Source organism: Stenotrophomonas maltophilia (genome assembly GCF_004920835.1).
GTDB classification, from domain to species: Bacteria; Pseudomonadota; Gammaproteobacteria; order Xanthomonadales; family Xanthomonadaceae; genus Stenotrophomonas; species Stenotrophomonas maltophilia_AQ.
Genome location: NZ_QFHO01000030.1, coordinates 1 through 52865, shown reverse-complemented (window position 1 = coordinate 52865; position 52865 = coordinate 1). Strand labels below are relative to the sequence as shown.

42 protein-coding genes and 1 pseudogene are annotated in these 52865 nt (G+C 66.6%); 16 read left to right on the top strand and 27 right to left on the bottom strand.

The features are described from left to right. From DI041_RS17595 to dnaA, 8 genes and pseudogenes are all read right to left on the bottom strand, one after another. A pseudogene (locus DI041_RS17595) lies at positions 1–190 on the bottom strand (energy transducer TonB); the annotation flags it as partial. A gap of 143 nt (positions 191–333) precedes the next feature. Continuing rightward, a complete protein-coding gene (locus tag DI041_RS17590) occupies positions 334–1527 on the bottom strand; it encodes a tetratricopeptide repeat protein (RefSeq protein ID WP_046983847.1) in 1194 nt (397 codons plus the stop codon). A gap of 132 nt (positions 1528–1659) precedes the next feature. Further along, the gene (locus tag DI041_RS17585; protein WP_046983846.1) at positions 1660–2466 is read right to left on the bottom strand and encodes a M48 family metallopeptidase; all 807 of its coding nucleotides are present in this window, start codon (positions 2464–2466) and stop codon (positions 1660–1662) included. 71 nt (positions 2467–2537) lie between these two features. Further along, complete coding sequence (locus DI041_RS17580; protein WP_136639525.1) at positions 2538–3383, bottom strand: CPBP family intramembrane glutamic endopeptidase; 846 nt, start codon at positions 3381–3383, stop codon at positions 2538–2540. A 67-nt stretch (positions 3384–3450) separates the two neighbouring features. Beyond that, positions 3451–5910: a DNA topoisomerase (ATP-hydrolyzing) subunit B gene (gyrB, locus tag DI041_RS17575; RefSeq protein WP_046983844.1), complete on the bottom strand. Its 2460-nt coding sequence runs from the start codon at positions 5908–5910 to the stop codon at positions 3451–3453. Between the two features lie 112 nt (positions 5911–6022). After that, the gene (gene recF / locus DI041_RS17570) at positions 6023–7117 is read right to left on the bottom strand and encodes a DNA replication/repair protein RecF (protein ID WP_136639524.1); all 1095 of its coding nucleotides are present in this window, start codon (positions 7115–7117) and stop codon (positions 6023–6025) included. 998 nt (positions 7118–8115) lie between these two features. Further along, positions 8116–9216, bottom strand: coding sequence for a DNA polymerase III subunit beta (gene dnaN / locus DI041_RS17565; RefSeq protein ID WP_006404569.1), 1101 nt, complete (start codon positions 9214–9216; stop codon positions 8116–8118). A 276-nt stretch (positions 9217–9492) separates the two neighbouring features. Next, entirely contained in the window at positions 9493–10824 is a 1332-nt protein-coding gene (dnaA, locus tag DI041_RS17560) for a chromosomal replication initiator protein DnaA (protein ID WP_046983842.1), read from the bottom strand. A gap of 255 nt (positions 10825–11079) precedes the next feature. Between dnaA and rpmH the strand changes: the two genes are divergently transcribed. The 6 genes from rpmH to DI041_RS17530 all read left to right on the top strand — a co-directional run bounded on the left by rpmH (position 11080) and on the right by DI041_RS17530 (position 18988). Then, positions 11080–11220, top strand: a complete 141-nt coding sequence (gene rpmH, locus DI041_RS17555; RefSeq protein WP_006404565.1) for a 50S ribosomal protein L34 — start codon at positions 11080–11082, stop codon at positions 11218–11220. 5 nt (positions 11221–11225) lie between these two features. Next, on the top strand, positions 11226–11720 hold the full coding sequence (gene rnpA, locus DI041_RS17550; RefSeq protein ID WP_006404563.1) for a ribonuclease P protein component: 495 nt from the start codon (positions 11226–11228) through the stop codon (positions 11718–11720). After that, positions 11720–13435, top strand: coding sequence for a membrane protein insertase YidC (yidC, locus tag DI041_RS17545; RefSeq protein WP_046983841.1), 1716 nt, complete (start codon positions 11720–11722; stop codon positions 13433–13435). Before rnpA ends, yidC begins: the two co-directional genes overlap by 1 nt. Before the next feature lie 119 nt (positions 13436–13554). Then, positions 13555–16227 carry a polysaccharide deacetylase family protein gene (locus DI041_RS17540; protein WP_046983840.1) on the top strand — a complete coding sequence of 891 codons (2673 nt, stop codon included), beginning with the start codon at positions 13555–13557 and terminating at the stop codon, positions 16225–16227. A gap of 3 nt (positions 16228–16230) precedes the next feature. Then, the gene (gene mnmE, locus DI041_RS17535) at positions 16231–17580 is read left to right on the top strand and encodes a tRNA uridine-5-carboxymethylaminomethyl(34) synthesis GTPase MnmE (RefSeq protein WP_136639523.1); all 1350 of its coding nucleotides are present in this window, start codon (positions 16231–16233) and stop codon (positions 17578–17580) included. A 292-nt stretch (positions 17581–17872) separates the two neighbouring features. After that, positions 17873–18988: a glycerophosphodiester phosphodiesterase gene (locus DI041_RS17530; RefSeq protein WP_046983838.1), complete on the top strand. Its 1116-nt coding sequence runs from the start codon at positions 17873–17875 to the stop codon at positions 18986–18988. Between the two features lie 127 nt (positions 18989–19115). On the opposite strand, the gene DI041_RS17525 is transcribed toward DI041_RS17530, so the two are convergent. Then, on the bottom strand, positions 19116–19886 hold the full coding sequence (locus tag DI041_RS17525) for a rhomboid family intramembrane serine protease (protein ID WP_046983837.1): 771 nt from the start codon (positions 19884–19886) through the stop codon (positions 19116–19118). A 94-nt stretch (positions 19887–19980) separates the two neighbouring features. Then, positions 19981–20943 (bottom strand): TerC family protein, encoded by a 963-nt coding sequence (locus tag DI041_RS17520; RefSeq protein WP_012512556.1) that lies wholly within the window; start codon positions 20941–20943, stop codon positions 19981–19983. A gap of 348 nt (positions 20944–21291) precedes the next feature. Between DI041_RS17520 and DI041_RS17515 the strand changes: the two genes are divergently transcribed. Continuing rightward, on the top strand, positions 21292–22461 hold the full coding sequence (locus tag DI041_RS17515) for a class I SAM-dependent rRNA methyltransferase (RefSeq protein WP_046983836.1): 1170 nt from the start codon (positions 21292–21294) through the stop codon (positions 22459–22461). 94 nt (positions 22462–22555) lie between these two features. Next, positions 22556–23797 carry a dipeptidase gene (locus DI041_RS17510; protein WP_046983835.1) on the top strand — a complete coding sequence of 414 codons (1242 nt, stop codon included), beginning with the start codon at positions 22556–22558 and terminating at the stop codon, positions 23795–23797. Between the two features lie 58 nt (positions 23798–23855). Here the strand turns inward: DI041_RS17510 and DI041_RS17505 are convergent, their stop codons facing one another. From DI041_RS17505 to DI041_RS17495, 3 genes are all read right to left on the bottom strand, one after another. After that, the gene (locus DI041_RS17505; RefSeq protein WP_046983834.1) at positions 23856–25283 is read right to left on the bottom strand and encodes an amino acid permease; all 1428 of its coding nucleotides are present in this window, start codon (positions 25281–25283) and stop codon (positions 23856–23858) included. Between the two features lie 158 nt (positions 25284–25441). Continuing rightward, positions 25442–25861 (bottom strand): hypothetical protein, encoded by a 420-nt coding sequence (locus DI041_RS17500; protein ID WP_046983833.1) that lies wholly within the window; start codon positions 25859–25861, stop codon positions 25442–25444. 52 nt (positions 25862–25913) lie between these two features. Continuing rightward, positions 25914–26984 carry an aldo/keto reductase gene (locus DI041_RS17495; protein ID WP_136639522.1) on the bottom strand — a complete coding sequence of 357 codons (1071 nt, stop codon included), beginning with the start codon at positions 26982–26984 and terminating at the stop codon, positions 25914–25916. Positions 26985–27097: 113 nt separating this feature from the next. Here DI041_RS17495 and DI041_RS17490 point away from each other — a divergent pair, with 113 nt between their 5' ends. Next, positions 27098–28000 (top strand): LysR family transcriptional regulator, encoded by a 903-nt coding sequence (locus DI041_RS17490; RefSeq protein ID WP_136639521.1) that lies wholly within the window; start codon positions 27098–27100, stop codon positions 27998–28000. A gap of 124 nt (positions 28001–28124) precedes the next feature. On the opposite strand, the gene leuE is transcribed toward DI041_RS17490, so the two are convergent. Then, entirely contained in the window at positions 28125–28754 is a 630-nt protein-coding gene (gene leuE, locus DI041_RS17485; protein ID WP_046983831.1) for a leucine efflux protein LeuE, read from the bottom strand. 15 nt (positions 28755–28769) lie between these two features. After that, a complete protein-coding gene (locus tag DI041_RS17480; protein ID WP_046983830.1) occupies positions 28770–29741 on the bottom strand; it encodes a LysR family transcriptional regulator in 972 nt (323 codons plus the stop codon). A 91-nt stretch (positions 29742–29832) separates the two neighbouring features. Here DI041_RS17480 and DI041_RS17475 point away from each other — a divergent pair, with 91 nt between their 5' ends. Then, positions 29833–30840 (top strand): zinc-binding alcohol dehydrogenase family protein, encoded by a 1008-nt coding sequence (locus DI041_RS17475; protein WP_046983829.1) that lies wholly within the window; start codon positions 29833–29835, stop codon positions 30838–30840. Positions 30841–30961: 121 nt separating this feature from the next. On the opposite strand, the gene DI041_RS17470 is transcribed toward DI041_RS17475, so the two are convergent. Beyond that, positions 30962–31567, bottom strand: coding sequence for a glutathione S-transferase family protein (locus DI041_RS17470; RefSeq protein WP_136639520.1), 606 nt, complete (start codon positions 31565–31567; stop codon positions 30962–30964). 45 nt (positions 31568–31612) lie between these two features. Between DI041_RS17470 and rmuC the strand changes: the two genes are divergently transcribed. From rmuC to DI041_RS17455, 3 genes are all read left to right on the top strand, one after another. Next, complete coding sequence (gene rmuC, locus DI041_RS17465) at positions 31613–33169, top strand: DNA recombination protein RmuC (RefSeq protein ID WP_046983827.1); 1557 nt, start codon at positions 31613–31615, stop codon at positions 33167–33169. 71 nt (positions 33170–33240) lie between these two features. Then, complete coding sequence (locus tag DI041_RS17460; protein ID WP_046983826.1) at positions 33241–33639, top strand: hypothetical protein; 399 nt, start codon at positions 33241–33243, stop codon at positions 33637–33639. Between the two features lie 137 nt (positions 33640–33776). Next, positions 33777–34322 (top strand): glutathione peroxidase, encoded by a 546-nt coding sequence (locus DI041_RS17455; RefSeq protein WP_046983825.1) that lies wholly within the window; start codon positions 33777–33779, stop codon positions 34320–34322. 100 nt (positions 34323–34422) lie between these two features. On the opposite strand, the gene DI041_RS17450 is transcribed toward DI041_RS17455, so the two are convergent. Genes DI041_RS17450 through DI041_RS17425 form a run of 6 tightly spaced genes read right to left on the bottom strand, consistent with a single transcriptional unit; the run spans position 34423 to position 38522 of the window. Next, a complete protein-coding gene (locus DI041_RS17450) occupies positions 34423–35433 on the bottom strand; it encodes an MlaA family lipoprotein (RefSeq protein WP_046983824.1) in 1011 nt (336 codons plus the stop codon). Position 35434: 1 nt separating this feature from the next. Beyond that, positions 35435–35746, bottom strand: a complete 312-nt coding sequence (locus DI041_RS17445; protein ID WP_012512544.1) for an STAS domain-containing protein — start codon at positions 35744–35746, stop codon at positions 35435–35437. Then, a complete protein-coding gene (locus tag DI041_RS17440) occupies positions 35736–36404 on the bottom strand; it encodes an MlaC/ttg2D family ABC transporter substrate-binding protein (protein WP_136639519.1) in 669 nt (222 codons plus the stop codon). The genes DI041_RS17445 and DI041_RS17440 overlap by 11 nt, the downstream gene beginning before the upstream one ends. Continuing rightward, positions 36401–36925 carry an outer membrane lipid asymmetry maintenance protein MlaD gene (gene mlaD / locus DI041_RS17435; protein WP_010487482.1) on the bottom strand — a complete coding sequence of 175 codons (525 nt, stop codon included), beginning with the start codon at positions 36923–36925 and terminating at the stop codon, positions 36401–36403. Before mlaD ends, DI041_RS17440 begins: the two co-directional genes overlap by 4 nt. A gap of 59 nt (positions 36926–36984) precedes the next feature. Beyond that, the gene (locus tag DI041_RS17430) at positions 36985–37734 is read right to left on the bottom strand and encodes an MlaE family lipid ABC transporter permease subunit (RefSeq protein WP_046983822.1); all 750 of its coding nucleotides are present in this window, start codon (positions 37732–37734) and stop codon (positions 36985–36987) included. Further along, positions 37734–38522, bottom strand: a complete 789-nt coding sequence (locus DI041_RS17425; protein ID WP_046983848.1) for an ABC transporter ATP-binding protein — start codon at positions 38520–38522, stop codon at positions 37734–37736. The genes DI041_RS17430 and DI041_RS17425 overlap by 1 nt, the downstream gene beginning before the upstream one ends. 193 nt (positions 38523–38715) lie before the next feature. On the opposite strand from DI041_RS17425, the gene recC reads away from it, so the two are divergent. The 3 genes from recC to recD are packed head-to-tail and all read left to right on the top strand — an operon-like array spanning position 38716 to position 47614. Beyond that, positions 38716–42060 (top strand): exodeoxyribonuclease V subunit gamma, encoded by a 3345-nt coding sequence (gene recC, locus DI041_RS17420; RefSeq protein ID WP_136639526.1) that lies wholly within the window; start codon positions 38716–38718, stop codon positions 42058–42060. Continuing rightward, positions 42057–45737: an exodeoxyribonuclease V subunit beta gene (recB, locus tag DI041_RS17415; RefSeq protein WP_136639518.1), complete on the top strand. Its 3681-nt coding sequence runs from the start codon at positions 42057–42059 to the stop codon at positions 45735–45737. The genes recC and recB overlap by 4 nt, the downstream gene beginning before the upstream one ends. After that, positions 45734–47614 carry an exodeoxyribonuclease V subunit alpha gene (gene recD, locus DI041_RS17410; protein WP_136639517.1) on the top strand — a complete coding sequence of 627 codons (1881 nt, stop codon included), beginning with the start codon at positions 45734–45736 and terminating at the stop codon, positions 47612–47614. The genes recB and recD overlap by 4 nt, the downstream gene beginning before the upstream one ends. A gap of 106 nt (positions 47615–47720) precedes the next feature. Here recD and DI041_RS17405 read toward each other — a convergent pair whose 3' ends face one another. The 5 genes from DI041_RS17405 to DI041_RS17385 form a co-directional block, all read right to left on the bottom strand. Then, positions 47721–48119, bottom strand: a complete 399-nt coding sequence (locus DI041_RS17405; RefSeq protein ID WP_046988844.1) for a hypothetical protein — start codon at positions 48117–48119, stop codon at positions 47721–47723. A gap of 94 nt (positions 48120–48213) precedes the next feature. After that, positions 48214–50253 carry an FUSC family protein gene (locus tag DI041_RS17400; protein ID WP_046988843.1) on the bottom strand — a complete coding sequence of 680 codons (2040 nt, stop codon included), beginning with the start codon at positions 50251–50253 and terminating at the stop codon, positions 48214–48216. Positions 50254–50256: 3 nt separating this feature from the next. Beyond that, positions 50257–51717: an efflux transporter outer membrane subunit gene (locus DI041_RS17395; RefSeq protein ID WP_136639516.1), complete on the bottom strand. Its 1461-nt coding sequence runs from the start codon at positions 51715–51717 to the stop codon at positions 50257–50259. Beyond that, a complete protein-coding gene (locus DI041_RS17390) occupies positions 51714–52631 on the bottom strand; it encodes an efflux RND transporter periplasmic adaptor subunit (protein ID WP_169050359.1) in 918 nt (305 codons plus the stop codon). The genes DI041_RS17395 and DI041_RS17390 overlap by 4 nt, the downstream gene beginning before the upstream one ends. Beyond that, on the bottom strand, positions 52628–52837 hold the full coding sequence (locus tag DI041_RS17385; protein WP_010487502.1) for a DUF1656 domain-containing protein: 210 nt from the start codon (positions 52835–52837) through the stop codon (positions 52628–52630). The genes DI041_RS17390 and DI041_RS17385 overlap by 4 nt, the downstream gene beginning before the upstream one ends. Positions 52838–52865: the final 28 nt, after the last annotated feature.

The following is a 52865-nucleotide window of genomic DNA, read 5'->3' as shown; positions in this document are numbered from 1 at the left end:
CGTCTACGATGGTCACCATGACGTTACGCTCCTTCTCAGCCACGGCCTTGGGAGCCACGGCGGGGATGAGGAGCATCATGAAGGCGGCCAGATGCAGGGCAATTACAAACGCGATGCCGACGATGCGAGGCCAGCTCAGCCCCTTGTCATCGGGTTGTTCGTACCGGTGAACGACTAGTTGTTCCGTCATGCGCCAAGAGCTCAATAGTGGGGCCGGGATGCCGGGGGCGGAATCCCTGATCAGCGGTGCATGACACCGCAGGAACCTCCAAGCTTATACCAATCCTGAGCGCCTGCGCATCAACTGTGCAGGCATTCAGGCGTTATTCCTACTTACTTCAGGTTGATGATTTTCTTGGCATCAGCCTGGTTCTTCACGCCCTTCGCCAGCGCCTGCTGGGCGGCCTGCCTGGCCTCGGGGACGCGACCTTCGGCATGCAGGACGCGTGCCAGGTTCAGGTAGGTCTCACCGTCCTTGGAAAGCGGGGCGGCCTTCTGCCACGCATCGATCGCCTGCGGCACCTGGTCGGAGTAGTAGTAGGACTGGGCCAGCGCCAGGTAGACCTGGTAGTCCGGCTTCAGGATGCCCTTCTGCAACCCTTCGTTGATGACCGCGATGACGTCCTTTTCCTTGTGCTCGGTATTGGCATAGATCGAGTACAGCTGCTTGTACTCGCGCTCTTCGGTGAGCTGGCCGCTGCTGCGCAGCTTGTCCATCACCGTGGCAGCCTTGTCCATCTGATCGGCCTGCATGTACATGTTGGCCAGGTTCAGCTGGGCCTTCTTGTCATTCGGATTCTTGGCGGCCAGCGCCTCGGCTTCCTTGACCGCTTCACCGGACTGGCCGGCTTCGGACAGGGCCGCCATCAGCAGCTGGTTCCAGTTGTCCTTCGGCTCGGCGGAGCCGGCGATGGCCTGCTTCAGCACCGGGATCGCTTCCTGGTAGCGCTCCAGCTGGTACAGCGCCTGGCCCTTGGCAATCAGTTCTTCCGGCTTGGTGGACTTGCTCTCGGCGAAGTACTTGTCCAGGGTCGCCAGCCCTTCGGCGGTCTTGTCTTCCTGCAGCTCCAGCTGGCCGAGCATCAGCATCGACTGGAAGTGGCCGTTGTTGTCCAGGCCGTTGAACTGCAGGACCTGCTTCAGGTAGGCGACGGCAGCCGGGGTGTCGTCGGTCTGGTAGGCGGCCTGCGAGGCCAGCTGCGCGGCCAGCGACTTGTCGTACTCGTTCGCGGCGCTGTCAGCCAGGATTGCGTCGGCCTGGGTACGGGTCTCCGGGAACTTTTCCTTGTTGTAGCTGTCGATCATTTTCTGCAGCTTGCTGCCCATCTTGGCCGAGGCCTTGACCGACGGCTCCTGGCGGGTCGCGTTCGGGTACAGCGCCTCGGCCTTGGCCTGCTTGCTGCTGCCACCGCGGTTGCCGCGCTCGGAGGAACGCGAGGACTGCGCGAAGGCATCGGTGACCACGGCGCCGGTCAGGGCGGTCGCGACGAGGACGGAAAGCACTGCTTTGTGGTTACGGAAAATCATCGTTCACCTCGATCGAACCGCCGGTTAGCGGCAAAGTCGGACTGTCAGAAAAATCTGAGCCGCCAAACGTATCAGAAACAGATGGCGTGAGAAATCGTTTTATGTGCTGCAATACAGCATGAAACTGCGCACTCATCCGCACTTTGGCCGCAGCCCACCCGCCTGCGCCTGCTGATAGACCGGGGTCAGGCCCGGTGCATCGCGTCGCAGTTCCTGGATCCGGTTGGCCGGATCAGGGTGGGTGGACAGCCATTGTGGGCTACGACCGCCACTGGCGGCCATCATGTTCTGCCACAGATCGACCGCCTGCGCCGGGTTGAACCCCGCCTGCGCCATCAGCCGCTGGCCGATCACGTCGGCTTCGCTTTCCTGGGTGCGCGAACCCGGCAGCAGGAAAGCGGTCTGCGCGCCCATGCCACCGAGCTGGTTGACCGTACTGGCGGCGCCTTCCCCGTAGGCGGCACCGGCCAGCGCACCGAGCACGGCCAGGCCGGTCTGTGCGCCCATCTGGCGGGTGATGCGTTCTTCGTGATGGCGGGCGATGACGTGGCCGATTTCATGGCCGATTACGGCAGCCAACTGATCCTGGTTCTTGGCCACGGTGAAGATGCCGGTGTTCACACCAACCTTGCCACCGGGCAGGGCGAAGGCGTTGGGCTCCTTGTCGACGAACACCGCCGTCTCCCACCGTACGCCCCGGTATTGAGGCGGCAGCTGCGCGACAAGGGCGTTGACCACGCACTGCACATAGCCGTTCTGGCGGCCATCGGTGCTGATCTTTTCCTTCTGCTTGGTCTCGGCGAATGCCTGCGCACCGAGCTGGTCCAGCTGCGCCTGTGACACGCCACCGACCATCTGCCGACGGCCAGTGGGTGACGTCGTGGTCGCACAAGCACTGACCAACGTGGTGATGACAAGGGCCAGCAGCAGGTGTTTCATGGGTGCACCCCCGTGTTCATATGCGCAGTGTGTAGCGTAACGGCTTAATCTTTCGTCAAGCGGACACGGCGTTACGTTGATCCCAGGAACACCATAGCGGCAAGTGCGACAGCGTTGTTCAGTGCATGGGCTGTGATCGCCGCCCACAGCGTGCCGGTGCGCTGGTACAGCCAGCAGAACGCGGCGCCCATGCCGCCGTAGACCAGCCACAGCTGGGTCATTCCCAGCAGTGAATTCCTGCTCACCCCTGGTACTTCGTGGACCAGCGCGAAGGCCAGGCTGCTGAGGATGACACCCAGCCAGGGACGGCCAGCCTGCCACAGGCGGCCGAACAGCACGCGGCGGAACAGCAGCTCCTCGTAGGCAGGCGCCAGCACGACTGCGAACAGCACCAGGAACAGCGGGAAACGCGCGATCGCGTTCTGCATCAGTTCCACGTTGGTGGGCACCGGCGCGATGCCAAACTGTTTGGCCAGAAAGGCGATGCCGTTGCTGCCCAGCACGATCAACAGGGCCACCAGCACGGTCCAGCCCCAGGTCGAGGGCCGCCGCAGCGCCTGTCGTGAAGCCAGACGTTCGGCCGCATTGGCCGGGCGTCGCCAGAAGTACAGGAGCAGGGCGGCTCCACCGGTGGCGATCAGGGCCATCAGGATCTGCGCCAGGGCCCCGGGCTGGCCGACGGCCGCTGTTGTTTCTGCCGGCGACAGGGCGCCGCCATTTGCCTGTGCATTGGCATAACCAACCACGATGGCGCGATAGAAGCCCCAGAGCAGGCCGGTGACCATGCTCAGGCCGAACAGGGTGACCGCGGCAATGCCCAGATCGATGAAGAAGCCCGCCAACGGGGAACCCGCGCGCGGCGCGACTGAGGCCGGCGGAACCGGGGGCGGGGCGGAAACCGGGGCGGAAGCGGACATCAGGTACCTGCGTTCAAGGGTCGAAAGCCGGTGCACCTCCCCGCGCACCGGCCATGATCCGATTGTGTCAGATATCCAGGTTTGCGACCTTCAGCGCGTTGTCTTCGATGAAATCGCGACGCGGTTCGACGACATCACCCATCAGGGTGCTGAATATCTGGTCAGCTGCGACGGCATCTTCGATACGCACCTGCAGCAGTCGGCGGGTCTCCGGATTCACCGTGGTGTCCCACAACTGCTCCGGATTCATTTCACCCAGACCCTTGAATCGCTGGATCTGACGACCGCGCTTGGCCTCCTCGAGCAGCCAGTTCTGTGCCTTGGCGAACGTGTCCACTTCGATCGACTTGGCGCCACGGGAAATGATCGCGCCTTCGCGGACCAGGCCATGCAGCAGCGTCGACGCCTGGTGGATCGCACGCAGTTCACCGCTTTCGAAGGCCGACAGCGGCAGCACCTGGATGAGCTCTTCGCCCATGTGACGGCGGGTCACCAGCACGGCTGCCGGGCGCTGCTCGTTGGCTTCCTGCAGCTCCAGGGTGAAGCGCGGGCTGCCCAGGCTGCCCTGGTTGAGGCGCTTGGCCAGTGCATCCAGGCCTTCGCCTTCGCCAGCATTGCGCAGGCTGTCCATATCCATCGGCACGAAGTCGACCAGTGCTTCGAGCACGTTGCGGTCGTAGCGGTGCGCGTTGCGCTCGATCGAATCCTGCGCGGCGGCGTAGGTCAGCAGCAGCTTTTCCAGCGCCAGGCCTTCGATGCCCGGTTCACCGGCAGCCGGAACCAGCGCAGCGTTTTCCACCGCACTGCTGGCCAGGTAGCTGTCCAGCGCCGGGTCATCCTTCAGGTACAGCTCCTGCTTGCCCTGCTTGATCTTGTACAGCGGCGGCAGGCCGATGTAGACGTAACCACGCTCGATCAGCTCCGGCATCTGACGGTAGAAGAACGTAAGCAGCAGCGTGCGGATATGGGCGCCGTCAACGTCGGCGTCGGTCATGATGATGATCTTGTGGTAGCGCAGCTTGTCCGGGTTGTACTCGTCACGGCCAATGCCGGTACCCAGCGCGGTGATCAGCGTACCGACCTGGTCCGAGGCCAGCATGCGGTCGAAGCGCGCGCGTTCCACGTTGAGGATCTTGCCGCGCAACGGCAGCACCGCCTGGTTCTTGCGGTTGCGGCCCTGCTTGGCCGAGCCACCTGCCGAGTCACCCTCGACGATGAACAGTTCGGACAGTGCCGGATCCTTTTCCTGGCAGTCTGCCAGCTTGCCCGGCAGGCCGGCGATGTCCAGCGCGCCCTTGCGGCGGGTCAGGTCGCGGGCCTTGCGCGCGGCTTCACGGGCACGCGCGGCGTCGACGATCTTGCCCGCGATCGCCTTGGCTTCGTTCGGGTTTTCCTGCAGAAACTCTTCCAGCCGCGCGCCGAAGGCGTTTTCCACGGCGGGGCGCACGTCGGAGCTGACCAGCTTTTCCTTGGTCTGGCTGGAGAAACTGGGATCGGGCACCTTCACCGACAGCACCGCGATCATGCCTTCGCGCATGTCGTCGCCGGTCAGGTTGATCTTGGCCTGCTTGGCGATGCCGTTCTGCTCGATGTAGTTGTTGAGCACACGGGTCAGCGCGCCACGGAAGCCGGCCAGGTGGGTACCACCGTCCTTCTGCGGGATGTTGTTGGTGAAGCAGTACATCGTCTCCTGATAGGAGTCTGTCCACTGCAGCGCCACATCCACCACGATGTTGTTGTGCTCGCCGGTGACCGAGATGACGTTCGGGTGCAGCGGGGTCTTCAGCTGGGCCAGATGCTCGACGAAGCTGCGGATGCCGCCTTCGTAGTGGAAGTCATCGCGACGGCCATCACCACGCTCGTCGGCCAGCACGATCTTGACGCCGGAATTCAGGAACGACAGCTCACGCAGGCGACGGGCCAGGATGTCGTAGTGGTATTCCACGTTGTCGTGGAACGCCACGGTCGAGGGCCAGAAGCGCACGGTGGTACCGCGCTTGGTGGTGCTCTCCAGCTTTGCCAGCGGGGTGACCGCGGCGCCGTTGCTGAATTCCTGCTGGTAGTGGAAACCGCCCTGGAACACGTCCACCAGCAGCTTCTGCGACAGCGCGTTGACCACGCTGACGCCGACGCCATGCAGGCCGCCGGAAACCTTGTAGCTGTTGTCGTCGAACTTGCCGCCTGCGTGCAGGACGGTCATCACCACTTCGGCAGCGGACACTTCCCGGCCAAGCTTGGCGCTCATCTGCTCGTGCTTGCCCGTCGGAATGCCGCGACCGTTGTCGGACACCGAAACCGAGCCGTCGGCGTGGATCGTCACCGCCACGTGGTCGGCATGGCCGGCGAGGGCTTCGTCGATGGAGTTGTCGACCACCTCGAACACCATGTGGTGCAGGCCGGTGCCGTCATGGACGTCACCGATGTACATGCCTGGGCGCTTGCGGACAGCCTCCAGGCCTTCCAGGGCCGTAATGCTGTTGGCGTCGTAGTTGCCGTTGTTTGCCGGGGTGTTCTGTTCGTCGCTCATTGCGCTTGCCGTAGGCTCCGCAGGTCGGGCACCGCTTTGGGCGATGCTCCGAGAATGAAAGGATTCCAACCCAAATTATACCAGCCGGGGTCGAGCGGCCCTGTTGTGCCCACTATGGCACAGCCACGATCTGTGCATGTTCCACGTGGAACCGGGCGATGTGGGTCAGTTCCTGCAGCGCCACCGGGGTTTCGGTAGCGGTGACGAAAATCTGGGCCGGCCCGCCAAGCAGCCGCTCCAGTACCCGTGCCTGGTGGGTACGATCCAGCTCCGAGGCCAGATCATCCAGGGCGATGACCGGCCACTCCCCACGCTGTTCCGCATAGTCTTCGGCCTGGGCCAGCAGGCAGGCCAGGGCTGTCAGCTTGGCCTGGCCACGGGACAGCGCATCACGGCCAGGAATACTGTGGAAGTCCACGCTCCAGTCCGCCCGGTGCGGCCCGACCGAGGTATAGCCCGCTTGGCGGTCGCGTTCGCGGGCCAGCAGCAGCGCATCGGCCAACGGCAACTCGTGGCGACGCCAGCCCGGACTCAGTTCCATCGCTTGGATACCCAGCTGGGGAGCCAGTTCCGCCGCAAGTGCCACGGTTCGTTGCTGCAGCCGTTCCAGATAGTGCTGGCGGCGGCTGGTCAGCGGTTCGCCTGCCTCGGCCAGCTCGTGGTCCCAGGTATCCAGCATCCGCGAAGGCCCGCCCTGTTTGAGCAGTGCATTGCGTTGCTTGAGCGCCCGGGAGTAGCGGCGCCACAGGGATAGAAAATCCGGTTCCACGTGGAACAAGCCCCAATCGAGGAACCGGCGGCGGGGTTCGCCGCCCCCGCTGACCAGTGCGTGGCTGCCTGGTTCAAAGGTCACCACCGCCAAGGCAGCACAGAGGTTGCCGAGCTGGGCAACGTCTTCGCCATCCAATCGTCCCTTCCAGTCCTGGCCACTGTGGCGCAGACCGGCCTTTCGCCGATGAGGAGGGTGGCTGGCGCGCTGTTCATCCCATTCCACGAAGATCTCCAACGCTTCCTGCCCCTGGCGGACCAGGCCATCACGTACCCGGCCGCGGAAACTGCGCCCATAGGCCATCAGGTGCAGGGCCTCAAGAATGCTGGTCTTGCCGGCGCCATTGTCTCCGGTCAGCAGGTTCAAGCCCGGCTGCGGAGAGAGGTCCACCACATTGAAGCGACGCAGTTGGTGCAGGGCGAGGCGGCGGATCTGCATGGGGCGCGAAGGACCATCCGCACAGGGCGGTAGAGGAGCGGGGAATCCATCAGCTTACTGCATCGGTCAAGCCCAGCGGCTGCAGCTGGATGCTTGGCACACAGGACACCGTTGGCGCTGACCCAATGCTGGGTTCCACGTGGACAACGGTTGCCGTAGCGGCGGTGCCAAGGCCCGCACCCAGCGAAAAATCCTTCAAATCTGTGCGCCGTGGCAGGGGGTTGACCCGCAGATTTCAACGATTTCAGTGCCACTTACAGGATCTTCAGCAGCCGGCACCAGCCGCCACCGGATCTACACCTGCAGATTCCTTGAAATCCGGGAAGCCCTGGCCCGCGAGGTTCCACAGATTTCAAAGAAATTCGCATTGCCGTTTCACGCTATCCACAGCAGGACTGTATGACTTATACACAAGGTATGGGCAATCTGTGGATAAAAAGGCCTTCAGCGCTCAGTTCGAAACTATCCACAGGTTCCCCCCCAGCCCCAGGGCCCGCTATACAGGGGGTTTCATGCCAATAAATCTCTTTTAAATCATAAAGATAGGCTGTTTCTCCACGAAATCTGGCCCTACCATCACCACCATGCTTTAGATTTATACCCAGATTTAGAAGCTTGGCAGGGCCCGAATCCCCCGGAATCAACCCTGTGGACAGTCGCGTCAGCAGGCACTGCAGATCGATCGTTGAGCCATACCCAAATCGTCGCGACTTCCGCTTTCCTGGAAGCGCTCCCTCGATCTGCGGATTCACCCGCACAACTCGCCCTCGACATGATCGCAATTGCGTTGGAAGCAGGCCTCGAGGTGAGTGAAGCTCTTCGTCAATGCAGGCAGCACTTCACGCCACGAGTGATCGAAGAGAAGCGGAGCATCTGAAAGAACCAGCGGGCATGACTCAGCTCCGCAAAGATCCAGGTGACGATGCTCCACGTGGAACAAAAAAAACGCCCGGGAAGATCCCGGGCGTCGTTCGGTTCCACGTGAAACAGCGCTGATGTCAGAGACGCAGCGGCATCACCACGTGGCGCGACTTCTCGCTGCTGGATTCACGCACCAGCGCCGAGGAGTTGGAATCGCGCAGCTGGATGATGACTTCCTCGTCGCGCAGGGCGGACAGGGCATCCAGCAAGTAGTTCACGTTGAAGCCGATGGCCAGGTCGCTGACGGTGGTGTCCGCTTCGATCTCTTCCTGGGCCTCTTCCTGCTCCGGGTTGTGCGCGCTGATCTTGAGGTTGCCCGGCGAGACTTCCACGCGAATACCGCGGTACTTTTCGTTGGACAGGATCGCCGCACGCTGCAACGACGCACGCAGCGACTCACGGTTCACCTTGACCTCGCGATCGGCGCCGATCGGGATCACTGCTTCGTAGTCAGGGAAGCGGCCATCGATCAACTTTGAGGTAAAGGTGACATCGTCGCGCTTGACGCGCACGTGGCTGCGACCGACTTCCAGCTCGATCTCACGGTCGCCGCTTTCCAGCAGGCGTTGCAATTCGGTCACGCCCTTGCGCGGCACGATGATCTGGCGCTTGGAACCGCTGGGCTTGGCCAGATCGGTTTCGCACAGGGCCAGGCGATGACCGTCAGTGGCAACCGTACGCAGCGCATCGCCACGCAGGTCGAACAGCAGGCCATTGAGGTAGTAGCGCACGTCCTGCTGGGCCATCGCGAACGCAGTGCGTTCGATCAGCTCCTTCAGGGTCGCTTCGCCGATCGCAACGCGCTCGGTCGCTTCCACTTCATCCACCGACGGGAAGTCGTTGGAGGGCAGGGTAGCGAGCGTGAAGCGGCTGCGGCCTGCCTGCACGGTGATCTTGTCACCGGTCTGCGAGACGGTGATCCGGCTGCCATCGGGCAGGGCGCGGATGATCTCAAACAGCTTGCGGGCGGGGATCGTGGTTTCGCCGTCCTGCGCATCTTCAACCGCGATCCGCGACACCATTTCGACTTCCAGATCGGTACCGGTCAGCGACAGCTGGCCGTTCTGCACCTGGACCAGGAAATTGGCCAGAACCGGAAGGGTCTGGCGGCGTTCGACCACGTTGACGACCTGTGCCAACGGCTTGAGAAAGGCTTCGCGCTGCAGTGTGAAACGCATGTGGTTCCGTGCCCCTATGCTTTAAAAAGATGTGGAATAAATCAAAAGCTTGGTGGTGATGGTAGAGCCAGAATCGCTGGAAAACGCAGCTAAGTCTTTGTAATAAAAGAAATTTCAGGCCTCGAAACCCTCTGCACTACCAGCCCCCAAGGGGTGGGGAAAGCTGTGGATAAATTTACCGCGAAATCGAACGGCTTTTTTATCCACACCCTGTCCCGCGCTTGCTACCGGATTTTGCACCGTTTTATGCGATGACGCCTTATCGGCGGACGTGCATCATTCGCTCAGCTTCCGGATCAGCTTGTCCCAGTCCTCGCGGAGCTTGCCGTCGGCCTCCATCAGGGTGCGGATCTGCCGGCAGGCATGCAGCACCGTGGTGTGGTCGCGACCGGCGAAGGCGTCGCCGATCTCGGGCAAGCTGTGCTCGGTCAGCTCCTTGGTCAGGGCCATGGCGACCTGGCGCGGACGAGCCAGCGAACGGGTCCGGCGCTTGGACAGCAGATCCTTGATCTGCAGGCCGTAGTAGTCGGCAACCGTTTTCTGGATGTTGGGAATGCTGATCGCCTGCTGCTGGGCGCGCAGCAGATCGCGCAGGGTTTCCTGGGCGAATTCGGTGGTGATCGCACGGCCGGTGAAATTGGCACGGGCAGTCAGGGTATTCAGCGCGCCCTCGAGGTCGCGCACGTTGGAGCGCATCTTCTTGGCGATCAGGAACGCAACATCATCGGGAATCTCGGCACCGCGTTCGCGCGCCTTGGCCAGCACGATCGCGGCGCGGGTCTCGAAGTCCGGCGGTTCGATCGCGACCGACAGGCCCCAGGCAAGCCGCGACTTCAGGCGCGCTTCCAGGCCTTCGACTTCGCGCGGATAGCGGTCGCAGGTGAGGATGATCTGCTGCTTGCCATCGAACAACGCGTTGAAGGTGTGGAAGAACTCTTCCTGGGTGCGGTCCTTGCCGGCGAAGAACTGGATGTCATCGATCAGCAGCGCGTCCACCTGCTGGAACTGCCGCTTGAACTGATCCATGGTCTTTTCCTGCAGGGCCCGGATCATCGCGCTGAAGAACTGTTCCGAGCGCAGGTACAGCACCTTCGCCCCCGGGTTGGCCTGGCGCATGGCGTTGCCGGCGGCGAACATCAGGTGGGTCTTGCCCAGGCCGGTGCCTCCGTACAGCAGCAGCGGATTGTGCGCACGGTCGCCCGGCTTCTGCGCCGCCTGGAAGGCAGCGGCCAGGCCCAGCTGGTTGCTGCGGCCTTCGACGAAGTTGGCGAAGGTGTAGTGATTGTCCAGGTTGCCGGCGAACGGAACCTGCGGTTCGCTGGAAGCATGTCCCGACGGCGTGGAAACCGGCGCGTTCTGCGCCTCCACCGGCCGCGGGCGCGAGCCGATTTCAAGAAAAACGTCGCTGAAACCGGCGAAGTGGGCCAGCAGTTCGCGGATCCGGGCCAGGTACAGTTCGCGTACCTGGTCGACGATGAAGGCATTCGGTGCATACAGCACCAGGCTGTCCACGCGCAGATCGGCCTGCAGTGGCTTCAACCAGGTGTGAACGTCTTCCGGCGGGAACTCCGCTTCGAGGCGCTCGAGACTACGGGACCAGGCATCCATCAGCAATAATCGTCCGGTGGCCGGGGCATGGACGCGACAAGGCGCCCAAACACAGGCCGGAAAGGGGGGGAAATGGATGGCTCAGACTACCACCGAGCGCAGGGCTTCGGAATGCTTGTCCCCTACTTATTCACAAAAACATCCACAGCTATTGCACAGGCCGGTGAATTCGCGTAGCTCCAAGGGGTTGACGCGGGGTGGGGTACCTCTCTAAAATTTCCGGTTCTTTCCGTCCCATTCATACGAGAGGCCCACATGGCCACCAAGCGCACCTTCCAGCCCAGCAACCTCAAGCGTAAGCGCGACCACGGCTTCCGTGCCCGTATGAAGACCGCTGACGGCCGCAAGATCCTGTCGCGTCGCCGCGCCAAGGGCCGCAAAGTCCTGAGCGCCTGATTGCCATGCCGCATCCAGCGGCAGACGCAATCCATTCGACAGTGAATACTGCAGACCCGCGCAAGCGATTCCCTCGCTCTGCGCGGGTTCGCACGCGTGCCGAATATTCAACGGTCTTCAACGGCGCCCGCCGTGTGTCCGATCCGCTGATGACCCTGCACTGGCTGCCGGCTGACCGGCCGGCCAGGCTGGGTCTGGCGGTTTCCCGCAAGGTCGATCCGCACGCCGTTGGGCGTAACCGGATCAAGCGCGTCCTGCGCGACGCCTTGCGTCAGACACGAACCGATATGCAGCCAGGCGACTTCGTCGTCGTGGCTCGTAGTGCTGCGCGTAACGCCAGCAACGACGATATCCGCCAGGCCTTCCTGCGCCTGTTGCGGCGCCTGCGTGCATTGCCCACGCCGGGCGTGGACGGCACAATGCCGCCGCCTGATGGCATCGCAACTCCCTCTTTGACCGAGCCGGCACCGCGTTCCGGCACCGCTGAGCCTGCCCGCTGATGAACCAGACCCGCGTATTCCTTATTTTTGCCTGGCTGATGGTGGCCGTGCTGCTGTGGATGGAGTGGAGCCGCGAAAAGGCTGCCCCGACTCCGGCACCGGCGACCACGTCGGCTCCGGCCGCTGCACAGAATGTTCCGGGCGCGACCCCGGGTAGCATCCCCAGCGCGCAGGTTCCCGGTGCCCCGGGGCAGGCCGCAGTACAGGCCCAGGCCAGCGCCACCCCGTCCGCACAGACCGTGACCGTCACCACCGACGTGCTGCGCCTGAAGCTCGATGGCGGCCGCGTGCTCGACGCCGAACTGCTGCAGTTCCCGCAGAGCAAGGACGAAGGCAGCCCGCCGGTGCGCCTGCTGACCGAAGATCCCGCGCATCCGTACAGCGCGATCAGCGGCTGGGCCAGTGAAGACAAGAACACCCCCGTCCCCGGCGCTGACGGCTTCAAGCTGGTCGGCGACACCAAGGACTTCGTGTTGGCCAAGGGCCAGAACGAACTGCAGATCCCGTTCGTGTGGACCGCCGACAACGGCGTGACCATCAAGCGCACCCTGACCGTCTCCCGCAACGAATACGCCGTTCGCTTCAAGGACGAGGTCAGCAACACCGGCGCCGCGCCGTGGAACGGCTACGTCTACCGCACACTGGACCGCAGCCCGACCATCCTGTCGCGGAGCATGACCAACCCGGACTCCTTCAGCTTCAACGGCGCCACCTGGTACGACAACGACAAGAAGTACCAGCGTCGTGCGTTCAAGGACTACCTGGAAGACGGCACGCTGAACCAGAACATCACCGGCGGCTGGCTGGCGATGCTGCAGCACCACTTCTTCACCGCCTGGATCCCGCAGAAGGACCAGACCGCACACTACGTGCTGTCGCAGGTGGCCGGTCGTGACCTGATCGAAGCGCGTGGCCCGGCCTTCACCGTGGCCCCGGGCCAGTCCACCAGCACCGAAGCCCGCCTGTGGGTCGGCCCGAAGCTGGTCAACCTGATCGCCAAGGAAGACGTGCCGGGCCTGGACCGCGTGGTCGACTACAGCCGCTTCTCGATGATGGCGGTGATCGGCCAGGGCCTGTTCTGGGTGCTGAACCAGGTGCACAAGCTGGTTGGCAACTGGGGCTGGGCGATCGTCGGCCTGGTGGTACTGCTGAAGCTGGTGCTGTACCCGCTGTCGGCGACCCAGTACAAGAGTGGCGCCAAGATGCGTCGCTTCCAGCCGCGCATCGCGCAGCTGAAGGAACGCTATGGCGATGACCGCCAGAAGTTCCAGACCGCGATGATGGAGCTGTACAAGAAGGAAAAGATCAATCCGATGGGCGGCTGCCTGCCGATCCTCATCCAGATGCCGATCTTCTTCGCGCTGTACTGGGTGCTGGTGGAATCGGTCGAACTGCGCCAGGCACCCTGGTTCGGCTGGATCCAGGACCTGACCGCACGCGACCCGTACTTCATCCTGCCGGTGATCAACGTGGCGGTGATGTGGTTCACCCAGAAGTTGACCCCGGCACCGGGCATGGACCCGATGCAGCAGAAGATGATGCAGTTCATGCCGCTGGTGTTCGGCGTCATGATGGCCTTCATGCCGTCCGGCCTGGTCCTGTACTGGGTGGTCAACGGCGGCCTGGGCCTGCTGCAGCAGTGGTGGATGACCAAGCGCCACGGTGGCGAGCCGGTTCCGGCCACCACCGCACCGGCCCCGGTCAAAAAGAAGTAATCGGTAGAGCCGGCCGCTGGCCGGCTGACCTCAGCAAAAGCCCGCCGCAAGGCGGGCTTTTCGCATCCGGCGTTAGAATCGCCGGCACACACACCGTTCCTGCATCCATCGAGTCCGCCATGCCGCGTGCGTCGTCGTTCCGCCTGTTCCTGCCCTCGCTGTTGTTGACCCTGGTCGTTGCCGGCTGTGGCGACAAGGATGCGAAGGCGCCGGCGACCACGGTCACCCAGCCCAGCGCGCAGGCCGCGGCCGCCGCCGATCCCGCCGCTGCGCCGTTGCTGGCTGTGTTGCAGAAGCAGCTGGATGGCTACCGCCGGATCATCGTGCTGCTGGCCGACGAAGAAAGGCAGTCGGCCGCCGACCGCAGCACCTCCACCCAGATTGGCCAGCAACTGTTCCACGATGGGCTGGAGCAACGCGCGGCCATCGCCGCGCAGTTCGACAGCCTGCTGCGCGGTTCCAGCCCGCAGCGCTTCGCCACCCTCGGCACGGTGCTGGATTACATCGAATCCGCACCGGAACTGTTCGATGCCGATCGCCTGGCCTTCCGCGAAGTACTGCGTGATCTGCACGAGCGGGTCGGTACCGATTCGTCGCTGCCGGCGGTGAAGCTGCACCAGCGCATCGGCGAGGATCTGGAGGCGCTCGACGAAATCGAACGCAACTACAACCAGGAACTGACCCGCATCTTCAGCCGCTTCGAGCGCACCCGCGCCATCGAGCTGAAGCGCGAGAAGTGGGATGACTACATCGCCCACCTGCATAAGGACTACAGCCGCGAAGCGATCCTGCGCGACTACGGGGTGATCGAGCCGTACCCGATGTCAATGAAGGACAGCGACCGCGAGATCTTCGGCCGCGACCTGCCAGCCAAGACAGTGGTGCTGACCTTCGACGATGGCCCGCACAAGGCCTACACCGATGAAGTGGTGGCGATCCTGAAGCGCTACGACGTGCCGGGTGTGTTCTTCGAAGTCGGCCGCAACCTCGGCAAGGTCGAGAGTGATGGCAAAGTCAGCCTAGGGCCGATGGCGAAGATCAGCCGCAGCCTGATGGAAGATGGGTACGCCGTGGGCAACCACAGCCTGACCCACGCCCAGCTGTCGCGTACCACCGGCGACGCACTGCGCCAGCAGGTGCTCGACACCGATACGCTGCTGAAGGATGTCGACAGCAAGCGCGCACCGCTGTTCCGCTTCCCGTACGGCGCGCGCAATGCCGAAGGCCTGCAGCTGCTCAACGAGGCCGGGCTGAAGTCGATCATGTGGAACATCGACTCGATGGACTGGGCCGACCCGGTGCCGGAGTCGATCGTGCAACGCGTGCTCGACCAGGTGAACAAGGAACAGCGCGGCATCATCCTGTTCCACGACATCCACGATCGTGCGGTGAAGGCGTTGCCGCAGATTCTCGACCGGCTGATTGCCGACGGCTACCAGTTCGCCGGTTGGAATGGCCGTGAGTTCACTGTCGCCCGCGCGCGCAAGGGCGAGGCCAGTGCCGCCACCGTCACCACCGGCTACGAGAAGTCGTGGGCGATCGTGGTCGGCATCGACACCTACGCCAAGTGGCCGAAGCTGGAATACGCCAGCCATGACGCACAGGCGGTGGCCGATACCCTGACCGGGCAGTTCGGCTTCCCGTCCTCGCAGGTGATCGTGCTGAAGAACGAGCAGGCCACCCGCAACAACATCCTGGCCGCCTTCCACGACCGCCTCGCCGACGACCGCACCGGAAAGAACGACCGCGTGTTCGTGTTCTTCGCCGGCCATGGCGCTACCCGCCAGCTCGCCTCCGGGCGCGACCTCGGCTACATCATCCCGGTGGACTCGGACCCGAAGGAATTCGCCACCGACGCCATCGCGATGACCGACATCCAGAACATCGCCGAAAGCATGCAGGCCAAGCACGTGATGTTCGTGATGGATGCCTGCTACAGCGGCCTCGGCCTGACCCGCGGCGGCCCATCGTCGTCGTCGTTCCTGCGCGAGAATGCGCGTCGCAGCGCGCGGCAGATGCTGACCGCCGGTGGTGCGGACCAGCAGGTGGCCGATGCCGGCCCGAACGGCCATTCGGTGTTCACCTGGGTGCTGCTGCAGGCGCTGGCCGGCAAGGGGGACCTCAATGGCGATGGCCTGATCACCGGCACCGAACTGGCCGCCTACGTGGCGCCGGCGGTGTCCGCGGTTTCACACCAGACACCGGCCTTCGGCAGCCTGCCCGGTTCGCAGGGCGGCGAGTTCGTGTTCCAGGTGCCGGACAGCCAGGAATTCCTCAATGCCGACACGCGCCAGCTGACTGCCGATGCGATCGCGCTGAACAGCAAGGTGGATGCCGCCAGCGAAGCCAAGGGCAGCCAGGCACCGGTGACCGTGGCCGACCTGCAGGGCGGCAAGGCCAAGCTGGTGGTGCCCACTGCCGGACCTGCCTCCGACCGCCAGCGCGCGCAGCAGGCCAATGACCGTGGCCTGCAGCTGTACCGCGAGAAGCAGTACGACGAAGCAGTGGCGCAGTTCACCGAAGCGCTGAAGCTGCGCCCGGACTTCGCCCAGGCTGCCAACAACCTGGGCTTTGTCTACTACCGTCAGCAGCGCTACGCCGAAGCCGCGCGCTGGCTGGAGAACACGCTGAAGATCGACCCCTCGCGTGCGGTGGCCTATCTCAACCTGGGCGATGCCTACTTCAACGCCGGCGACAAGGCCAAGGCGAAGCAGGCTTACACCACCTACCTTGCGCTGCAGCCGCAGGGCAGCGGCGCAGCACAGGCGCGCGCGCAGCTGGAGAAACTCTGAGCCATGAACGAAGCGATCCGCACCGATACCATCGTGGCCATCGCCAGCGCACCGGGCGCTGGTGGTGTCGGCCTGCTGCGCCTGTCCGGTCCGCGCGCCGCGGCCATCGCCAACGCGCTGGGCGCGCCTGCACTGCGCCCGCGCCACGCGCATTACGCACGCCTGCGCGATGCCGACGGCGAGGTCATTGATGATGGCATCGTGCTGTGGTTCCCGGCACCGAACAGCTTCACCGGCGAAGAAGTGGTGGAACTGCAGGGCCATGGCAGCCCGGTGCTGCTGCAGCAACTGGTCGCGCGCTGCATCGCGCTCGGTGCACGCCAGGCGCGGCCGGGTGAGTTCAGCGAACGGGCGTTCCTCAACGGCAAGCTCGACCTGGCCCAGGCCGAGGCCATCGCCGACCTGATTGCCGCCGGTGACAACCGCGCCGCGCGCGCTGCACGCCGTTCGCTGGACGGCGTGTTCTCGCGCCGCATCGACGCGGTGATCGAGCAGTTGGTACTGCTGCGCATCCATGTGGAAGCAGCCATCGACTTCGCCGACGAACCACTTGATACGCTTGGTGGGGCACAGGTACGGCGTGGGCTGGAGCAGGCGCGCAGCGACCTGGCCTTGCTGCGCCGCGATGCAGAACGCGGTCGTCGCCTGCGCGATGGCCTGCACGCGGTGCTGATCGGCCCGCCGAACGCGGGCAAGAGTTCGCTGCTGAACGCCTTGGCCGGCAGCGAGCGTGCCATCGTCACCGACATCGCCGGTACCACCCGCGACACGCTGCGCGAGACCATCCGGCTGGATGGCCTGGAACTGACCCTGGTCGACACCGCCGGCCTGCGCGATGGCGGCGACGCCATCGAACGCGAAGGCATGCGCCGCGCCCACGTGGAAATCGAGCGCACCGACCTGGCGCTGATCGTGCTGGACGCGCGCGACCCCGTTGCAGGTGAAGCCGCGCTGGGCGAAGCCGTGGCCGCGGTGCCGCACAAGGTCTACATCCACAACAAGTCGGATCTCTTGGATGCGTTGCCGGCACTGGACGATCCTGATCGCGTGTTCGTCTCGGCTGCGACCGGCGCCGGGCTGGAAGACCTGCATGCGCGCCTGCGCAGCATCGCCAGTGCCGGGGCAGGGGAGCAGGTGGAGGGCGAATTCTCCGCACGCACCCGCCACGTCGATGCGATCGAGCGTGCGCAGGAACACGCGCAGCGCGCGGATGGCGAGCTGGCGCACGAGCACCTGGAGCTGGCGGCCGAGGAGCTGCGTCTGGCGCACGACGCGCTGGGCGAAATCACCGGGCAGATGAGTGCCGATGATCTGCTGGGAAGGATCTTCTCCAGCTTCTGCGTCGGCAAGTAACTGTAGAGCCTAGCCCATGCTCGGCTGGGGCAGCACCTCGGGGTCAGATCCCCGAAGGGATCTCTGACCCCGTCATCGATCAATCGCGCGGCTCACGCTCTGGTAGGTGCCAACCTTGGTTGGCACAGGCCGTCTGGGGTCGTGAACGCCCGCTGGCAGAGCGCCGACCAAGGTCGGCGACTACCGGATACATGAGGCCGGGCCCCCTTCGGGGATCCGACCCCAGCTCCCCCAACCTGTCACATTCCCGCCGCATACTGACGCCCATCACATACCGCTTGGGGAAGTCGCAGTGAAGTCGTGGGGTTGTGCATTGCTGTTGTCGCTGGCCGTGGCACCATCGGTGGCCATGAGTGCTGAATCCTCCACCCCGGCCGCGCACAAGGTGTCGGTCTATGGCCATCGCGGCGCAAGCGCGCTGCTGCCCGAGCACACCCTGGCGGCCTATGCGCAGGCCATCGCCGATGGCGCCGACTACATCGAACCGGACCTGGTGATGACCAAGGACGGGGTGATGGTGGCCCGCCACGAGAACGAGATCAGCGGCACCACCGATGTCGCCTCGCATCCCGAATTCGCCAGCCGCCGGACAAGCAAGGTCATCGACGGGCAGAAGGTCGAGGGCTGGTTCACCGAAGACTTCACCCTGGCCGAGCTGAAGACACTGTACGCGCGTGAGCGCCTGCCGGAATTGCGCAGCACCGCTTACGACGGCCAGTTCCGCATTGCCAGCCTGGACGAGATCCTGGCCTTCCTGGTGCAGCAGGCCGGTCGTGCCAACCGCGGCATCGGCCTGGTGCCGGAGATCAAGCACCCGACCTACTTCCAGTCGGTCGGCCTGCCGATGGAAGACAAGCTGCTCGCCGCGCTGCGCGGCAATGCCTATACCAACGTTGGCCCGGTCACCATCCAGTCGTTCGAGACCGCCAACCTGCGCTACCTGCGCGGCAAGATCCCGCGCGGCAGCAACATCCGCCTGCTGCAGCTGCTGTGGAAGGGAGACACCCAGCCGGCCGACATCGTCAATGCAGGCGGCAAGCTGACCTACGCGCAGATGATGACCCCGTCTGGGCTGAAGGACATCGCCGTCTACGCCGACAGCATCGGCCCGGAACTGCGCTCGATCATTCCGCTGGACGCCAAGGGCGCACTGGGGACGCCAACCACGCTGGTACAGGATGCACATGCGGTGGGCCTGATGGTGATCCCGTACACCTTCCGCCCGGAGAATCATTTCCAGGCCAGCAACCTGCGCAGGGGCGCCGACAACGCGCGCAACGCGGAAGGCTCGATCGCCGAGATGCGTGCCTATCTGGCAACCGGCATCGATGCCTTCTTCACCGACGACCCGGCATTGGGCCGGCAGGCGGTGGATGGGATGGGCGCGGCGGGGAACGCGGCGAACTGACCCGCTCTGGTAGATGCCAACCTTGGTTGGCACACGGCAGGAGTGCCGACCAAGGTCGGCCACTACCGGGTCATGAAAATGCCGGGTGGGGTCGGAGCCCCTACGGGGATCCGACCCCGTCACCGTTTCAACCGCGCGGCTCTTCCGGCCGGCGGAACGGGATCACCACGTAGTCCTGCCCCTCGCGCGGCTGCCACAGCACCGGCACGCGCTGCGGCGACGGCGGCTCGAGTTCGTCGTCGGACAACGGCTCGACCGCGTCCTCTTCGTCTTCCCAGCTGTAGCGCTGGCGTGGCGGCAGCGGATCGGCGTTGCGGAACAGCAGCGCGGCAATGATGCCGGCGAAGGCGCCGCCCATGTGCGACTGCCAGGACACGCCGTCGGCGTGCGGCAGGATGGTCATCAGCATGCCGCCGTAGAACAGCATGCCGATCAGTCCGGTGGCGATTGCTGCGCGGTCGCGGCGCAGCAGGCCGAGGCTGGCCAGCAGGAACATCAGGCCATGGGTCACGCCGCTGGCACCCAGGTGCACGCTGCCCGGATTGCCGAGCATCCACGCGCCGATCCCCGAGCCCAGCCACAACAGCGGCAGCGCGCGAAGAGTAGCCCTGGGGTAGACGCTGCCGGCCAGGGTACCGAGGATCAGGATGGCGATGCTGTTGGCGGCGATGTGCTCGACCGAGGCATGCAGCAGCGGGCCGCCGATCAGGCCAAGCAGGCCCTTCGCTTCCAGTGGCGCAACCGCCCATGGCCGCCAGTCGAACGAGCCCTGCAGTGCGAACACGGCGATCAGTACCAGCACCGCGGCCAGGCTGACGTTGAACGCCCGCAGGATACGCATGCGGTCATTGCGGGGGGCTGGCGCGTCGCCAGCGGGCAGGGGCGCGTTGCTGTTCATACCTCAGCAATGGCGGTGACTGGCGCGAAACCAAGGCCACCGCCGCGGGAGAGTGGGGTGCGGCCGGCGGGACAATCCCGCCGGCCGGCCGTGATCAGGCGTGGCCGGAGCCTTCCTTCGGCGGGTATTTCAGGCTCAGCACCACGGTCGCGGCGATGATCACCGCCACCACGCCCAGCGACACCGGGGTCGGGATCTTGAACAGGTCGATGATCATCATCTTGATGCCGATGAAGCCCAGCACCAGCGCCAGACCGTACGGCAGCAGGTGGAAGCGGTCGGCCATGCCAGCCAGCAGGAAGAACATCGCGCGCAGGCCCAGCACCGCGAACACGTTGGAGGTGAGCACGATGAACGGGTCGGTGGTGATGGCGAAGATCGCCGGGATGCTGTCCACCGCGAAGATCACGTCGGTCACCGCGATCAGGATCAGCACCGCGAACAGCGGGGTGAACCAACGCACGCCGTCGCGCTTCACGCTCATTGCGTTGCCGGCGTAATCCGGGAGCAGGCGCAGGTGCTTGCGCATCCAGCGCAGGGCGGGGTTTGCCTCCAGATCCGGCTCCTGGCCGGCGGCGAACCACATCTTCCAGCCGGTGAACAGCAGGAAGGCACCGAACACGTAGAGCAGCCAATGGAACTGGGTGATCAGCACGCTGCCGGCGAAGATCATGACCGTACGCAGCACGATCGCGCCCAGGATGCCGATGATCAGCACCTTCTGGCGCTGCTCCTCCGGCACCGCGAAGTAGCTCATGATCATCAGGAAGACGAAAATGTTGTCGACGGCCAGCGCCTTCTCGACCAGGTAGCCGGTCAGGAACTCGAGGCCGACCTTGTTGGCCACGACCTGGCCGGCGGTCTCATTGAGGTAGTACCAGAGGCCGGCGTTGAACAGCAGGGCCAGCGCGACCCAGCCAATGGACCACCACAAGGCCTCCTTGAAGGTGACCTTGTGTGGTCCACCATGGCGCATCAATACGAGGTCGACCAGCAGGGCGATGATCACCACTGCTCCGAAGCCGCCCCACAACCACACGTTACCGATCGTCTGCATTGGGAATGTCCGTTGGAAAGATGAATGCCAGGCCGGACGGCGAGGATCTGCAACGGAGGATCGGAGGGGGATCCAGGGACAGAGCTTCGCCAGTACGGCGAAGGTCTCGCTCGCAGTTCCAGTCGGCTGGAACTGCCGTTGCACCGGAGCCTGCGGGCTCGAAATGACGGCGACAACGTCTGGGAGCTACTCCCCTTCTGGCGCCGATTCTGCGGCCTGGCCGGGCCGCCGTCAAATGGCGGGTGACCGGGGTCCCCGCTCTGGTAGATGCCAACCTTGGTTGGCATACCCGCCGGGGTCAGCGCCCCTGCGGGGATCTGACCCCGGCGCCCGGTTTACAATAGGTGGATGAATACCCCCCTTCCGATTGTCCGCCTCAAGAATGCGTGGCGTTCCAGCCACCCGTGGATCTTCCAGAAACTGGTCGAGAAGCCGACCGTCCGGCCCAAGCCCGGTTCCATCGTCGACGTGGTCGGCGTGGACGGGGAGTTCATCGGCCGCGGGTTCTACAACGGGCACTCGCGCATCGCCGTGCGCATCCTCGAAACCGATCAGAACGTGCCGGTGGATGCCGGCTGGTTCTCGCGCAAGATCGCCCAGGCCGTGTCGCTGCGCCGTGAGGTGCTGAAGCTCGATGCGGTGTCCGACGCCTGGCGCGTGGTGCACAGCGAAGGCGACGGCCTGTCCGGCCTGGTGGTGGACCGTTACAACGATCTGGTGGTGGTCGAGTTCTTCGCCGCCGGCATGTTCCGCCATCGCGAATGGATCTACGAAGCGCTGCGCGAGCAGTTCCCGGGTTGCCGCTTCCACAGCTTCGCCGACGAGCACGTGCAGAAGCAGGAGAGCTTCGACTTCCACGGCAACACCACCACCGAAGCGTCGGTGATCACCGAGTACGGCATCAAGTTCCGCGCCGACCCGGCCGGTGCCCACAAGACCGGTTTCTTCGCCGACCAGCGTGAGAACCGCGAGTGGCTGAGCCAGCAGGTGGAAGGCAAGAGCGTACTGGACCTGTGCTGCAACACTGGCGGTTTCGCGGTGTATGCGGCGGCGCGTGGCGCTTCGGAAGTGGTCGGCATCGACATCGATGAAGACGTCATCCAGATCGCCAAGGGCAATTCGCGCCTGAACAACGTGCGCCCGAAGTTCGTCCAGTCCGACATCTTCCCGTGGCTGCGCGATGCTGCCAACCGCGGCGAACAGTACGACGTGGTGATCCTGGACCCGGCGAAGATGACCCGCGACCGCGACCAGGTCATCACCGCGCTGAAGAAGTACCTGGACATGAACAAGCTGGCGCTGGGCGTGGTGAAGCCCGGTGGCCTGTTCGCCACGTTCTCCTGCACCGGCCTGGTGGCCGAGGACCAGTTCCTCGACATGCTGCGTCGTGCGGCGTACTTCTCCGGCCGTACGATCCAGATCCTGAAGGTGGCCGGCGCCGGCCCGGACCATCCGTTCATGGCCCACGTCCAGGAATCGCGTTACCTGAAGGCCGTGTTCTGCCGCGTGGTCGACTGATCGCGTGATGCCGTAGCGCCGGGCGCGGCCCGGCGCTACCCAATGCGTGGCCGCAGCGCTATGGTCGGGCTCTTCCCATTCGCGGTGAGAGCCCATGCCTTCGTTGCGCCATCTGTCCGTCGTGCTTGCTCTGGCGCTGTGCGCGCCGCTGTCCGCCCACGCCATCGAGTTCAGTGCGCAGGAACTGGCCCGCGCCAAGGCCCTGCAGCAGCGCCTGGTCACTCTCGACAGCCACTTGGACACGCCGGCCAATTTCGGCCGAACCGGCTTCGACATCGAGCAGCGCCACGACCGCAACGCGCTGTCGCAGGTCGACTATCCGCGCATGGTCGAAGGTGCGCTGGACGGCGGTTTCTGGGCGATCTACACCGATCAGGGGGACCGTAGTGCCGCTGCGCACCTGGCCGAGCGCGACCACGGCCTGCAGCGGCTGCTGCAGATCCGCGAGATGCTGGCGGCCAACCCCGAGCGCTTCGCGCTGGCACTGACCGCCGATGACGCCGCGCGGATCAAGGGCGCCGGCAAGCGCGTGGTCTACATCAGCATGGAAAACGCCAGCCCGCTGGTGGCCGATCCCAGCCTGCTGTCCTTCTACCATCGCGCCGGCCTGCGCCTGCTCAGCACCGTGCACTTCGCCAACAACGAGTTCGCCGATTCGGCCACCGACCCCAAGGGCGCGGAGTGGAAGGGGCTGAGCCCGACCGGCAAGGATCTGGTGCGTCAGGCAGTAAAACTGGGCATCGTGATCGACCAGTCGCACGCCTCCGACGCCGTGTTCGATGACCTGTTGGCGATGATGCCGGTGCCGTTCGTGCTGTCGCACAGTTCGGCCAAGGCGGTCTACGACCATCCGCGCAACCTGGATGACGCGCGTCTGCGCAAGCTGGCCAAGGCAGGCGGCGTGATCCAGGTGAATGCCTATGGCGGTTACCTGATTGACACCGCGAAGACGCCGGAGCGCAAGCAGGCCGAGGAAGCGCTGAGCAAGCAGCTGGGCGGCTGGGAAGGGATGGGCATCGAGCAGGGCGTGCAGCTGCTCAAGGCCGAGCAGGCGCTGGATCACGAGCATCCTGTGCGCCACGCCAGCTTGGATGACTTCTTCGCCCACTTCGAGCACATCCTCAAGGTGGTCGGTCCCGAGCACGTGGGCATCGGCCTGGACTGGGATGGCGGCGGCGGCCTGAGCGACCTGCCCGATGTCAGCCAGCTGCCGAAGATCACCGCGTGGCTGCTGCGCAAAGGCTATACCGAGAAGCAGATTGCCGGCATCTGGGGCGGCAACCTGCTGCGGGTGATGCGTCAGGCGCAGGATTACGCGGCAAAGCAGGGCGGCTGAGCGCCCTGCGTGCATCCGGAATTCCGCCGGGCATGGCCCGGCGCTACCGGTGATCCGTTTATTTCGCGATCAACGCGTGGCGGCGGCTGTACAGGAAGTACAGCACCAGGCCGGCCACGTTCCACAGCAGGAAGTACAGCTGGGTGCGGTGCGGCAGGCTGATGAACAGGTAGATGCAGCCCAGCGCGGCCAGCGGACCGACCACGAAGGCCAACGGCGTGCGGAAGCTGCGCTCACGGTCCGGTTCGCGCAGGCGCAGCACCACCAGGCAGATACCCACCGCAGTGAACGCGGCCAGGGTACCGGCGTTGGCGAGTGCGGCGATCTCGTCCAGGCGCGCCACGCCGGCCAGCGCCGACACCACCACGGCGGTGAACAGCGTGGTTGCCACCGGCGTGCCGGTGCGTGCGTTGACCTTGGACAGGCCGCGCGGCAGCAGGCCATCGCGGCTCATCACGAAGAAGATGCGGCTCTGGCCATACAGGAAGGCCAGCAGTACGGTCGGCAGGGCGATGATCGCGATCACACCGATCACCATTGCTGCAGTCGGGTGGCCGAGCTGGCGCATGATCAGCGCCAGCGGCTCGGCGCTGTGGCCGAACACGGCGTAGCTCATCGCACCCACGGCCGCCAGCGCGACCAGCACGTAGACGATGGTGCAGCCGATCATCGATCCGATGATGCCGATCGACAGGTCGCGGCTGGGGTTCTTGGTTTCCTCGGCTGCGGTGGAGATCGCATCGAAGCCGTAGAAGGCGAAGAAGATGATCGCCGCTGCTGCCATCACACCGTGCTCGACGCCATCAGGGCCCATCGACTTGGCAAAGCCATACGGCATGAACGGCTGCAGGTTGTTGCTGTCGAAGGCGGGAAGGGCCACGGCCACGAAGATGGCCAGCGCGATCAGCTTGAACACCACCAGGATGGCGTTGAGGGTGGCGCTTTCCTTGGTGCCTGCCATCAGCATCAGTGCCACCAGCCAGGTGATGACGATCGCCGGCAGGTTGATCATGCCGCCTTCCACGTGCGGGCCGGCAGCCAGCCAGGCAGGCAGCTGCACGTTCCAGCCGAACTGGGTGTGGACCCATTCGAGGAAGCCGACGAAGTAGCCCGACCAGCCGACCGCCACCGTACTCACCACCAGCGAGTACTCCAGGATCAGGCTCCAGCCCACCACCCAGGCGAACACTTCGCCCAGCGCGCTGTAGCTGTAGGTGTAGGCGCTGCCTGCGGCCGGCATCATCGTCGACAGTTCGGCGTAGGACAGCGCCGCGCAGGCGCACACCGCACCGGCGATGGCAAAGGAGATCAGCACCGCCGGGCCGGCCAGGTTGGCGCCGACGCCGATCAGCGTGTAGATGCCGGTACCGACGATGGCGCCGATACCCAGCGCGATCAGGTGCGGCCAGCTGAGGGTCGGGACCAGGCGCCTGCCGGCTTCGTGGACGGTGACGGAATCTAGGGACTTGCGCCGGAACAGGGACATGCAGGCCTCGGAAGGGGTGACTGAGAACGACAAGTTCCCGAGTGTGACCGAACGCAGCGCAGCATTACCACTGACGGGGGTCATACCCGGCAAGACGCGCGCTGCACCGCGACCAGGCTGCCGGAATCGGCATAAAGGGAGGCCAGTCCGATCCTGGCTCAGGAGGCGCCGGGCCAGTGGCAGCCGTCTTCCTGCCAGGCCTCGATGTCATCGTGGAAGGAGGTGCGACGGCCATCGCGGGCGCGTTCGTAGCGCAGATCCAGCACCAGCGCCCCCTGCGTGCTGATCGTGTAGCGACCGTTGAGGCGGCCGTCGACGTGCTCTTCCCAGACGCTGTCGAACTGGTAGGGGCGGTCTTCGGCCAGCACCGTGGTCTCCATCGAAACCCGGCGCAGCAACAGGCGTTCACGCTGCCCGGCATAGCGAACGTCGGCCTGGCCGTCATCCAGCCAACGCCATTCCAGATGGATGCCGTCATTGCGGCCGCCGCTCAGGCAGCGATGATCCTGCGCGGTGGCCGCTGGGGCGGCACCAGCCAGCAGCAGCAACGGCAGGGTGAAGCAGGCCAGGCGGGCCATCCTCTCGCATCCTTCCAGCAGGGGCTGCCAGCATAGCGCCGCTGCCGCGACCTCAGCGCGCGCGTGGGCGCAGGCGGGTGCCCCCGCTCAGCAGCATTCGCGGCAAAGGCATCTGCAGGAAATCGTGCGGGAATGCCGGCGCGACCGCACTGATTGCATCGAGGCGGGTCAATGCCTCGGTCGGCAGCTCCAGATCCAGCGCGATCAGATTGTGCTCGAACTGTTCCAGAGTGCGGGCGCCGATGATCGGCAGCGCATCCGCACCGGGTCGTCGCAACAACCAGGCCAATGCTACCTGCGCAGGGGAATGCGAAAGATCGGCGGCGATCTTCTGAACTTCATCGGCAATCTGCAGCGAACGGGATGTCAACGCGCCATTGATCAGGGCCACGCTGCGGCGCGATCCGCCCGGCGTGGCCTGCAGCGCGTCGGCGCTGGCCAGATCGGCCGTGCTGTACTTGCCGGTCAGCACGCCGCTGCCCAGCGGCGACCACGCCACCACGCCCAATCCCAGCGCGTCGGCCATCGGCAGCAGTTCGTGTTCGACGCTGCGCTGGATCAGGCTGTACTCGATCTGCAGCGCCACCAACGGCGACCAGCCGCGCAGGTCGGCCAGGGTCTGCATGCGCGCGATCTGCCAGGCCGGCGTATCGGAGATGCCGGCGTACAGCACCTTGCCGCTGCGGACCAGGTCGTCGAAGCCATGCATCACCTCGTCCACGCCGGTGGTGTCATCCCAGGCGTGCAGGTACAGCAGATCCAGATAGTCGGTACCCAGCCGGCGCAGGCTGTCCTCCACCGAGCGCAGCATGCTCTTGCGATGGTTGCCGGCGTTGTTCGGGTCGCCGGGCACGGTGGCCAGGGTGTACTTGCTGGCGATCACCAGCCGGTCGCGCTGCCCTTGGACGAAGCGGCCGAGCAGGGTCTCGGCGCTGCCATTGGTGTAGTTGTTCGCGGTATCGACGAAGTTGCCGCCCCGATCGACGTAACTGTCGAAGATGCGGCGGGCCTCGGCTTCGTCCGCGCCCCAGCCCCAATCGGCGCCGAAGGTCATCGTACCCAGCGCCATCGGGCTGATTCGCAGGCCGGAGCGCCCGAGCAGGCGATAGTGGTCCAGCGACATGGGAGGTCTCCATTACAGGAAGGCGGGCGTGCCGCCGGGAGGCACAGCATCCGCCGCCCGATCCTGTGGATAAACTGGATGGAACCGGACTCACCATGAAGAGTGGCTTCACAATGGATCCCTCCGCCCCCTTGTCGGCAGTGGTCGCCTTCGTCCACGTTGCCGACCATGCCAGCTTTACCCGTGCCGCTGATGCGCTGGGCGTCTCCACTTCCGCGCTGTCGCAGAGCGTGCGCGCGCTGGAAGCGCGGATGGGCGTGCGCCTGCTGCAGCGGACCACCCGCCGGGTCGGCCTGACCGAGCACGGCGCGCGCTTCCTCGAGCGCGTGCGCGGCGGACTGGCACAGATCGAATCGGCGTTTGCTGATCTCGACAGCGCGCGTGCGGTGCCGGCCGGCAAGCTGCGCGTCACCCTGCCACGCATCGTTGCCGAGCGCCGGGTGCTACCGGCCCTGCCTTCGTTCCTGGCGCGCTACCCGCAGGTGGATGTGGAACTGTGCGTGGAGCCGGCGCTGACCGATCTGGTGGCCGAGGGCTTCGATGCGGGCATCCGCCTTGGCGAGTCGCTGGCACGCGGCATGATCGCGGTGCCGATCGGGCCGCCGGAACGGCAAGTGGTGGTGGCCACGCCCGACTACTTCGTGCAGCACGGCATACCCGCGAGCCCGCACGACCTGCAGGGCCATCCGTGCATCGTCCATCGCCGTGCCAATGGCCGGCTGATGCCCTGGGAGTTCAGTCGCGATGGCCACGACATGGAAGTGGAGGTTGATGGGCGGCTGGTGTTCAACGATGCCGAACTGGCTTATGCCGCAGTGCTGGCCGGGCTCGGCATGGCGCAGGGGTTCGCGTCACTGGTGGCCGATGATCTGGCGGCAGGGCGGCTGCAGGCAGTGCTGCAGGACTGGCAGCCGCTGTTCCCCGGCTTCCACCTGTACTACCCCGCCCGCGAGCACATGGCGCCAAAGCTGCGGGTGTTCATCGACCACCTGCGCGCGGAAATGCTCGGCGGGTAGAGGCCAGCCTCATGAACGCCGATGGCGCCAGCGCCGACCAAGGTCGGCGACTACCGGATCCCGCGCTCTGGTAGAGGCCAACCTTGGTTGGCAGACGTGGCGTCGAGCCTGCTCGTTTGCGGTTTCATCCGTTCAGCCCCAGCCGGATGCCGAACCCCACCAGGAACAGGCCAGCCACGCGGCGCAGCGCATCGCTGATCCGTGGGTGCTGGATCAGGCGGCGACGGGCCAGGTTGCCGACCCCGATCAACATCGAGCAGTAGGCGATGCTGACCACCAGGATGATGCCCGCCAGCGCTGCGAAGGTAGCGATGCCCTGGTGCGCCTTGGGATCGATGAACAACGGCAGGAAGGCCATGTAGAACAGGATCGCCTTCGGATTGAGCAGGCTGACCAGGATCGCCTGCTGGAAGTAGCGGCCCGGCTGCATGCGGATCGGGCCGGCGTCACCGCCGTCATGCTTGGGCGTGCGCAGCAGGCTGATGCCCACCCACACCAGGTAGGCCGCACCCAGGTACTGCACCGCGTGGAACACCAGCGGGTTGGCCTTGAGCAATGCGGCAACGCCGGCCAGCGCCAGCCACATCAGGATCTGATCGCCGACCAGCAGGCCGGCCAGCGCGGTGTAGCCGCCACGCACGCCGCCACGGCCGGTGGCGGTCAGCAGGGTGAAGGTGCCAGGGCCGGGCAGGGCGAGAAACACCAGCACAGCGACCAGAAACGTCCACAGGTCCTGGATGCCCATCCACGGCATGGCGGCGTTCTCTTGTTACGGGGGGCCGCCATTGTCGGTCAGCGCCGGGATTGGCGACAGGGGGCCGGTGGACCCACCAGGCATGCCAGACAGCAGCGGTTGCAGGTGCTGGCGCAGCTGCGCGTGCAGTTGTCGCACGGCCGGCGAGAACTGCTTGCGGTGCGGGCATACCAGCTGCAGCGGGATGCTGCTGCCAACACCGTCCAGCAGCAGCTGCAGGCGCCCGGCCAGCACGTCCTCGCGCAGGTCCAGCCAGGACTTGTAAGTGATGCCTTCGCCGGCCACCGCCCAGCGTCGCACTACATCGGCGTCGTCGCAGACCAATGGGCCGCGCACCGGCATCACCACACGGCGTCCATCCACGTCGAACGACCAGCGATCGTAGGCGCGGCCACTGAGCTGGTAGACCAGGCAATCGTGCTCACGCAGATCCTCCAGGCGGGTGGGTGTGCCACGCCGCTGCAGGTAGTCGGGCGAGGCCGCGAGTACGCGCCGATTGCCTTCCAGCAGGGGCAACGCCACGTAGCTGGCGTCGTCGAAGTGGCCGATGCGGATCGCCACGTCGACCGGGTCGCGGAACACATCGGCCACTTCGTCGGACAGGCGCAGGTGCAGGCGCAGCCGCGGGTGCGCAGCGCGGAAGGCGCTCAGCCAGGGCAGCAGCAGGTTGCGGCCGAGGTCCGAGGGAGCCGACAGCTGCAGGGTGCCGTGCAGCTCGGTGTCCTCGCCCTGCACGCGCGCCTGGCCCTCGCGCAGGGTGGCCAGCACCTCCTGCGCGTACGGCAGGTACAGCGCGCCCTCGCCGGTCAGGCGCAGGCTGCGGGTGGTGCGCACGAACAGGCGCAGGTCCAGCTCGCGTTCCAGCCGCGCCACAGCTGCAGCCACCTGGCCGGGCAGCAGGTCGGCCTCGCGCGCGGCCTGCGAGAAGCTGCCCAGCGCGGCAGTGCGGACGAACAGCTGCAGATCGTCGAAGCGGATCATCTTCATTGCCAGAGTGAAAGTGCTGACCGATTCTGCGCCTTTCTGCGGGAGCGCGCGCGGCGCAACCTGTCGCCTCCTTCCCCACTGGACCGCTGCCATGCGCGCCATTGCCTACACCCAAGCCGGCCTGCCGATCGATGATGCCCGGGCCCTGATCGACATCGAACTGGAGCTGCCGCAGCCCGGCCCGCGTGATCTGCGGGTGGCGGTGCACGCGGTGGCAGTGAACCCGGTCGACACCAAGGTCCGCCGCGGCGTGGCCACCGATGGCCCGCGCGTGCTGGGCTGGGATGCGGTCGGCATCGTCGACGCAGTGGGCAGCGAGGTCACCCTGTTCCAGCCTGGCGATGCGGTCTACTACGCCGGCGTCATCGACCGCCCGGGCAGCAATGCCGAGTACCAGCTGGTGGACGAGCGCAGCGTCGGCCGCAAGCCGGCCAGCCTCGACGATGCGGCCGCCGCCGCGTTGCCACTGACCGCAATCACCGCCTGGGAGCTGCTGTTCGACCGCCTGCGCATTCCCGAGGGCGGCGGTGAAGGCCAGACCCTGCTGGTGATCGGTGCTGCCGGTGGCGTTGGTTCGATCCTGGTGCAGCTGGCGCGCCGCCTGACCAAGCTGACCGTGATCGGCACCGCCTCGCGCCCGGATACCCAGGACTGGGTCCATGCGATGGGCGCGCATCATGTGATCGACCATAGCCTGCCGCTGGCCGAGGGCCTGGCCCGGCTCGGCATCAGTGAGGTACAGCACGTGGCCAGCCTGACCCATACCGACCAGCACTACGCGCAGATCGTGGAACTGCTGGCGCCGCAGGGCCAGCTGGGGCTGATCGATGATCCGGGCCAGGTCGACGTGATGGCGCTCAAGCGCAAGGCACTGTCCCTGCACTGGGAATCGATGTTCACCCGACCGCTGTACAAGACCGCCGACATGCAGCGCCAGCATGACCTGTTGAATCGGGTGGCCGAGCTGATCGACGGCGGTGTGCTGCAGACCACCCTGGGCGAGCACTTCGGCCGCATCGATGCCGCCAACCTGCGGCGTGCCCACGCGCTGCTGGAAAGCCATCGCGCCAAGGGCAAGATCGTGCTGGAAGGCTGGTAAGGCCCGGTTTCTCCTGTAGAGCCGAGCCTGCGCTCGGCTCTACAGCGCTTCATCCACGCACGGCGTGGATCAGCCGTGTCGACCAAGGTCGACACCTACCAACAGCTGCGGAAGCCACTGCTCAGGCCACACCGTTGTCGACGTGGGCGGCGAAACCCGGCTGCTGGCGCAGGCGTTCGAACCACGCCGCGAGGTGTGGCAGCACGGGCTTGTTGCCAGGCGTGCTGCGCCAGCGTTGGGTCGACAGCCCGAGCACGATGTCAGCGAGAGTAAAGGTGTTGCCTGCCACGTAGCCGTCGGTAGCGCCCAGCTGTGCATCAAGCACCGCCATCAGCCGGTTCCACTGCACCAGGCTGGCCTCGGCGCGGGCGTCATCCGGATAGTCCGGATGCTGGCGCACGCGCGCCATGAACACCTGTCGCCAGGCACTGTTGAGGTCGCTGGCCTGCCAGTCCATCCATTGCTCCACCCGTGCACGGGCCTGCGCCGCGGCGGGCAGCAGGTCCTCGCGTCCGCCGCGCGTGGCCAGGTAGCGGCAGATGCTGTTGGATTCCCACAGCACGAAGTCGCCATCGCGCAGCACCGGGACCTGCCGGTTCGGGTTCAGCGTGGCCAGCAGCGCCGACGATGGCGTCGGTTCGTGGTGGAGCGGGAGATCCAGCACGGCGCCCAGCCACAGTACCTTGCGGACGTTGATCGAGGTCGCCTTTCCGTACAGGGTGAGCATGGTCCTGACGCAGCAGTTGAGACTCGGCCAGCCTACACTTGCCCCATGCAAACCGAATATCTGCTTATTGGCGCCCTTCTATTGGCCGTGCTCATCCTGCAGCTGGTCGCCCTGCTGCGCCGCCCGCCGCACGATCGCCTGGAACAGGCGGTGCGTGAGGAAGCGCGCTCCGGGCGCAGTGAACTGCGTGAACAGCTCGATGGCTTCGCCCGCGCGCTGACCGATCTGTCCACCCGCACCGACCAGCGCCTGGACCTGCTGCGCGAAGCGCTGGGCGAAGACGCGCGCAAGGCGCGTGCCGAAGCGGCCGAGAGCCAACAGCGGGGCGCGGCGTTGATGGGACAGCGCCTGCAGGAACTGCGCGCGCAGCTGGAAGTGTTCGGCCAGCAGCAGGAGGCCCGCATCCATGCCTTTGGCCAGCAGCTGCAGGAACTCACCGGGCGCACCGATACCCAGCTCGGCGCGCTGCGCCAGACCCTGGTGGACGATGCGCGCAAGGGGCGCGAGGAAGGTGCGCAGTCGCAGCAGCGCCTGACTGAAAGCCTGGGCCTGCGCCTGCAGGAACTGACCCAGCGCAACGAACAGCGCATCGCCGAGATGCGTACGACCCTCGAAGAACAGCTGCGCGCGCTGCAGAACGACAATGCGCAGAAGCTGGAGCAGATGCGCCACACCGTGGATGAGAAGCTGCAGTCGACGTTGGAAACCCGCCTGGGCAATTCCTTCAAGCTGGTCTCCGAACGCCTGGAGCAGGTGCAGCGCGGCCTCGGCGAGATGCAGCAGCTGGCCACAGGCGTCGGCGACCTCAAGCGCGTGCTGACCAACGTCAAAAACCGCGGCAGCTGGGGCGAAGTGCAGTTGGAGAACATTCTCGAGCAGACGCTGACCCAGGAGCAGTACGCGCGTGCGGTGAAGGTGCGCCCGGACAGCGGCGAGATGGTTGATATTGCGGTGCGCCTGCCGGGTCGCAGCGGCGACGACACGCCGGTGTGGTTGCCGATCGACTCCAAGTTCCCGCGTGAGGACTACGAGCGGTTGCTGGACGCGCAGGAGCAGGGCGACGCCGAGGGTGTGCGCCTGCAAGGCATCCAGCTGGAGCGCGCGGTACGCGTGCAGGCGAAGTCGATCTGCGACAAATACATCGCGCCGCCGCACACCACCGACTTCGCGGTGATGTTCCTGCCCACCGAAGGCCTGTATGCCGAAGTGATCCGGCGCCCGGGCCTGGTTGATCTGCTTCAGCGCGAGCACCGCGTGGTGGTGGCCGGGCCAACCACGGTCACCGCCCTGCTCAACAGCCTGCAGATGGGCTTCCGCACGCTGGCCATCGAGCAGCGTTCCAGCGAGGTGTGGAGCCTGCTGGGCGCGGTGAAGAGCGAGTTCGGCAAGTTCGCCGGCATCCTGGAAAAGGCCGAGAAGCAGATCACCACGGTTGGTCGCAGCATCGGCGAGGCCAGCCGCAAGACGCGTACGATCGAACGGCGCCTGCGTGGCGTGGAGTCGCTGGCATCCGAACAGGCGCAGTCGCTGCTGGGCGATCTGGCCGAGAGTGATGCGGCGGGCGAGGACGAAGGCAGCGACGGCGACACCGACGAGGCCTGAGTCACGCGGATACGCCGCCTGCATCGTCGATGCGTATGCTGGCGGCCTGTCCGTCTCGATCAGGTACCGCCATGCGCCTGTGCCTCTGTACCAGCCTCGTCCTGACCGCGTTGCTTGCCGCCTGCAGCAGCGCACCACCGGCTGCCGATACGGCGGCGACACCTGCCGCAGCCACCAGCCCTGAAGCAGCCGAGGCGTACCGCGAAGCGCGTGACGTCGACTGCCAGGCAGCGGGTGGCACCCTGCAGCGGCTCGGCCGGCTGCAGCGCGAGCAATGCGTGATTCCCCATGCTGATGCCGGCAAGGCCTGCAGCCGCAAGAGCGACTGCACCGGCCAGTGCCTGGCCACGGGCGAAGTGGCCGCCGGCAGTGCCGCCACCGGTACATGCCAGCGCGATGCCAGCCAGAACTTCGGTTGCCGCCAGCGCATCGAGGATGGAAAGGCGCTGGGCACGATCTGCGTGGATTGATCGTAGCGCCGGTCGCAGGCCGGCAACCGCATGAACCCTTGCGAACGGTCGCACGATTGCCGGCCAGCGGCCGGCACTACCGGCATCGCGCGGCGCTATGCTGGTGGGCCATTCCCCGCTGTTGCCGGAGCCCCCGCGTGAGCACCCCGATCCAGGACATTTCCCTCACCACCATTGACGGCCAGCCGTCCTCGCTTGCCGACTACCAGGGCAAGGTGCTGCTGCTGGTCAACGTCGCCTCCAAGTGTGGCCTGACCCCGCAGTACGAAGGCCTGCAGGCGCTGTATGCGGAAAAGCACGCGCAGGGCCTGGAAGTGCTGGGCTTCCCCGCCAACAACTTTCTCGGCCAGGAGCCGGGCAGCGAGGCGGAAATCCAGCAGTTCTGCCAGCTCACCTACGACGTCAGCTTCCCGATGTTCTCCAAGATCAGCGTGGCCGGTGACGACACCCACCCGCTGTACCAGCAGCTGACCGCCGCACAGCCGCAGTCGATCGGCGAAGGCCCGCTGCGTGAGCGCCTGGCCAGCAAGGAGATCCCGATCCATCCGGCACCGGCGGTGCTGTGGAACTTCGAGAAGTTCCTAATCGGCCGCGACGGCAAGGTCATCGCCCGCTTTGCCCCGGACGTGGCCGCTGACGATGCGCGCGTGCGCGAGGCCATCGAGGCAGCGCTGGCCGCCTGAGGAAAGCGTGCCAACCAAGGTTGGCACCTACCGGAGAAGAATCTCGCTGGAAAAGAAAACCCCCGCCGAGGCGGGGGTTTTCATGCGTCGATGGAAGGACTCAACGAGTCCACTGCGGCATCGGCATCGCATCGACCGGGATCGGCGAATTGGCGTCGTCGTGACCACGGTCGCGCTTGCTGCGCAGATCGTTCTCGATCTGGTAGTTGCGGCGCTGCATCCACGCGTCGCGGACCAGAGAGTACTCGTCCACGGCGGTGTCGCGAAGGTCGTCGATCGCCAGCAGCTGGGCGCGGGTATCGACCAGCTGCAGGCCCTGCAGGCCGATACGCAGCTTGTCCTCTTCGATGCGGCGGATCGGCGACAGCGGAATGTCACCGGCCAGGCCGAACACATCGCGCACGGTGCGCGGGCCGAAGAACGGCAGTTCCACGTAGCGCGAACGACGCCAGCCCCAGGCACCCAGGGTCTGCCCGAAGTCTTCATTGCGACGCGGCACCATCGCCTTGCTGGCCGGATCGAACAGGCCACCGATACCCAGCGTGCTGTTCATCAGGAAGCGGCCCAGGCTGTCCCAGGCATCGCCACCGCGGCCCTGCAGCAGCTGGTTGGTGATGGTCACCGGCGCACGCAGGTTGCTGAAGAAATTGCTGACACCGGTACGCGCGAAGCGCGGCACCACGTGGGTATAGGCGGTGGCCAGCGGGCGGGCGATGCCGCGGTCAACCGCGTTGTTGAACTTGTGCACCTTGCGGTTGAACGGTTCCCACGGGTCGTAGGCCGCTGCACTGCCGGTGTTGCCGGCACCACCGTAGAGGGCATCGAAGTCGTCGTCACCGCCCGGTGCGGTGGCGGCTGCAGCCTTCGCAGCGTCGGTGTCGGCGCTGGACGCGGCCGCTGCCTGAGGCAGACTGGCCGCAGCCGGCGGGCTTGCGACGGGTGCGGCCGAGCCGGCTTCGGCCGCTGCGGTATCGACGGCAGGGGCCTCGGCGGTGGTGCTGGCCGGGACCACGGTGCTGGCCACCGGTGCATCGCTGCGCGCGGGTTTGCCGGCGCAGGCGGTGAGGGCGGTGGCCAGGACGATCAGGGGGAGAGTGCGTACGACGTTCATGTCAGCTCGCAGCAGAAGTAGCGTTGAAATCCAGGTCGGGCGACAGCCGGTAGGCCGCGCTCAATTCGTTGTAGCCGGCCGGCGCGCCGGAGATCGCCAGCGGATGGCCGCTCGTGCGTGCACGCGCGGCCAGCTCAGCCAGCAGGGCCAGGCCGGCGCTGTCCACGCGCTCGACCTCGCCCAGCTCCAGCCGTGCCAGTTTCGCCGGCAGTGCCTGAAGTTGCGGCCACAGTGCGATCACCGCGGCACGGTCGAGCACCCCGCGCAGGCGCAGGGTGTCGCCTTCCAGCAGCGCCAGCGCGTTACTTGCCATTGCCCGCGGGCCCGGCCTGCATGCTGCCGCTGTGCAGTTCGGTGGCCACCTGCTTGATGCCCTTCTGGCGCAGCGGGGTGTCAAACTGGTTGCGGAAGGTCTGCACGTAGGAGATGCCTTCGATGTTGACGTCGAAGATCTTCCACTGGCCGTTCACGTTGCGCATCCAGTACTCGACCGGGGTCGGCTCGTTGCCGGCGCGCACCAATTCGGTGCTCACGCGCACGCCACGATTGCCCGGCAGCGGGCTTTCACCCTTCAGGCGGAAGCTCGGCTTGCCCTGGATGTTCAGCAGGGTCGAACCGTAGCGCTGCATCAGGCTGTCAGCCATCGCATCGGCGAACAGCTTGATGTCAGCATCGGAAGCACCGCGGGCGTGCGGGCCCAGCACCAGGCGCGCGGCATAGTCGCGGTCGAAGGTGCGGGTCAGCTCGCTGTCGATGTAGCTGCGCAGGCTGGCCGGGTTGCTGGTGAATTCGCTCTTGCGCTGCTGCAGGGTGCTCAGGATGCGGCTGCTGGCATCGATCACCACCTTGCCCGCCTGCCCCTGCCCCTGCGCCGCGGCTGCGGCGGGAGCGGCGGCCTGCGCCTGGGCGAGGAACGGAGTGGCTGCCAGCAGCGCCGAGGCGAGCAGGGCCGGGATCAGTTTCATCTTCATGGTTGCGGTTCCGTTGCAGGCGCCTGCGCGCCATCGTTGGGCTTCTGAGCAGCGCCTCCACCGGCGCCGCCACTGAACATGTACTTGCCGACCAGCTGGATCAGGTCCACGGCGGGCTGGGTGAAGACGATCTCGTCGCCGGCCTTGAGCACGTCCGGATCACCGCCCGGCTGCAGACCGATATAGCTCTCGCCCAGCAAACCGCTGGTGAAGATGCCGGCCGAGGTGTCCGCCGGCAGGTCCTTGACCTTGCTGTCCATGCGCAGGGTCACGATCGATTCGAACTTCACCGGGTCCAGGTCGATCGAAGCGACCTGGCCGACGGTGACGCCGCCGATCTTCACCGGCGCCTGCTTGCGCAGCTGCCCAACCTGGGAGAAGCGTGCCTTCAGGTCGTAGCCTTCGCTGCCCCAGCTCCAGCGCTGGTTGGTCGAGGCCACGGCCAGCACCATCAGCGAGGCCAGGGCCAGCAGCAGGAAGGCGCCGACGGAGAATTCGAGTCTGGGACCGCGGATGGCCATGTGGATTACCTGATCGAGTCGTTGTGGCTGCGCGCCGATGCGCACCGCCGGTGGAGGGGTTAGGTGAACAACATTGCCGACAGCACGAAGTTGAACATCAGCACCAGCAGCGAGGCGTTGACCACCGCACGGGTAGTGGCGACAGAGGTGCCTTCGATGGTCGGTTCGGCATGGAAGCCGACGTAGGACGCGACCAGTGCCGCGGTGCCGCCGAAGATCGCCGACTTCAGCATCGCCACGCCGAAGTCGTCCCAGAAGTCCACGCTGTTGCGCAGCGCCGACCAGAACACGCCATTGTCCAGGCCCAGCACGTGTACTGCTTCAAAGTAGCTGGCGCTGATCGCCAGCGAACAGAACACGCCGGTCAGCAGCGGCACGGTCAGCACCGCCGCCCAGAAGCGCGGCGCCACGGCCTTGGCCACTGGATCGATGGCCATCAGCTCCAGTGCCTTGATCTGGTCGGTGGCACGCATCAGGCCCAGTTCGGCGGCGATCGAGCTGCCGGCGCGGCCGATGAACAGCAACGCGGTCAGCACCGGTGCCAGTTCGCGGTACAGCGACAGGCCGAGCAGGGTCGATAGTGCGTCGGCCGCACCGAAGGTGGTCAGCGTGCGGTAGCCCTGCAGGGTCAGCACCAGGCCGACGAAGGCACCACCGACGGCGATGATCGGCAGCGAGCGCGCACCGATCTTGTAGATCTCGCGGGTCAGCTCGCCCAGGAAATCACGGGTCGGCAGCGAACCACGCAGCACGGTCAGCGAGAACAGGCCGGCACGGCCCAGCGAGCGGGTGGCTTGGACGAACGGCATCAGGCGACCCTCGCGCGCGGCGCGGCATCGAACGGAATGGGGCCATCGGGCTGGCCATGCAGGAACTGCCGCAGCAGCGGGTCCTGGCTGGACTGCAGCGCTTCGGGAGACCCCTGGAACACGACGCCGCCATTGGCGATCGCGATCACCTGATCGCAGATGGGCAGCGTCTCGTGCACGTGGTGGCTGACGATGATGCTGGTCAGGCCCAGGCTGTGGTTGAGGCGCTGGATCAGGCTCATGATCACCCCCGAGGCGATCGGGTCCAGCCCGGTCAGCGGCTCGTCGTAGATCATCAGTGGTGGGTCCAGTGCCAGCGCGCGGGCCAGCGCTACGCGCCGGGCCATGCCGCCGGACAGCTCACGCGGCCAGGCATCGGCGGCGGCCAGCAGGCCCACCGCATGCAGCTTCATCTGCACCAGCCGGCGCAGTACCGCAGCGGGCAGGCGGGTGTGGGTGCGCAGCGGCAGCGCCACGTTCTCGGCCACGGTGAGGTCGGTCAGCAGGCCATTGCCCTGCAGCAGCACGCCCACGCTCTTGCGCATTTCCAGCAGCGCGCCGCTGTTGTGCGGAATCGGCTTGCCGAACAGGGTGACCTCGCCGGCGACCGGGCGCAGTTCGCCGGTCAGCGCCGCCAGCAGGGTCGACTTGCCACTGCCGGACGGACCGAGCACCGCAGTGATGCTGCCCTTGGGCACCTGCAGCGACACGTCGCGCAGGATCGTGCGCCCGCTCCGGTCGATGCGGACGTTGGATAACTGCACCAGACTGGAGGCGGAAGCCGACATGGGCACCATTAACGTTTTTTAGACATCGAAGGATCGGGCCCGTCTGCTGAACATAAGCAGACTGGACGGTCCAGTATTGTTGCACGGCAAGCCCTCGCGCAGGCCGGGACAATCGACAGGGGTCCCGGAACAATCCGTACCGGCGATGGCCCGGATCATTGAATACTGCGTGCCGTGCTGCACACTGTGCACGATGAGTGACCCGGGCAGCGATTTCCGCCTCTACCATTCCAACTCCCTGGACGTGCTGGCCGCGCTGCTGGCGCGCAACGTGCGTGCGCCGGTATCTGGCCAGCCGTTGCTGGCACCGGAAGTGGTGCTGATCCCGCAGGTGGCGATGCGGCGTTGGCTGCAAGCGACACTGGCGGCTGAGTTTGGCGTTGCCGCCAATCTTGAATTCCTGACCCCGGGCGAGTTCGTGGCCCGTGCGCTGAAGGCCAATGTCAGCGGCGAGCAGGACGACCTGGACGCGGCCGGCCTGCACTGGAAGCTGTACCAGGCACTGCGTGACCCGGTACTGCTGGCGCAGCCCCCGATGCGCGCGCTGCAGTCCTATCTTGCCGGTGGCGACGCGTTGAAACCGTGGGCGCTGGCCGGCGAGCTGGCCTCGGTGTTCGAGAAGTACCAGGCCTGGCGTCGTGACTGGCTGCTGCGCTGGGCCGCCGGTGCCGATCCGGCCGACCCGCAGGCGATCCTGTGGCGCACCATCACCCACGGCCACGACTATCGCGCGCGCCGCATCCAGGAATACCTGGACCGCTTCGAGGGTGCCGGTAAGCCGCTGCCGCAGGGCTTGCCGCTGCGCATGTCCGCGTTTGCGACGCTCAACATCTCGCCCGACGTGCTGCGGGTGATGGCCACCCAGGCGCGTGTCGGCGAGCTGCACTTCTATATGCCCACCCCGGTGCAGTCGTACTGGGGCGATCTGCAGACCCTGGCCGAGCGCCTGCGCAGCGGCGCGCCGGACCCGTTCGGCGAGGCCGCAGGCGAGAACCGCCTGCTGGAAGCCTGGGGTGCGGCGGGCCGCGACTTCATGGCGGTGCTGGGCAGCTACGAGGTGGTGCACCCGGCCGGCGAGATTGCGGCCTATTCCGATCCGGAGGAGGACACACGCCCGAGCCTGGACCAGGGCGGCCTGTCCGATAGCCTGCTGCATCGCCTGCAGCGCGATCTGTTCCACCGCCGCGCGCTGCCCTCGGGCGAGCTGCGCGACGGGCTGCGCAGCGACGACCCCAGCCTGCAGGTGCACGCCTGCCACACCCGCCTGCGTGAGCTGCAGGTGCTGCACGACCAGCTGCGCAGCCTGCTGCAGGACCCGCGCTTCGACCCGCCGCTGCAGGCGCGCGAGATCGCGGTGCTGGCGCCGGACATCGATCCCTACGTGCCGTACCTGGAAGCGGTGTTCGGCGGCCGTGGTGGCGAGGAGGAGCACATCCCCTATGCGCTGGCCGACAGCAGCCCGCTTGCAGGTGAACCACTTGCCGATGTGTTCGTGCACCTGCTGGGGCTGCCGGTATCGCGATTCGGGCTCAATGAAGTGCTGGACCTGCTGGCCAGTGCACCGCTGGCCGAAGCGGCTGGGCTGGAAGCGGTGGACTTCGACCGCCTGCATGGCTGGCTGCAGCAGGCCGGTGCACGCTGGGGTCTGGATGCGAAGCACCGCCACCAGCACCAGGCGCCGGCCGACGACGCCTACACCTGGCAGTTCGCGCTGGACCGCCTGGTACTCGGTCACGCCACCGGCAGCGAGACCGACCTGGCCGGCGTGGCGCCGTGGATCGAGCTGGAAGGGGGTGCGCTGGAAGCGCTGGACCGGCTGCTGCGCCTGCTGCGCGTGCTGGCGATCTACCAGCGTCGCCTCGGCGAGCTGCTGACCCCGGCGCAGTGGCGGCAGCGGCTGCTGTCGCTGCTCGATGCACTGTTGCCCACCGCGCCCAGCTCGCCCAACAGCCAGCGCGCGCTGGAGCGCCTGCGCAAGCTGCTCAACCAGTTTGCCGACGATGCCGCCAAGGCCGGTTTCGAAGACGGCGTGCCACCGGAGGTGGTGCGTTCGCACTTCGCCGGTGCGCTGGGCGAGGCCGATACGCGCGCACCGCTGCTGACCGGTGGCATCAGTTTCGGCCGCATGGTGCCGATGCGCCTGCTGCCATTCCGGGTGATCTGCGTGCTGGGCCTCAATGACGGTGATTTCCCGCGCCGTGACCCGGCTGCCGGTCTCAACCAGCTCACCGCCGAGCTGGATACGCCGCGCCGCCGTCCGGGCGACCGCTCCACGCGCGAGGACGACCGCTTCCTGTTCCTGCAGCTGTTCGCCGCCGCGCAGGAGGTGTTCTATCTCAGCTATCTCGGCGCCGATCCGCGCGATGGAAGCGTGCGCGAGCCCTCGGTGCTGGTCAGCGAACTGATCGATGCCGCCGCTGCGTATCACCTCGATCCGCCTCTGGCGGTCCGCGACTTCACCGTGCGCCACGCACTGCAGCCGTTCTCGCCAGCCGCGTTTGGTGATGGCGATCCACGCCGCTTCAGCTATCGCCGCCAGTGGCATCCGGCGGCCGGTCGCCTCACCGGCCAGCGTGGTGGACTGCAGCCGTGGTTCGATGCACCGTTGCCACCGCCGCTCGACGATGCGGTGGAAGACGAGGTCGCGCTCGATACCCTGCGCCGTTTCCTGTGCGATCCGGCCGGGCAGTTCCTGGCGCAGTCGCTGGGCCTGCGCCTGGCTGACGAGGTCGAGGAGGTCGATGACCTGGAACCGCTGGTGCTGTCTTCGCGTGGCCCGGAAAAGCGCAGTGTGCAGGCGGCGGTGGTGCGCGCTGCGCTCAGTGGCGATATCGAGCCGTTGTACCCGCGCTTGCGCGCACGCGGCCTGCTGCCCTCGGGTCCATTGGGCGAGCGCCAGTTCGAGGTGGAGCAGTTGAAGACGCGCCCGTATGCCAGTGCATTGCTGGGCTGGATGCAGGGCGAACCACTGGAAAGCCGTCGCTATGAGGTGGAGATCGATGGCGTGCGCCTGCATGGCCGCGTGGCCGATCGGCATCCCGAAGGGCTGGTACGCCTGCGCGCCGGCACGCTCAATGGCAACGCAGTGATCCGTCAGGGCCTGGACTGGCTGCTGGCCAACGCCGCCGGCGACGCATTGCCCCTCGTGCAGTTCCACGATGGCGGCGATGCCGGTCCGGGCCCGCATGTGCTGCCGGCACTGAGCGTTCCCGCTGCACGGGCGGCGCTGCGTGCACTGCTGCAGCTGCGCCAGCGTGGCCTGCGTGAACCGCTGCGCTTTGCCCCGTATACCGGCTGGGTGCTGTACAACGCGCCGGCAGAAAAACAGCGCAGCGAAGGCTGGAAGCAGTGGCACGGCAGCGACCGCAGCTGGGGTGAAGCCAGCAGCGACGCCTGGCAGCTGCTGCTGCGTGGCGCCGACCCGTTCGCCACCGATGCCAGCTATGCCGACCTGCTGCGCAACAGCCAAGTGGTCTTCAGCGCGGTGCGCGAAGGCCGCACCCTCGGCGCCGAAGCACGCCAGGAGGGCGGCGCATGAACACCGCCATCGCCGAAGACGGCATCGAATCCCTCAACCGCGATCCCTATCTGGCCCTGCCGCTGGACGGCATCCGCCTCATCGAAGCCAGCGCCGGCACCGGCAAGACCTTCACCCTGGCCACGCTGTTCACCCGGCTGGTGGTGGAGCAGGGCCTGCGTATCGGCCAGATCCTGGCAGTGACCTTCACCGATGCCGCCACCCAGGAACTGCGCAAGCGCATCCGCGAGCGCCTGGCGCTGGCCGCGCGCCTGGTCGATCTGGAAGCGGCCGAGGGTGAAGCACCGGACGTGCGATTGACCCGCGAGGTACTGCAGCGCCATCTACAGGTCGGAACCGAGAGCGCGGCCGCATTGAAGCGACGCCTGCAGGTGGCCGCCGATGAGATCGACCTGGCTTCGATCTTCACCATCCACGGCTTCTGCACCCGCGTGCTGCGTGAGCATGCGCTGGAAAGCGGCCATACCTTTGATCCGCCGGAACTGCTGGCCAGCGATCGTGAACTGCTGGAGGAGCTGGCCGCTGACCTGTGGCGCGTGCATGCCAACGACCCGGCCACGCTGGAGCCGCTGACCTGGCTGTGGTCCAACCCGGATGCGCTGGCCGCCGATCTGCGCGCGCTGCTGGCTGCGCCGCCACTGCACCCATTGCCACAGGCGGTGGCGCTGGCCGATCCACACCCGGCATTGCAGTGCGCGGCGGAAGCACTGTCGGCAAGCGTGCGCGAGCATGGCGAGCAGTTCTTCATCGACCTCTGCGATGCCGTCGACAACAAGTGGATCAACGGGGTGTCCTACAAGCTGGGCTGGCTGCACCCGCTGGGCCGGCAGCTGCTGGCCTGGGCCGAGCGTGCCGACCCGCGCGAACTTCTGGCCAGCGAACGCCTGCCAGCACTGCTGCCGGATGTACTGGCCGAAAAGACCAACAAGAAATTCCCCGATCGCACGCCGTCGTCGCCATTGCAGGCGCCGTTGGCGCGCTATGTCGCGCTGCTGGCCGAACGCGATGCCTGGTTGCGTGCCACTGCATTGAATTTCCTGCACGTGCTTCGCGCCGAAGCCACGCAGCGGCTGCAGGCGCTGAAGCGCACGCGCCGGGTGCAGACCTACGACGATCTGATCGATGGCGTGGCGGTGGCGCTGGAAGGCCCGCAACGGCTGCCACTGGTGAAACAACTGCGCGCGCAGTACCGCATCGCGCTGGTCGATGAGTTCCAGGACACCGACGACCGCCAGTGGGGCATCTTCCACACCGTGTTCGGCGATTCGCCGGAGGTACGCGAGCTCGGCCTGGCACCGGCGCTGTTCCTGATCGGCGACCCCAAGCAGGCGATCTATGGTTTCCGCGGCGGCGATATCCATACTTACCTGAAGGCCAGGCAGGTGGCGCAGCAGGCGCCTGTGCTGGACCAGAACTTCCGCTCGCGCCCGGCTGTGCTGCGTGCGCTGCAGGCGCTGTACGACAACGGTGGTGAGGACGCCTTCCTCGAAGGCGACATCCAGTTCGAGCCGGTGCGGCCCGGTGGCGTGCGTATCGATACGGACTATCTGCGCAACGGTGATGCCGCCGTGGCGCTGACCCTGCGCGTGCTGCGCAGTGGCGGTGACAAGGCAATGAGTGCCGATGCCTCGCGCGATGCGGCCACCCAGGCCTGCGTGGCCGCGATCCATCAGACCCTGGTCGCTGCGCGGGCCGGCAATGCCGTGTTGCGTGGGCGCCCGGTGCAGCCTGGTGACATCGCGGTGCTGGTGCGCTCGCATCGCGAGGCCACCCTGGTACAGCGCGCGCTGGCCGCGGTCGGCATTCCCGCGGTGGCAGCCGGCAAGCAGAGCCTGTTCGCCACCGCTGAAGCGCGCGATCTTCGTGCGCTGCTGCTGGCACTGCTGCAACCCGCCGACGAAGGCCGCCTGCGTGCGGTGCTGGCCACCGTGCTGCTTGGCCAGCGGGCAAGTGCGATCGCCGCGATGGAACGCGAGGGCGACCTGCAACGCGAGTTCCAGGCGCGGCTGCTGCATTGGCGCGAGCGCTGGCAACGCGGCGGGCCGTTCGCGGTGATTGCCGATGTCTGCGCCGCACAGGGCGAACGCCTGCTGGCGCTGATCGACGGCGAGCGCCGTCTGACCAATTACCTGCAACTGGGTGAACTGCTGCAGGAAGCCTCGGCGCAGGCGCTGGGCATGCACGGCCTGCTGGACTGGCTGCAGGGGCAGATGGCCAGCGCCGACCAGGATGACGAGCAACAGCTGCTGCGCTTGGAATCGGACGCGCGCCGCGTGCAGATCATAACCCTGCACAAGAGCAAGGGCTTGGAGTATCCGCTGGTGTTCCTGCCGTTTGTCGGCATCGACGGTGGCGCACCGAACACTGCCTCGCACTGCACGGTGCATGTGGGCGGCCAGCGCCAGCTGCACTGGAAGCTGGACAGGGACGAGGCCTGGGAAGCGGCGAGTGCCCAGCGCGAGCGTGAGCAGCGTGCCGAGGATGCGCGCCTGCTGTATGTGGGACTGACCCGTGCCGAGCATGCGCTGTGGATCGCAGTGGGCGATCTGGCGGGGCTCGGCAAGACGCGTCTGGCGCCGCTGCTGGGTGACCTGCAGGCGCTGCGCTCGCACGCCGATGTGTACATCGATGACAGTGAGGCACCGTCCTCGCTGCCACCGCTGGCGGCCGAAGTGGAAGGTGACCTTCCGGCGGTGCGTGCCCTGACCCGGCGCGTACCGCACGATTGGTGGGTGTACAGCTTCACCCAGCTCGCCCATGCCGATGCCGGCGCGGGCAGTGATATCGAAGCCGCCGCGACCGAGCTGCCGGCGCCCGCTGCTGACGAACCCGCTGGCCCGGAACTGCCACTGGAACCGGCGTTGCCGGAAGCCGCGGCGGCGGCCGAGGACAGCACACCGATCGACCCGCGCTTCATGGGCAGTCGTTTCGGCAACGTGCTGCACGAAGCCATGGAGAACGTCGATTTCGCTGCCTGGGGTGATTGGCAGCCCGGCCAACAAGCGCCAGAAGGCCAGGCCGAGGTGCTGCGCAAGGCGCTGCACGATGAGGGCTATGCCGATGCCGATCTGGACGATGGCGTGGCGGTGCTGGTGCCGCTGGTCGGCCACACGCTGACCGTACCGCTGCCCGAAGGCAGCGCGCTGCACAGTCTGGGCGAAGGCGAGCGCCGCGCGGAAATCGACTTCCATTTCGCCATCGAACCGACGACGGTGCCGGCGCTGCTGCAGGTGCTGCATGCGCACGGTGTTTCCAGCACGCGACGCGGCTTCGGCCAGCGCCGCCGGTTGGAAGGGCTGATGACCGGCATGATCGACCTGACCTATGTGCGCGACGGGCGCTGGTACGTGCTCGACTACAAGTCCAACCGCCTGCCTGGTTACAGCCCGGACCTGCTGGCCATTGCCATGCGCCACAGCGAGTACGACCTGCAGGCGCTGATCTACACCGTGGCCCTGCATCGCTGGCTGCGTTTCCGCCTGGGTGCGGCCTACGACTACGAGCGCGACATGGGCGGCATCCGCTATCTGTTCTGCCGCGGCCTGGATGCCGCCGGCAACGGTGTGCATGTGGACCGCTTCCCGTTGGCGCTGGTGGATGCCCTGGATGCGTTGTTCGCCGGTGGCGAACAGGCCCAGGCCGAACTGGCCGCGCGTGCCCGTGGAGCCGGCGCATGAGCCTGTTGAAGGAGCTGCACAAGAAAGGCTTGCTACGCACCCTCGACCATGCATTGGCGACCAGCCTGCAGCGGCTGCGCGACGACACGCCCGAGAGTGTGGCACTGGCGGCCGCCCTGGCTTCTTTGGCGGTATCGCAGGGACACGCAGCGTTCGATCCGGCACATCCGCAGCGGTTGCTGGAAGGCGTTCCCGAGTGGCCTGCCGCGCAGGACTGGCTGGCACAGTTGCGCGCATCGCCCTGGATCGCGACGCCGGAGCAGGCCGACGCCATCGCCGAGGATGCACCGCTGGTGCTGGAAAACGGGTTGCTCTACCTGCGCCGCTACCGTGAGTACGAGCGTCAGCTGGCGGCTGGGCTGCAGCGCATCGGCCGACATCCGCTGCCGGCGCCGGACATGGCAGCGTTGGCGCCGTTGTTCGCGCAGCTGTTCCCACAGGCACTGGGCGGCGAGGATCACCAGGCACGCGCCGCCGGCGTGACCCTGCGCCATCCGCTGGCGCTGGTCACCGGCGGCCCCGGCACCGGCAAAACCACCACCATCGCGCGCCTGTTGCTGCTGCTGGCCGCGCAGGCCCGGCAGGCCGGCCAGCCGCTTCCCGAGGTGGCGCTGGCTGCGCCTACCGGGCGCGCCGCCGAGCGCATGGCCGAGAGCCTGCGCGTGGCCGTGCAAAGGCTGCAGGAACAAGGACTGGACCCGGCGTTGTGCACGGCGCTGCCCAGTACCGGCACCACCCTGCATCGCCTGCTCGGCGTGATTCCCGATTCACCGCGCTTCCGCCATCACGCCGATAACCCGCTGCCGGTGGACGTGGTCGTGGTCGACGAAGCCTCGATGATCGATCTGCCGATGATGGCCAAGCTGGTCGATGCGATCGACAGCGGCACCCGGCTGATCCTGCTCGGCGATCCCGACCAGCTGCCGTCGGTCGAAGCCGGCGACGTGCTCAGCGCGATCCTGCGTGCCAGCGGCGACGGCATCGGCACCCGTGCCGACGACGCGCAGGCGTTGCACGGCCTGCTGGCGCCGGCCACCTTGCAGCCGCAGGCCTCGCCACGCGCCTTCGCCGGCCGCCGCGTGCAGCTGCAGCGCGGTTACCGGCAGAGCGATGCGCTGGACCTGGCACCGCTGGCACATGCCGTGCGCGAGGGCGACAGCAGCACCGCGCTGCAGCTGCTGCGCAGTGGTGAACTGGCCGGCGTGCATTTCCACGAAGGCGAAGCCGATCCGCTGCGTGGCCAGCGTGAGCACCTGCTGGGCCATTGGCGCGCGCTGGCCGACACCGCCGATCCGGTACGGGCCCTGCAGCAGGCGGGTCGCCTGCGCGTGCTGACCGCCTTGCGCGAAGGCCCGCAGGGCGCGCGCGGGCTCAACAGCCGTATCGAACAGCTGCTGGCCGGCAACACCCCCGGCTACTTCCAGGGCCGCCTGCTGCTGGTCACCGAGAACAGCTACCGGCATCGCCTGTTCAACGGCGATATCGGCATCTGCCTGCGTGATGGCAGCGGCGCGATGGTGGCCTGGTTCCCCGGCGACAGCGTCGATCAGCCGCGCGCCTTCCACCCGGCCGCACTGCCCGCGCACGAAAGCGCCTTCGCGATGACCGTGCACAAGGCGCAGGGCTCGGAGTTCGACGAAGTGTGGTTGCAGCTGCCGCGCCAGGACAGCCGCGTGCTGTCGCGCGAACTGGTCTACACCGGCCTGACCCGCGCCCGTCAGGTCCTGCATGTGGCCGGCAGTGCCGACGTGCTGCAGGCCGCGCTGAAGCGCCACGCCAGCCGGTTGGGTGGCCTGGCCTGGCGACTGGGTGCGGAAGCGGTGGTCGAAAAATCGGCGCGTACTGAACAGCCTACGGTGCAGGGCACATTGTTCTGAATCGGGGTCGGATCCCGTTCCCAATGGGAACGGGCTCTGACCTTCGTCGCCGAGGCACGCGTGCTCCGGGTCAGAGCCCTCCCTCCGGGAGGGGTCCGACCCTGCGTCATTCCGCGATCAGTACCAGCCCATCGGGGAACACGATCGCCGCTTCGTCCGCACTGACATCGAAGAACCCCACGCCGTGCTTCTCGGCCAGGTCCTGCACGCGGCCATGCGCGCGCTCGGCCACCGAATAGGCGAATGCACCGTAGATCACCTGACTACCGATGCTGTACTCGGTCACCTCGGCACGATCATCGTCGTCATTGCTCAACGGCCCGTTCATTGGCGGGAACTCCTGCGCCATCTCCGCGAACCACGCCTGCAACGCGGGACTGCTGACCACTGGGTCGTCGTACTCGTGGCGCTCGTTCCACTGCGTCTGCTTCTCGAACCAGGCGATGAAGGCCGCGGCCTCGCGTGGGGCGGCACTGGCCTCGAACACCATCATGTCGTAACTCATTGAACCGTCCTGTTGCAGCGGCAGGGTCGGATCCCTCTCTGCAGGAGAGGGCTCTGACCCCTGCGCGGAGTCTGTGGTCGCACAGGGTATCGCGCTACGGCTGTGCGTCCGCACTCATCGCCAGCCCCGGCGCCAATGCCTTGGCCTCCGGGAACAGCGCGAAGCGCAGGCCGATCAGGCCCATCAGGGCTTCATCGCGGGCCTTGCAGGCAGCCACGCTGCCGACCCGGCCCAGCGAGGTATCCAGCCGCTCGCGCAGCGCTTCGGCCGCCACAATCGGCTTGCGCGCGGCAATCTGTCGCCGGTAGTGCACGGCCACTTCTTCCAGGATGTGCTCGACCGCTTCGCGGCTGCGCTCGGGCAGTTCCAGTCGCGCGCGGCGCAGCTGCAGGATGTTCAGGCCGATGCGCGCTTCGTTGAGCATATCCACCGAGGCGATGTCGCTGCCCTCCGGCGTCGCCGCCAGTCGTGGGGCGAGCAGGCCCAGCAGGTCGAGCATGCGTGCGGCGAAGCGCTGCCGATCCTGCTGGCCCCGCCCCTCGGCGGCTTCGGCCAGCGTGGTCCAGCCCTGCCGCACCAGTCGGCGTGCGGTCCACTCGGCACCCACCGAACGGAACAGGCGGGTCATCACCACCGCAAAACCAATGCCGATGAACATCGCGATCGACGAGTTGAGGAAGGTCTGGATGTTGGCGCTGTAGGTGTTCTGCAGGCTCAGCAGCGCGGCCAGGTTCACCGTCAGCGGCAGTGCGAACAGCGCGCTCTTCGGATGGTGCAGCATCAGCCCCAGCGGCAGGAACGCAACCGCCAGCACCAGTGCCAGCAGGCCAAAGTCGTGCACCGCCGGGAACACGCCGAACAGGTACACACCGGCCACCACCGAGGCAACCATCGCCCACACCAGGAACGACACCATGCTCGGTGCCGGGTCGTCCTGTGCGGCGAAGAACGCGGCGGTCACCGCGGCCATCATCGCGCCGTTGCCGCCGCCTTCCCAACCCAGGCCGATCCACAGCACGCAGTAGCTCATCAGCGCCACGCCGGCGCTGAGCGCGGAGAACAGCGCCATGCCGTAGTCGACGTGCTTGTCGGCGGGCACGCGTTCGGTGCGGATGCGGTAGTGCGCGCGGTCCAGCGGCGCAGTGCCGTGGTCGATCGCATGCTGCAGGGTACGGCAGTCCTGCCACAGGTCCACCAGCTCCTCCAGGCGCAGCAGCAGGCTGGCCAGCTGCAGATGCTGCAGGTCGCGGTCCACCTGCGGCTTCAGTGCGCTGATGCGCGCGCGCAGGCGGGCGTACTCGCTGGCGTTGGTCGGCCCGTCCAGCCAGTCGTGGATGTCATCGACCAGCGCCGGCAGGCCTTCGGGCAGGGCGTGGCCATCGCTGCGCAGCGCGCTCAGGCGGTCGGCAATCGAGGACAGCACCGGCAACAGCAGCAGCATGCGCTCGCGCAGGCGCTCCATCGACACCGCCGAACCGGCATGGCGCGGATCATCACGGCGCAGGAATTCGATCAGCGCCTCGAACTGCACCAGGTCGGCGGCCAGCCGGTTGCGTGGCGCATGCGCGCGGCCACGTTCAAGGATCTGCCGGCACCACTGCGCGGCGTCCTCCATCCAGTTGCCGATGCGCGCGCGCAGCATCGGGCGTACCGAGGCCGGGAACAGCAGCGAAGCAAACAGCACTGCCACCACCGTACCGAGGATGATCTCCTCGCTGCGTGCCACCACCGTGTCGAAGATGGTTTCCGGCGAGGTCACTGCCGGGAAGCCGATGAAGGCGGTGGTGTAGCCGGCCAGCAGGAATGCGTAACCGCGCGGGCCACGGTTGAGCAGGGCCATGAACAGGCAGCCGGCCAGCCAGATCGACATCGCCGCGCTCAGCACCAGCGGCGTTTCCACCAGCGCCGGCAGCACCAGCAGGGTGGCCAGGCCCGCCACCAGCGTGCCGACGATGCGGTACACGCCCTTGGCCCGGGTGGGGCCGAGCAGCGGTTGGCTGACGATGTACACCGTGCCCATCGCCCAGTACGGGCGCGACAGGTTGCCGGCCATGGCGATGTACAGCGCGGCTACCGCAGCCAGATAGGTCTTGATCGAGAACAGCCAGGCCTGGCGGTCGGTCAGCGCGTTCATGGCTTACTTCGCTGCGGTCGGGGCGTTGGGCGCGGCGGCGCTGGCCTGCCAGCCACCACCCAGCACCAGGAACAGGTGGATCTGGTCGCGCGAGACCTGCGCTTCGGCGGCGGCCAGGGTGGCGTCGCTGGTGGCCAGGCTGCGGTCGGCATCCAGACTGGACAGGTACGGCGTGCGGCCGCCCTGGTACAGCCGGCGGTTCTGCTCGGCGGCCAGCGCGGCCTGCTCCTGCGCGATGCGCAGCGACTGCAACCGGCGCAGGTCCTGCGCATAGCGATCCAGCGCGGTCTGGGTCTCGCGCAGCGCCTGCAGCACGGTGTGGTCGAACTCGGCCAGGGCTGCATCGGCACCCGCCTCGGCGGCGTGGATGCGCGCATGCGTGCCCGAGGACGGCAGCGTCCACGAGATCAACGGGCCGATCGACCACTGCTGGGTCATCGGCGTGCCGAAGTCTTCCAGCAGGCCGGCGGCACCGAGCGAGGCACCCAGGCGGATGTCCGGGTACAGTTCGGCAGTGGCGACACCAATCCGCGCCGTGGCCGAGGCCAGCTTGCGCTCGGCCTGGCGCACGTCCGGGCGACGCTGCAGCAGCGCACGGCCATCACCGACCGGCAGCGGCTGCGCCAGGCTGGGGGCATGTGCACAGTCGATCACGCCGGCCGGCAGCTGACCCGGGGTCTGCCCGAGCAGGGCGGCCAGCGAATAGGCGGCGGCCGAGCGCTGCGCATGCAGCGGTGGCAGTGCGGCTTCCAGCAGCGCCACCTGCGCATTGGCGCGGGCCAGTTCCGGCGGTGTGCCGCGGCCAGCCGCGATCAGGCGCTCGGTGACCGTACGGCTGCGCTGCTGCAATTGCAGGGAATGCTCGGCCACGTGCAGCTCGTGGTTGGCGTGGCAGATTTCCAGGTAGCTGTCCGCCACCTGCGCGACCACGCTGACCTGGGCCAGATCGCGTGCTGCGGCGACCGACTGCTCGTCGGCACGCGCCGCTTCGGCGCCGCGCTTGAGCTTGCCGAACAGGTCGAACTGGTAGCTCACCGCGAACTTGCCGTCGGCCAGGTTGATCACCGGCAGCTCGTGCTCCTGCAGGAACGACTCGGCCGACAACTGTGCGCGGCTGACGCCGGCTTCGGCCTCGTACTCGAAGCCACCGGCGTCCATCGCCTGCTCGTACACCGCAGCAGCGCGGCGCAGATGCGCGTCGGCGGCCTTCAGTTCGACGTTGTCGCGCAGCGCCTGGGTGATCAGCCCGTCCAGCACCGGGTCGTTGTACAGCGACCACCAGCGTGCCGGCAGTGCCTGGTTGGCAGCCACTTCGGGGTTGTGGGTATCGATGAACGCGGCATTCGCTTGCGGCCGCTTGAACGCCGAGCCCTCGGGCAATGCGTAATCCGGGCCGACGGTTCTGCACGCAGCCAGGCTGGCCAGCGCGACGATCAGGCCAAGGCGGGGCAGGGCGGCGTTCACAGGCCCGCCTGTGTCGGCGCGGTGCCGGCCTTGTCGTTGTGCGGATGGCGGCCGGTGTCCACGGTCACCGTGGCGGTGCGGCCGGCGATCAGTTCCACGCCCTTGGGCACCTCGTCGATGGCGATGCGCACCGGAATGCGCTGCGCCAGCCGCACCCAGTCGAAGGCCGGGGTCACGTTCGGCAGCAGGGTGCTGCCATTGCTGCGATAACGGTCCTCGATGCCGGCGGCGATGCTTTCGACATGGCCACGCAGCGGGGTCGATTCGCCCATCAGGCGGATGTCCACGGCTTGTCCCGGGGCCACGCCACGCAGGCGGGTTTCCTCGAAGTAGCCGTCAATGCGGAACGAGCCGGTATCCAGCAGCGCCAGCACCGGCTTGCCGGCCACCACGTAGTCGCCCACGCGCATGGTGCGGTCGTTGACGCGGCCATTGGCCGGCGCACGCACTTCCGTACGGGCCAGGTTGAGTTCGGCCAGGTCGACCGCCGCCTGCGCGGTGGCCAGCGCGGCCTGGGCGGCCTGCAGCTTGGCGCGGCGTACTTCGGCATCCTCGGCGGCGACCAGGTCCTGCAGGCTGCGATCACGCCCGATCTCGCGGCGCAGCTGCGTTACCGATGCCTGGCGTTCGGCCAGGCTGGCGCGGCTCTGTTCCAGCGCGATGCGGTAGCGCGCCCGATCAATCACGAACAGCAGATCGCCCTTCTTCACCGCCTGGTTGTCGGCCACCTGCACTGTTTCCACCAAGCCGGACACATCCGGTGCGACCTGCACCACGTCGGCGCCGACATGGGCGTCGCGGGTCCATGGCTCATCCATGTAGTAGACCCACAGCTGGCGCAGCACCAGCAGGGCGACGATCACGGCTGCGCTGGTGAGCAGCACCGGCAGGGTCTTCTTCACGATCTTGTTCACGATTGCATCCAACGCAGAAGGTGGAACAGCAGGCCAAGCACGATCCCGTACAGGGCCAGGTTGAACAGCGCCGGGTGCCATACATGGCGATAGGCGCCGGCACGCTGCAGCAGCGCGTGCAGGCCGCTGTTGACCAGATAGGCCAACAACATCAACCCGAGCAGGGTCGGGACGAACACTCCGTGGAGACTGAATTCACCGGGCATCGGTAGGGGCGGGGGCGAGGTGGGGGAG

Bases quoted from the DNA above. Each gene is read 5' to 3' on its own strand.
- DI041_RS17590 (WP_046983847.1), bottom strand. From the start codon at position 1,527: ATGATTTTCCGTAACCACAAAGCAGTGCTTTCCGTCCTCGTCGCGACC.
- DI041_RS17585 (WP_046983846.1), bottom strand. From the start codon at position 2,466: ATGAAACACCTGCTGCTGGCCCTTGTCATCACCACGTTGGTCAGTGCT.
- DI041_RS17580 (WP_136639525.1), bottom strand. From the start codon at position 3,383: ATGTCCGCTTCCGCCCCGGTTTCCGCCCCGCCCCCGGTTCCGCCGGCC.
- gyrB (WP_046983844.1), bottom strand. From the start codon at position 5,910: ATGAGCGACGAACAGAACACCCCGGCAAACAACGGCAACTACGACGCC.
- recF (WP_136639524.1), bottom strand. From the start codon at position 7,117: ATGCAGATCCGCCGCCTCGCCCTGCACCAACTGCGTCGCTTCAATGTG.
- dnaN (WP_006404569.1), bottom strand. From the start codon at position 9,216: ATGCGTTTCACACTGCAGCGCGAAGCCTTTCTCAAGCCGTTGGCACAG.
- dnaA (WP_046983842.1), bottom strand. From the start codon at position 10,824: ATGGATGCCTGGTCCCGTAGTCTCGAGCGCCTCGAAGCGGAGTTCCCG.
- rpmH (WP_006404565.1), top strand. From the start codon at position 11,080: ATGGCCACCAAGCGCACCTTCCAGCCCAGCAACCTCAAGCGTAAGCGC.
- rnpA (WP_006404563.1), top strand. From the start codon at position 11,226: ATGCCGCATCCAGCGGCAGACGCAATCCATTCGACAGTGAATACTGCA.
- yidC (WP_046983841.1), top strand. From the start codon at position 11,720: ATGAACCAGACCCGCGTATTCCTTATTTTTGCCTGGCTGATGGTGGCC.
- DI041_RS17540 (WP_046983840.1), top strand. From the start codon at position 13,555: ATGCCGCGTGCGTCGTCGTTCCGCCTGTTCCTGCCCTCGCTGTTGTTG.
- mnmE (WP_136639523.1), top strand. From the start codon at position 16,231: ATGAACGAAGCGATCCGCACCGATACCATCGTGGCCATCGCCAGCGCA.
- DI041_RS17525 (WP_046983837.1), bottom strand. From the start codon at position 19,886: ATGAACAGCAACGCGCCCCTGCCCGCTGGCGACGCGCCAGCCCCCCGC.
- DI041_RS17520 (WP_012512556.1), bottom strand. From the start codon at position 20,943: ATGCAGACGATCGGTAACGTGTGGTTGTGGGGCGGCTTCGGAGCAGTG.
- DI041_RS17515 (WP_046983836.1), top strand. From the start codon at position 21,292: ATGAATACCCCCCTTCCGATTGTCCGCCTCAAGAATGCGTGGCGTTCC.
- DI041_RS17510 (WP_046983835.1), top strand. From the start codon at position 22,556: ATGCCTTCGTTGCGCCATCTGTCCGTCGTGCTTGCTCTGGCGCTGTGC.
- DI041_RS17505 (WP_046983834.1), bottom strand. From the start codon at position 25,283: ATGTCCCTGTTCCGGCGCAAGTCCCTAGATTCCGTCACCGTCCACGAA.
- DI041_RS17500 (WP_046983833.1), bottom strand. From the start codon at position 25,861: ATGGCCCGCCTGGCCTGCTTCACCCTGCCGTTGCTGCTGCTGGCTGGT.
- DI041_RS17495 (WP_136639522.1), bottom strand. From the start codon at position 26,984: ATGTCGCTGGACCACTATCGCCTGCTCGGGCGCTCCGGCCTGCGAATC.
- DI041_RS17490 (WP_136639521.1), top strand. From the start codon at position 27,098: ATGGATCCCTCCGCCCCCTTGTCGGCAGTGGTCGCCTTCGTCCACGTT.
- leuE (WP_046983831.1), bottom strand. From the start codon at position 28,754: ATGCCGTGGATGGGCATCCAGGACCTGTGGACGTTTCTGGTCGCTGTG.
- DI041_RS17480 (WP_046983830.1), bottom strand. From the start codon at position 29,741: ATGAAGATGATCCGCTTCGACGATCTGCAGCTGTTCGTCCGCACTGCC.
- DI041_RS17475 (WP_046983829.1), top strand. From the start codon at position 29,833: ATGCGCGCCATTGCCTACACCCAAGCCGGCCTGCCGATCGATGATGCC.
- DI041_RS17470 (WP_136639520.1), bottom strand. From the start codon at position 31,567: ATGCTCACCCTGTACGGAAAGGCGACCTCGATCAACGTCCGCAAGGTA.
- rmuC (WP_046983827.1), top strand. From the start codon at position 31,613: ATGCAAACCGAATATCTGCTTATTGGCGCCCTTCTATTGGCCGTGCTC.
- DI041_RS17460 (WP_046983826.1), top strand. From the start codon at position 33,241: ATGCGCCTGTGCCTCTGTACCAGCCTCGTCCTGACCGCGTTGCTTGCC.
- DI041_RS17450 (WP_046983824.1), bottom strand. From the start codon at position 35,433: ATGAACGTCGTACGCACTCTCCCCCTGATCGTCCTGGCCACCGCCCTC.
- DI041_RS17445 (WP_012512544.1), bottom strand. From the start codon at position 35,746: ATGGCAAGTAACGCGCTGGCGCTGCTGGAAGGCGACACCCTGCGCCTG.
- DI041_RS17440 (WP_136639519.1), bottom strand. From the start codon at position 36,404: ATGAAGATGAAACTGATCCCGGCCCTGCTCGCCTCGGCGCTGCTGGCA.
- mlaD (WP_010487482.1), bottom strand. From the start codon at position 36,925: ATGGCCATCCGCGGTCCCAGACTCGAATTCTCCGTCGGCGCCTTCCTG.
- DI041_RS17430 (WP_046983822.1), bottom strand. From the start codon at position 37,734: ATGCCGTTCGTCCAAGCCACCCGCTCGCTGGGCCGTGCCGGCCTGTTC.
- DI041_RS17425 (WP_046983848.1), bottom strand. From the start codon at position 38,522: ATGTCGGCTTCCGCCTCCAGTCTGGTGCAGTTATCCAACGTCCGCATC.
- recC (WP_136639526.1), top strand. From the start codon at position 38,716: ATGAGTGACCCGGGCAGCGATTTCCGCCTCTACCATTCCAACTCCCTG.
- recB (WP_136639518.1), top strand. From the start codon at position 42,057: ATGAACACCGCCATCGCCGAAGACGGCATCGAATCCCTCAACCGCGAT.
- recD (WP_136639517.1), top strand. From the start codon at position 45,734: ATGAGCCTGTTGAAGGAGCTGCACAAGAAAGGCTTGCTACGCACCCTC.
- DI041_RS17405 (WP_046988844.1), bottom strand. From the start codon at position 48,119: ATGAGTTACGACATGATGGTGTTCGAGGCCAGTGCCGCCCCACGCGAG.
- DI041_RS17400 (WP_046988843.1), bottom strand. From the start codon at position 50,253: ATGAACGCGCTGACCGACCGCCAGGCCTGGCTGTTCTCGATCAAGACC.
- DI041_RS17385 (WP_010487502.1), bottom strand. From the start codon at position 52,837: ATGCCCGGTGAATTCAGTCTCCACGGAGTGTTCGTCCCGACCCTGCTC.